Origin of the sequence: Staphylococcus sp. HMSC06C11 (genome assembly GCF_001808345.1) — a bacterium.
GTDB lineage: Bacteria > Bacillota > Bacilli > Staphylococcales > Staphylococcaceae > Staphylococcus > Staphylococcus capitis.
In genome coordinates this window covers 409,700-467,370 of record NZ_KV793038.1, presented here as the reverse complement: position 1 = coordinate 467,370, position 57,671 = coordinate 409,700, and the positions used below count along the sequence as shown (strand labels likewise).

The window sequence follows — 57,671 nt, the reverse complement described above, 5'->3', positions numbered from 1 at the left end:
GCAGCTGAATACATTGCTTCTCAAGGCAACAGAAATATTATTTTATGTGAACGAGGAATACGTACATATGAAAAGGCGACTCGTAATACACTTGATATTTCTGCAGTACCTATTTTAAAACAAGGTACACACTTACCAGTAATGGTTGATGTAACTCATAGTACAGGCAGAAAAGATATTATGCTACCAACTGCAAAAGCAGCATTAGCCGTTGGTGCTGATGGCGTAATGGCTGAAGTTCATCCTGATCCATCAGTTGCATTAAGTGATGCTGGACAACAAATGGATTTGAATGAGTTTAATGATTTTTACAATGAACTTAAGCCACTTGCAGATATGTATAATGCTAAAAAGTTAAAATAAACATTTTGCAATCATTTATACTAAATTGACTACTCAGTTATTCTTTTCTTGAATAGTGATGTAGTCTTTTTATTTTTTAATGAATTTAACTTAAATTAAATTTTCAATTTTAATTTATTTAAATTTTTTAAGCGAAAAGTATATAATATAAATGAATTGCACTTGCTTTTTCTGACAGAAATGTGACAAAAGAACAAAATCATTTCACAATAACCATAAATATGATAAACTTTGAAAATGATATGAAAACACGATATTATAAGCAATGAAACGCTTACAAGGAGGAAATTATGACTGTAACGATTTATGATGTAGCTAGAGAATCTCGTGTGTCGATGGCAACTGTATCACGTGTAGTTAACGGCAATCAAAACGTAAAACCTGAAACGAGAAACAAAGTCAATGAGGTCATCAAGAAGCTAAATTATAGACCTAACGCAGTTGCACGAGGACTTGCAAGTAAACGTACTACAACTGTAGGTGTGATAATTCCAGATATTTCAAATGTTTATTATTCACAACTCGCGCGAGGTCTTGAGGATATTGCAACAATGTATAAATATCACTCAATCATCTCCAATTCTGATAATGACCCTGAAAAAGAGAAAGAAATCTTTAATAATTTATTAAGTAAACAAGTTGATGGTATTATTTTCCTTGGTGGTACTATTTCAGAAGAAATTAAAGATTTAATTAATCAATCTTCAGTTCCAGTTGTGGTATCAGGAACAAATGGTAAAGATGATCATATTGCATCAGTTAATATTGATTTCAAACAAGCTGCTGAAGAAGCCACTAAACATATGATTGAAAAAGGTGCTAAGAAATTTGCACTTGTTGGTGGCGATTATTCTAAAAAAGCACAAGATGATGTATTACAAGGTTTAACAAAAGTTTTAAATCAACATCATTTAGAACTTGATGAGGCATTACATTTCTCTGGTAAAGAAAGCTATAAAGAGGGAATCAAAGCATTTGAAAAATTACAAAATAATATGCCTGATGCTATTCTTTCAATTAGTGACGAGCAGGCAATTGGTATTTTACACAGCGCATTAGATGCTGGGGTTAATGTACCTGAAGACTTACAAATTTTAAGCTTTAACAACACACGTTTAGTCGAAATGGTACGCCCACAACTATCTAGTGTTATACAACCACTATATGATATCGGTGCAGTAGGCATGAGATTATTGACAAAATATATGAATGAAGAAGACATTGAAGAACCAAATGTAATTCTTCCTCACAGAATAGAATATCGTGGAACGACTAATTAAAATTATAAATGATTGTTAAGTGAAGTGAAAACGTAATATAAATTTTAAAAGGGTACTTGATGTTTCATCATGATTCATTGAGCACCCTTTTTAATATATTATTAAATATCGCTATAACGTTCATACCAACTTGCAACCTGTTTAGCAATTCTAAGATTTTTATCAGATATTTCTTTAGTTCTTGGTATATAAGCATAATCATTTAAACGATCTTCCCAGCGTTTTGGTAGTTTGACAGTACTATATAACTTCCATTTATTAATCCAATTTAACGGTAGGTAACCTTGTTGAATAGGCTCCCCGATTAAACTTAAAAAGACGTGACTCCAAGCTCGAGGGACAACTCTCCAAATATTATAACCTCCGCCCCCGAACATTAATACTTTATGATTACAATAGCGTTTTGCTAAATCTTGGATTATATATGGAATAGAATATAGGCTATTTAATGTACAGTTCATGTGTGTAAGTGGATCTCTATAATGGATATCTACACCATGAACGCTTAAAATGATATCAGGCTTAAAAGCTGCAACTAATGGTTCTACAGTTTCTTTAAATACCTCTAGATAAGAGGCATCTTCAGTATAAGGTTCAAGAGGCACATTTACCGTATAACCATATCCTATATCTTCACCACGTTCAGTATAATGACCAGAGCCCGGGAATAAAAATTTTCCTGTCTCATGAATGGAATAAGTCATAATTCTATTGTCTGTATAAAAGCTCCATTGTGTACCATCTCCATGATGTGCATCTGTATCAATAACCATGACGCGTTGATGATATTTTTCAACTAAATACTTTGCAGTTATAGCAACATCATTATAAATGCAAAAGCCATTCGCTCGTCCGGGTAGTGCGTGATGTAAACCACCACCGAGATGGCATCCATTAATAAATGTTCCATCCATGATACAATCCGCTAAATTAAGCGCTCCTCCTACAATCCGAGCGCTATGACGATGCATATGTTTAAATTGAAGCGTATCATCACCATTGAGTCCATATTTCTTTGCCTCGTGTTCACTTAATATACCATGTGATGCGTGACGAATAGCTTGAATATAATCATATTGATGAATTAATGCGAGTTCTTCATCTGTAGCTATACGTGGTATTACGATATGCTCATCCTTTAAAAAGTTCGCGTCCTTTAACAACTCAGTCGTTAGTTTAAGCCTCATTTGATTGAAAGGGTGTTCGTTACTAAAGCGGTATTGTAAGAGATCTTCAGAATAAACATAACCAGTACTTAAATTTTTATTTGGCATGATGTTCCCCCCGTAACAACATTCTCACTATTTTGATTAACTTTATTTGAATGCGAGATATTTAACTATGATACTTTTGAAATTAGATACTTTTGTAGTATGTCAAAAGAAGAATTTATTTTTATATCTAAGATTGTCAAAAGCTTGTTGTTGTGACAAAGTGATACGTTTGCCAATACGTGCCATTAAACAATTAGCAGGGTGGCTAGTGATTTCAGGATCATCTGTAGCAAAAATTTCTAATCCACCTTTAGACATTAACTTTTGCATCAATTTCTTATACTCGAAAACATCTAGCTGTGCTTGATCCAAATCCCAATGCCAATAATATTCAGTAGTCAATACAATATAATCTTCAAATTCATCCGCAGATAAACTAGTCGCAATAAGCTCGCCACCTAAATGTAAGTGACGGTATGTAGGACTTATCTCTATGGCTCCTAGTTCAATTAAATAGGTCAAATGACCCTCGGACCATCTTTCGAATTCATCAGGATAATGATATGTCACATATCCCACGATATGCTTGTCTTGACGAATGATATAGACACGACCTTCAGGTAGTTCAGTAATCTCTAAAAGTGCTTCATACTGATCCTGAGGTAGGCGGAATGCATTAAGCTGGTTATCTAAAGTAAGCGTTTTCAAAAAATTGTACGAAATAGGTCCTTCAATGACAAAAGTAGTGTCACTTAGTTTAAGATTCTTAGTTACATAAGTTTTAACATGTCTCACGTTATCATCTCCTTATGCAGGTGACTTAACTTGTTATTAAACTTATTATATATAAAAAGGTTGTACATGAACAATTAAATAGTAATAGAATACAAAGATTTTTGAAAAATGTGAAAATTATATGTATAATTACTTTTAAAGAAAGCGATTTCATGAACAAGGGGGATTTAATTATGAAAGTTGAAGTGTATAAAAGAGAACCAGGGGATTACAATTTAGAGAATTATAATGAAGCTTATCAAAATTTCGATTGGAAAGAGATAGAAAAATCATTTTCTTGGTATGAAACAGGAAAAATGAATATGGCGTATGAATGTATCGATCGTCATGTTGATAACGGAAAAGGGGAAAAAATAGCCTTAAATTATAAAGATGAGAAACGTAAAGAATCATACACTTATAGTGATTTAAAAAAGTTATCAAATCAAGCAGCTAATGTTCTTAAAGATAAGGCGGATGTTAAAAAAGGAGATCGTGTTTTTATCTTTATGTCTCGTACACCTGAATTGTACTTTGCGTTCTTAGGTATTTTAAAAATTGGTGCGATTGTGGGTCCATTATTTGAAGCGTTCATGGAGAAGGCTGTAGCAGATCGTTTAGCTAATAGTGAAGCTAAAGTAGTCATTACGAATAAAGCATTACTTCCTAGAATTCCGAAAGATAAATTACCTCATTTAGAAACAATCATTGTTGTAGATGATGACGTTGATGGTGAATACATTGATTTTAATAAAGAAATGGGACAAGCTAGCGAGGAATTTAATATTGAGTGGCTAGCGCCAGATGATGGATTAATTCTTCACTATACATCAGGTTCTACAGGACAACCTAAGGGTGTATTGAACGTCCAACAAGCAATGCTATTACATTATATCTCAGGAAAATACGTATTAGATTTAAAAGAAGATGATGTTTATTGGTGCACTGCTGATCCAGGATGGGTAACTGGTACATCTTACGGAGTCTTTGCTCCTTGGTTAAATGGGGTTACGAATTGCATAGCCGGTGGGCGATTCTCACCTGAATCTTGGTATAGCATGTTAGAAGAATTTAAAGTTATGATATGGTATACCGCACCAACAGCACTTCGTATGTTAATGAGTGCTGGAGACGATATCGTTGAAAAATACGATTTATCATCTGTACGGTCAATTTTATCTGTAGGAGAACCACTAAATCCAGAAGTAATAAAATGGGCGAAAGATGTCTATGATAAACGTGTTTTAGATACATGGTGGATGACTGAAACAGGTGGACATATGATTGTAAATTACCCAACTATGGATATTAAACTAGGTTCTATGGGTAAACCACTACCTGGTATTGAGGCAGCAATCATAGATGATGAAGGTAATGAACTCCCACCTAATCGTATGGGTAATTTAGCAATTAAGAAGGGTTGGCCTTCTATGATGCATTCTATTTGGAAAAATCCTGAAAAGTTTAACTCATACTTTATCGGAGATTGGTATGTTTCTGGTGACTCTGCTTATAAAGATGAGGATGGATACTACTGGTTCCAAGGACGAGTTGATGACGTTATTATGACAGCCGGAGAACGTGTTGGACCATTTGAGGTTGAATCAAAATTAGTAGAACATGAAGCCGTAGCGGAAGCAGGTGTTATTGGTAAACCTGATCCAGTTCGTGGAGAAATTATTAAAGCCTTCGTTGCATTAAGACAAGGATATGAACCATCAGATGATTTAAAAGAAGATATCCGTAAATATGTTAAAAAAGGGTTATCAGCACATGCTGCGCCTAGAGAAATTGAATTTAAAGACAAGTTGCCAAAAACACGTTCAGGTAAAATTATGAGACGTGTGCTTAAAGCTTGGGAATTAGATTTAGATGCAGGTGATTTGAGTACAATGGAAGATTAAAATTAATAATTGAGAGCTAAAGTATCAGCTTTAGCTCTCATTTTCAAATAAGTTAAAGTCATTCTTAAGAACGAACATTGATTTGAATAATTCTTGAAATATTCGACAATTGAAATTAAGTCGGTTATCATAAACCATATAAGACGTATCAAAAATAATTTAATATTAATTAATACTACATAATGATCAAGGGGTTGAATCGTTTGGCACATTTATCAGATTTAGAGATTGCAAATCAATCACAATTAAAACCTATTGGAGAAATTGCTGATAAAGCAGGTATATCTGCAGATGCACTTGAACAATATGGACACTATAAAGCTAAAATAGATATTAATCAGATTAAACCTAGAGAGAAAAAAGGTAAAGTTGTATTAGTGACTGCTATGAGTCCTACGCCAGCTGGAGAAGGAAAATCCACAGTTACAGTAGGTTTAGCAGATGCATTTAATGAGTTAAAACAAAACGTGATGGTCGCATTACGTGAACCAGCGCTTGGACCAACTTTTGGTATTAAAGGTGGTGCCACAGGTGGTGGATATGCACAAGTATTACCAATGGAAGATATTAACCTACATTTCAATGGTGATTTTCATGCAATAACAACTGCAAATAATGCATTATCTGCATTTATTGATAACCATCTACATCAAGGTAATGAATTAGGCATTGATCTACGTCGTATCGAGTGGAAACGTGTATTAGATATGAATGATCGTGCACTTCGTTATGTAAATGTTGGATTGGGTGGGCCAACAAATGGTGTTCCAAGAGAAGATGGTTTTAATATTACAGTGGCATCAGAGATAATGGCGATTTTATGCTTAAGTCGTAGTATTAAGGATTTAAAAGAAAAAATTAGTCGTATTACTATCGGTTATACTAGAGATCGTAAACCCGTAACAGTTCAAGATTTAAAAGTAGAAGGGGCACTTGCGTTAATACTTAAAGATGCAATTAAACCCAATTTAGTTCAAACGATAGAAGGTACACCAGCACTTGTGCACGGTGGACCATTTGCTAATATCGCACATGGTTGTAACTCTATATTAGCTACTGAAACAGCTAGGAATTTAGCAGATATCGTTGTTACGGAAGCTGGCTTCGGTTCAGATTTAGGTGCTGAAAAGTTTATCAATATTAAATCACGCGAGGCAGGCTTTGAACCATCAGCGGTAGTGGTAGTTGCAACGATTCGAGCACTAAAAATGCATGGTGGTGTTGCTAAAGATCAACTTAAAGAGGAAAACCTAGAAGCGGTTAAAGCGGGTATTGTAAACCTTGAACGTCACGTTAACAATGTGAAGAAATATGGCCTTGAACCTGTTATCGCTTTAAATGCATTTATACATGATACGGAAGCAGAAACTGAGTTTGTTAAACAATGGGCTCAAGAACAAGGTGTACGCATTGCGATAACTGAAGTATGGGAAAAAGGCGGTAAAGGTGGAGTTGATTTAGCTCATCACGTACTTGAAGTCATTGATCAGCCTCAAACATTTAAACACTTATATGAATTAGAACAACCACTTGAAAGTAAAATTGAAACAATCGTTAAAGAAATTTATGGTGGTTCAAAAGTTACGTTCAGTAGTAAGGCTCAAAAGCAATTAAAGCAATTTAAAGAAAATGGATGGGACAATTATCCAGTGTGCATGGCTAAAACACAATATTCATTCAGTGATGATCAAACAGCATTAGGTGCTCCAACAGATTTTGAAATTACAATCAGAGAACTAGAAGCAAAAACAGGTGCAGGATTTATTGTAGCGTTAACTGGTGCAATTATGACAATGCCAGGTTTACCTAAGAAACCAGCTGCACTTAATATGGATGTTACTGATGATGGACAAGCGATTGGACTATTCTAATTTTTAAACAATACATTTCTAAAGATAATAAGCACTAGTGATTTTACAAGTCACTAGTGCTTTTTTACTTATTATGACTACGCACCTTGTTGAGGAGGGTGAGTGAGTAAGTGTGATTTAATACGATACTTTTTCGCTTTAATGTATTGTTTTTTTGAAATTTTGCCCTCCACAAGCATACGCTTTAAAACATAACGCTGACGGTGAATACTATAATGTAATATCCGATTACTTTTTAAATTACCTTGGTTATCATACGGAGTATAACCATAAGGACTTTGTAAGAGTCCTACTAAATAAGCGGACTGAGCAATGTTTAAATCTTTGGCAGCTACACCAAATAAGCTATATGAAGCTGATGCTATACCAGTAATATTGGCCCCATTATAATCATGACCAAACGGAACAATATTCAGATAAGTATATATGATTTCATTTTTAGATAGAAGTTTCTCAAGTCTCATAGCCAAAATAATTTCATTTGCTTTTCTACTATATGTCTTTTTATCTGTTAAAACTTGGTTTTTAATTAGTTGTTGTGTAATCGTACTACCACCTGATGTTTCATTTGCATCAATAATATCTTGAAACATTGCTCTCATTAATGCTTTAGGTAAGATACCATTATGTTTATAGAAGAGAGTATCTTCGGATGAGGTAAGTGCTTTTATCACATTCGGATTTACAGATTTAGGTCCCACAATCAGAGTATTAAGAGAATGATCATATTCTTCTAAAATATGTTTGTTACTATGATTTATTAGTTCATCGCCAGGAAGGTGTAACACTTTCTGCTTTAACTCATTATCACTAATAGAGGACGCTTCCTTAGTTAAATGATGGAAGTATATCACTAACGCTAAAATCAATGCGATTCCAATTATGGAAAATACAACAAAAATGCCTACACAAATATGTTTGATTTTCTTATAAATACGTTCGAATTGCACATATCTATCCGTTGATTGTGAAATATTCTTATTGTTGTGCATCGTATACCTCCTAAATTTAGGTATAGTATACCATATTCATGAAGTTGACTTTTAAAATAATGTTATCTATAATTAAATTCAATTCAATATGTTTTGGATACGAGGAGAAGTAGCATTTAAGGAAGATTACAGAGAGTTAGTGGTCGCTGCGAACTAGCATTTGCTTATATGTGAATACACCTCTATAAAGTTATTCAACGTTTCATTAATGAACGTCTCATTAATAAAGTTTTTCAAGAGTACATAAACTCTTGTTAAAGTATGGTGGTACCGTGCATAAGCGCCCTTACATGTTAAGATGTAAGGGCTTTTTATTTGATTTATATTAAAAATTTATTTTTGAAAAATAAATTAAATGCAATATCAAATACTTTTTATTAAATTACACACTCACGAGTAACCATTTTCAAAACAAAATAATAACTATAAAAATATTAAGGGAGGATGTTAGCAATGGCTAATGCATTAATTGAAGATTTAAAATGGAGAGGTTTAATATATCAACAAACTGACGAACAAGGTATTGAAGATTTATTAAATAAAGAACAAGTTACTTTATATTGTGGTGCTGATCCTACTGCAGATAGTTTACACATTGGACATTTACTACCATTCCTAACTTTAAGACGTTTCCAAGAACATGGTCATCGTCCAATCGTGCTTATCGGTGGCGGTACAGGTATGATTGGTGATCCATCTGGTAAATCAGAAGAACGTGTTTTACAAACTGAAGAACAAGTGGAAGCTAACGTACAAGGATTATCAAAGCAAATGCATCGCTTATTTGAATTTGGTACAGATAAAGGTGCGGTTTTAGTCAACAATAAAGATTGGCTTGGACAAATATCTTTAATTAGCTTTTTACGTGATTATGGTAAACATGTAGGCGTCAACTACATGTTAGGTAAAGATTCCATTCAAACACGTTTAGAACACGGTATTTCTTATACGGAATTTACTTATACTATTTTACAAGCTATCGATTTCGGTCATTTAAATCGTGAATTAAATTGTAAAATTCAAGTTGGTGGCTCAGATCAATGGGGTAACATTACAAGTGGTATCGAATTAATGCGCCGTATGTACGGTCAAACTGAAGCGTTTGGTCTTACAATCCCATTAGTAACTAAATCTGACGGTAAGAAATTTGGTAAATCAGAGTCAGGCGCGGTGTGGCTAGACCCTGAAAAGACAAGTCCTTATGAATTCTATCAATTCTGGATTAACCAATCTGATGAAGATGTGATTAAATTCTTAAAATACTTTACATTCTTAGATAAAGAAGAGATTGATCGTTTAGAACAATCTAAAGAAGAGGCGCCACATCTTCGTGAAGCTCAAAAAGCATTAGCAGAAAACGTAACTAAATTTATTCATGGTGAGGAGGCGCTAAATGATGCGATTAGAATTTCTAAGGCTTTATTTAGCGGTGACTTGAAATCATTAACTGGTAAAGAATTAAAAGAAGGTTTCAAAGATGTACCTCAAGTTTCATTATCTTCTGAAACAACGAATATTATTGAAGCGTTAATTGAAACAGGTATTGCTACTTCTAAACGACAAGCACGTGAAGATGTTAATAATGGTGCTATCTATATTAATGGCGAACGTCAACAGTCAGTTGATTATGAATTAAGCAATGACGATAAAATTGATAATGAGTTTACAATTATTCGTCGTGGTAAGAAAAAATATTTCATGGTTAATTATCAATAAGTGATGTGTTAAAAATGACCTCCTAATCATCTCATTGATTGGGAGGTTTATTTTCAATAATAGGAGGTGCGTAGTGTGAATAAAGAACAATTGATGATGAAAAATTTTCGGGATATCTTTAATAAAATTGCTTGGCTAAACAAAGGAAAAATGGAAGAAGCGCTTAAAGGAAATAAACCAAGTGAAGTTCATTGTATTGAAGCAATTGAAGAGCTTAACGAACCTAATGTAAGGCGATTAACAGAAGCATTATTTATGACACGAGGCGCGATAAGTAAACTTACGAAACGTCTTGAGCAAAGAGGCTTAATAGAGAGTTATAAAAATCCTAATAATAAAAAGGAAGTTTATTTTCGGTTGACCGAAGCGGGTCAGCAAATATACCAAACCCATGAAGAACTTCATAAAGAATTTCAACGTAGGGATCAAGAGGTGTTTGATAATATCACCGAAGACGAATTTAAATCAATGATGCGTTTTGCTGAAAAATATAATGCGCACCTTGATCATGAAATAAAAAAGCAAGGATTATTACATTGAATATGGGGATATTGTAATTTCTTAAATACAATGAAATTGCAGTATCCTAAATTTTTACCGAATTATTGTTGACAAAGAAACAAAACGAGTGTATATTTTGTTGACGAAGAAACAATTTGAACGAAGGAGAATACAAATGGTAACATCTCATTCTCAATCCAATGGTGTCACTAAAGAGGTAATGACTGCAGCTTGGGCAATTGCTTTAGGCGCCATCGCTCCAATGTTAGATTCAACAATGATAAATATAGCTATTAAACAACTTAATCATACATTTAATAGTTCTCTAGATATTGTTCAGTGGGGAATTACAGGTTACGTATTAGCGCTCGCCATTGCTGTACCATTGTCCGGTTGGTTTATGAATCAGTTTAATGGAAAGAAGGTTTTTATTTTAGCAATGGCCGCTTTTGGCTTAACTTCTATATTAGCTGGAGTGAGTTGGAATATTATCGTATTTAATATCTTTAGAATTTTACAAGGATTTAGTGCGGGAGTTATCACAACTTTAATGTTTACATTACTTGTGAAAACAGCAGGGCAAGACCATATTGGTAAGGTTATGGCAGTGGTTAGTACGCCCATGATCTTCGGTCCTATATTGGGCCCTGTTCTTGGAGGATTTATTATCCATTTTGCGAGCTGGCGTTGGATATTTTTTATTAATATCTTTATCGTTATCATTGCAATACCATTGATGAATAAATATGTACCTCAATTTGAACCATTTAATAAAGACAGTAAATTAGATGTAATTGGAATATTATTATTATCATTTATGAGTATCAGCATAATCTATGGTGTGACGAAAGCTTCTGATGATGGTACATTCTTTACTTTGAAACCAATGATATACATTATCATGGGAATACTTTTAACGATTACTTATTGTATTTATAATCGTCTAAGACATTATCATACAGTTCTACCAATCAATTTATTTACACAAAAGAAATATGCTGCGTCATCTATTGGATTGTTACTTGCCAATATAGGAATTATGGGACCAATGTTAATTATTCCATTATTCTTCCAGAACTTTAAACATTATACTGCTATTGAAGCTTCTTTAGCTTTAATACCTCAAGGTCTAGGTATGTTAATTACAAGACCTTATATTGGGAAAATGATTGACCAAATCGGTGCGAAATATGTTGTCATAGTGAGCATTATTATAGCCATGTTTGGTACAGTGCCATTGATGGTTGTTTCAAATCACACGCATATTGTATGGTTGTCTTTGATACTTTTTATAAGAGGATGTAGCGTAGGTGGGATAAATCTTGGTCTTACAAGCGATGCTTATCAAGGCATTGACGATAAACAAATTGCCGAAGCGGGTGTAGGGATTAATATGATTGAAAATATTGGTTCTAGTCTAGGTACAGCCATTATCGCAACTGTAGTAGCATCTATGTTAGCACTAAATCATCCATCAATTTTACAAAGTTTAAGAGCTTATCATGCAGGTTTCTTAGTCTCAACTGTAGCATTGTTACTTATCGTTTTACCTGCGTTATTTCTTACGCACAAATCCAAAAAAATCGAATCATAAATACAGAAAAGCCAAGAGACACTATTGTTAATGTCTCTTGGCTTATTTGATTATTAAGGTCAAACAATTATTGCGCAAATTGACTTTGAGATTGTGATGATGAAGTTCGTGTCTGTTCTTTCAATTTTACTTCAATATCTTTAGTCTTGCCATCTCTAATGACTGTTAAGGTAATCGTTTCACCAGGTTTTTTATGTTCGTAAAGATATGATCTTAAATCAGTATCCTCTTTGACTTTCTTACCATCTACTTGAGTAATAATGTCTCCTTTTTTAACATTATTACTATTATCGGCTTTAGCAACATAAACCCCAGAATCCTTAGTTGTATGCAACTCTTTACGATAAGATTCAGGTATTTCACTTAGGTTGATTAATCCTATTCCTATAGAAGGGCGTTCAATTTTACCATGTTTAACGAGTTGTTCAATCGTGACTTTAACCTCATTACTTGGTATAGCAAACCCTATACCTTCTACTTGCTCGGACGCAATTTTCATAGAATTAATACCCACTAAATTACCGTTGATATCAACTAACGCACCACCAGAGTTACCAGGGTTAATAGCCGCATCAGTTTGTAAAACATTAACTTTAGTATTACCTGCAGATGTATTGGCATCAATAGTTCGTTCACTCGCTGAAATAATTCCCGAAGTAACTGAATTGGCGAACTCTAAACCAAGTGGGTTACCCATTGCGAAGACGCTATCTCCAGTCTGTACTTTAGATGAGTTAGCGAATTTGATAGACTTAATACCTTTAGTGTCCTCAATCTTAAGAACTGCAATATCAGTAAGAGCGTCTTTACCAATTAACTTCGCTTTTACCTGCTTGGAATTATGTAACTGTACTTTAATTTCGGATGCACCATCGACGACATGATTATTCGTAACGATGTAAGCTGAACCATTGCTGATTTGATAGATAACACCAGAACCAATACCTGCTTCTTCAGGTTTTGATGATTTGCCTTTTAATAAATCATCTAAGCTTGAAGATTTTTGCATATTAATAACTCCAACTATGGCCGGTGACACATCCTTAATCATATCGTGAACCGACTTGTATTTATCACTTTTACCATCAAGTTGGTTACCGCCCTTACTATTTGATACCTCTTGAACAGATGCACCATCATGATTGAGAACAGTATGATTAAGAACCTTTCCTATACCTAATACAAGTAGTGCACCAATAATTCCCGCAATAAGCGCAACTATAATTGTCTTAAACCAAGGAAATTTGGGCTTTTTATTGTATGAAGGACGTTGGTAATTGTCGTGTGACTGATGTTGTTGTGTTTGATCTGACATATGTAACCTCCAAATAATATTCTCTTCTATCTAATTATGTAATTTTTTTAAGAATTTGGCTAGTAAACGACTATCAGACTTTAGACGTATTTTGAAAGGTAGTTCAATTTTAAAAATGATAACTTTAATCACGTAACAGGGACGTCTATTGTTCTCGATTAAGGGAAATGATAAAATTTATATGTTAAAAAACAAAATCAAGAAGCGGGTGACATAATGTACAGCATTATAAGTAAAATTTTAGACGTCATTTTAGTCAAAATGGCTAAATCATTATATGTAATTGGAAAAGAAAATATTCCTAAAGATAGTAAATATGTAGTGACTTGTACACATGAAAGCTATAATGAAGTGATTATGTTAGGTATGGCATTACTACCAAATCAAATTCATTATATGGCTAAAAAAGAATTATTTAGTAATAAATGGGGCGGTAAATTCTTAAGCTCTTTAAATGCCTTCCCTGTAGATAGAGAGAATCCAGGTCCAAGCACATTAAAAAGACCTATCAATCTACTTAAAGAACATAAAACAGTTGGTATCTTCCCAACAGGTCACCGTACATCTATGGAAGGTGCACCATTAAAACGTGGTGCTGCAACTATAGCAATGTTAGGTAAAGCACCAATTTTACCGGCTGCATATGTAGGTCCAAAAAAAATTCATGGCTTAATTACAGGACAAGCGATGATAAAAATTGGTGAACCAATTGATACAACAGATATTCCAAAAGATTTAAAACGAAATGAAAAAGTAGAATATCTTACTAAAGAAATAGAAAAACGCACAAATCAATTACAAAAAGAACTCAATGAGATTGCTAAACGTTTAGAGGACTAATTAAGTAAGTTATAAACGCTTTGTATATGAGAACGTCAATTAACCTAAATTTGAAAAATTGACGTTCTTAAATTTTTGATGATAAATAAAACGTTTACATGTAAAAGGCATAAACTCACGAAATAGTTATAATTAATTAAAAATAGTGCATCTCTAAAGTCTTATTTTATGGTAAATTAATTAAGTAAAATTAATTATTAATATATGAAAAGCATTTCAATGTTTAATGTAATTTGAAATTTTATTAGAGGGATGATGTTCATGTACAAATTTTTTCAAAACTTAGGTAGGTCGTTAATGCTACCTGTTGCAGTATTACCTGCTGCAGCAATTATTGTAGGGATAGGTCACGTGCTAGACGCACTATCAATTTTGCCACAAGTTGCAATGTTCTTTACAAGTGTAGGGGAAACGATACTCGAACAACTAGGAATATTATTTGCAATTGGTGTTGCGATAGGTATGGCTAAGAAAAATGATGGTGCAGTTGCATTAGCTGCGACTTTAGGATTTTTCATAGTCACAGTCGTGCTATCGCCTAAAAAACTAGCACCTCTATTACAAGTAAAAACGACAGATGTTAATAGTGCTTTTGAGCAAATGACAAATGGGAATGTCTTTGTAGGGATTTTAATTGGTTTAATTGCAGCATTTTGCTATAACAAATTTAGTGAAACTGAATTGCCTGTGGCACTGTCATTCTTTAGTGGTAAACGTTTAGTACCTATCATGACCGCTTTTTTCTGTACATTTTTAGCTATTGTTTTACTTTTTGTATGGCCACCAGTATTTAATGCAATTGTTACTTTTGGTAAATGGATAGTAGGTATGGGACCATTTGGTGCATTGTTATATGGTTTCTTTAACCGTTTGCTTATACCAACTGGATTACATCATGCATTAAATAATGTATTCTGGTTTGATACTGCCGGAATCAATGACATAGGTAAATTCCAAAGTGGTAAAGATGCAGTTAAAGGTATTACTGGTCGTTACCAAGCAGGGTTCTTTCCTGTAATGATGTTTGGTATACCAGCGGCGGCGCTTGCGATGTATCATACAGCGAAATCTAGTCAGAAAAAACAAGTCTACGCTTGGTTCTTAGCAAGTTCTATTTCTGCTTTCTTTGTTGGAGTAACTGAACCAATTGAATTTGCTTTCATGTTCGTTGCACCAGTTTTATTTGTCATTCATGCTGCGTTAACAGGTTTATCGCTATTTATAGCGGCTATCTTTCACTGGACAGCTGGTTTCTCATTTAGTGCTGGGTTGATTGACTTTGTCTTATCACTCGTTAACCCAGTGTCAAATAAGCCATGGATGTTACTAGTTCAAGGTATCATATTCTTTATTTTATATTACGCTATTTTTAGATTCGTCATCCAAGTGTTTAACTTGAATACAATTGGTCGAGGGGATAACGAACTTGCGGATCCAACGGCAAACGCTACGTCTGAAAATAATTCTGCTACATATTCAGAATCTAAAGGCAAATATTATCATACAGCCTCACAAATTTTAGATGGACTAGGCGGCAGTGATAATATTTCAAGTTTAAATAACTGTGCTACGCGTTTAAGAATGGAATTAAATGATAATTCTATTATAGATGAACAGAAAATTAAAAATGCAGGTGCAGTAGGGGTTACTAAAAGTGGTAAACACTCAACACAAGTGATTATTGGTACACATGTTCAACAAGTTGCAGATGAAATAGAGAAACAAATGTAATAGTTATCAAAATATCTTATGGAAGGGCAAATCTATTGAAGGTTTGCCCTTTTAACATTAAACATGTAATATAAGTTGTATCAGAATTTTCTGAAAGGCCAGGTGTAAGTAGTGAAGTCCATATTATTTGATGTTGATGGTGTATTTTTGAGTGAAGAACGCTGTTTTGATGTTTCAGCAATAACTGTAGAAGAACTTTTGACGAGTGAAGGTATTTTTTTAGGTTGTGGAACATACATAGATTTTGAAAATGATTTAAATGATAAAAAGATTCAGGAAATACGAGAACGTGTATTTCAACATGATAAAATATTGAATCAATTAAAATCATTAGGATTAAATTCTAATTGGGATATGCTTTTTATCGTATTTAGTATTCATTTAATTGATCTTGCTAAGCAACTTGATCAATCACATAGATGTGAGTTTTTAAATTCTAGTACTTTTAATGAAAAAACTTTATTCGAAATGAATAAACATTTATTACATAAAGAGATAGATTACGAGAAACCTTTAGAAGTTATTGATTCCTTCAGAAATGGGAAAGATGCTATATATGAAGATTTAGAATCATATGCTAAAGACCAATTAGAAATTGATGATACAAAATTATTTAAATTAAAAAGTAATTTATGGCAACTCGCTAAAGATACATATCAAGAATGGTATTTAGGTAAGGATTTATTCAATAAAGTAGAAGAGGGTACCGCATTATTAGATTTTAAAAAGGGATTCATTTATGAAGAAGTGATACTTAAACCTCAGGAAGAAATTCAATTATTATTACAACATTTAAAGGAAGCGGGTTATCATCTAGCGATTGCTACAGGTCGTCCTAGAACAGAAACAATCATTCCTTTCGAATCATTAGGACTTAAATCATATTTTGATGATGAACACATTGTTACTGCCAGTGAGGTGTTAGATGCTGAGAGTGATTACCCAGAGTATCAACCTTTAGGTAAACCTAACCCATTTAGTTATATAGCTACATTGAATGGTAATGACAGAAATAGATACAAGGAGTATGCTACTCATCAGGAAAATATAGTGAATAAAGACGAGGTTTATATAGTTGGTGATTCACTTGCTGACTTATTAAGTGCGAAAAAAATTGGCGCTACATTTATAGGGACGTTAACAGGTCTAAAAGGTGATAAAGCGCAGCCAGAACTCGAAGAATATGGTGCTGATTACATCGTTGAGGATGTTACTAAAATAAGGAATATTCTACTATAAAAATTGGCTACAGAACGAGATTAAAATGTTCTGTAGCCTTAAAAATTATATTGTAAGTTTTGTACTAATAATTCTATTAAAACCGCCAGTTTCACGTAAAATATTGATAACATCTAAAGAGGCTTGTTGATCAATTGATAGAATCATAAGTGCGTCGCCACCTTCATTATTTCTACCTAATGTCATAGAGGCGATATTAATACCATGACTACCTAAAAGGTTACCAGTTTGACCAACAATGCCAGGTTTATCTTTATGACAAGTTACTATTTGATACTCATTTGGCTTGAAATCAAGTGAGAAGTCATTAATTCGAACGATTCTTGGACCAAATCCTGCTAGAACTGTAGCTCCGATTTTAATTTGATCTTTATCATTAGTTAACTTAAGTTCTACATAACTACTAAAATCAGAATGTTTTTTCTGCTTTTCAATATTATATGTTACACCTTGTTGGTTCAATAAAGCTAAAGCATTAATAATATTAACTTCTTCACCTAAATCTTCTTTAAGTATATTCGTCACAATTGTCCTAGTTATTAAACTTGTATCATTCGTGGCTAAGTCTCCAGCAAAGGTAATTTTAATTTCACTTGGAGCTCCCTCTAATAATTGAATTGCAAATTCACCTATAGTTGTACCTAAATCAACGAATGATTTGACTGTTTCATCAACATTACTTAAATCCATTTTTGGAGCATTTACTGCATGTTCAACCGTTCCATTTGTTAATATATCTACAATTTCCTCTGAAACTGAAACAGCTACTTTTTCTTGGGCTTCAACTGTAGAAGCGCCTAAATGTGGAGTAACTATTATTTTATCATGAGAAATTAATAGAGAATCTGTAGGTGGCTCATGTTCAAAGACATCAATGGCAGCACGATCTATCAAATTATTGTCTAGAGCATGAATAAGTGCTTCTTCATCAATAATTCCACCTCTTGCAACATTAATAATTTGGAGATTTGGTTTAGCTTTGTTGAAAAATGACTCCCCAACAATGCCACGTGTTTTAGGTGTTAAAGGCGTATGAACTGTAACGAAGTCAGCTTGTTCAGCAATTTCATCAACAGTTGCATTTTGAATATCTAGAGATTTCGCTTTGTCTTCAGTTAAATAAGGATCGAATGCTAAAATTTTCATGCCAAAACTTTGAGCACGTTTTGCAACACCTAGACCAATACGTCCAGCTCCGATGACACCTAGTGTTTTACCATATAGTTCTACTCCGCGAAACGCTTTGCGATTCCATTCTTTATTACGTAATGATTGATGCGCTTGAGGGATATTGCGAGCCATTGCTAAAATCATTGCAATTGAATGTTCTGTTGCAGAAATTGTATTACCATCAGGGGCATTAATCACTAAGATACCCTTTAACGTTGCAGCTTCAATATCAATATTATCAACCCCAACACCCGCTCGAGCGATAACTTTAAGACGTGAAGCTGAGTTGATAATTTTATCAGTGACTTGAGTCTGACTACGTACAATTAATCCTTCATAATTGCCGATGATATTGATTAACTCTTCTTCCGATAAATCAGTTTGAATATCCACTTCAAATTCATTATTATCTAATAAACTTTTTAAACCTTCTTCAGAAATAGGATCTGATACTAAAATTTTATGACTCATGTTTGATAACCTCCATAAATTGAGCAATACCTTTGCCGATATAATTTTTATTTCTAGATTCAGTTAAAAGAATTTCTATTGCTGAAACAACAGAGAGGATATCAAATGGAGACACTTTCCCCATATGACCAATGCGTAATATATGACCTTTCAAATGTCCTTGACCACCAGCAATTGTAATATTGAAACGTGATTTAAGTTGATCTTTTAAATAAGTTAATTCTTCTTTGTCTTTAGGTACGAAAGACGTTACAGTAGGAGAGGCATATGAATCATCTTTAACTAATAACTCTAAATCAAGAGATTTTAAAGCAGTACGTAAAGCGTTACGTATGCTATAATGGCGCTTTATAACATGATTTAATCCCTCATGTTTAACCAATTCTACATATGCATTAACTCCTCTAAATAAAGCAACATTAGGAGTGAAAGGTGTAGAATTCTGTTCTTGAGAGCTAAGATATTTATTTAAATCTAAATAAAATCGAGGTGTAGTTACTTCAGCAAAACGATCTTTAGCTCTGTCACTATAAGCAACAAAAGCAACACCAGGAGGTAACATGATGGCTTTTTGGCTACCTGAAACAAGAACGTCAATTTTATCTTTAATTAAATCAACTTCAACTGCACCAATACAACTTACACCATCTACGACAAAGTACAGTGAATTGTCATAATTTTTAAGAGCATGACCTAATTCATGTACAGGATGTAATACGCCTGTAGAAGTTTCACAAAACTGAGAGAATACCGCTGTAACACGATGATTTAATTGTTTTAAAAATTTAATGAAATCATTAACGTCAACAGCTTCTCCCCATGTAACATCGTAAACGTGCACATTTTTATAGTATGTCTCAGCGATTTGTTTAAATCTATTTCCAAATGCACCTGAGACAATAATAACGATGTGATCATCTGGATTTACGATATTCAGCATACTTGCTTCAAGAACACTTGTACCACTAGAAGTTAATATGAGTACTTCATTCTTTGTACCGAAAATAGGTTTCAAACCTTTAAATGCTTCATCAGCTATGTCTTCAAAATCTTTTGATCTATGTCCGACCATAGGTAATTGAATCGCGCTCATAATTGAATTTGGAACTGGCGTTGGACCTGGAGTTAATAATAAAGGTTGGTAATACTGCATAAACATTCCTCCCACTGTAAGATTTTTCTATTTTAGCAAATATTCTGAATATTTAAAACCCTAAATATCGAGCTATCACACTTATAAAACGTTTACATGTTTCCAATTTGTGATAGCTTTTGCAATTTAAACTAAAGTTGGTTCAATACGCACTTCAACATTATTTTTTATAGCATTTGAAATCATACAATTATTATCCGCAATTTTTAAGAGTTTTAGTAGTCTCTTCTTTAGATTATCTTTATGATTGTTGTCGACATTAATTTTAGGATAGTGTGTAATACACTCCATTTTGAATTTTCCATTTTCAAAGGAGGCAGTGCCAACAGATTGTTGATTAATGCGTATATCTTTATATCCAGCTCTTTCTAAAGTTGCAGCGAGTGAAATAATATAGCATGAGGAAGCTGCTGATACTAACATTTCATCAGGATTTGTACCTATGCCTTGACCACCTAAAGAATAGGGGATTGAAATCTGTTCGTTAATCAAATCTCCTTGAACAGTGCCTATCTCATTCCGTCCACCTTTCCACTGAGTAACTACTTTGAAATCATGCTTTACCATTTAGATTGACCTCCTGTGTCATTGTGGTAATTTAAGTTTAGAGTAATTTAAAAAAGATTAAAAGAAAGGTGACTTTCATGAAAATTGCACGTCCAAATCAAACTTTTCAAATCGTAGCACATAGAGGTTTGCCTGAAGATTATCCTGAAAATACACTTATTGCATATAAACATGCACTTATGCTTCATATAGATATGTTAGAAATTGATGTACATTATACTAAGGATAAACAACTTGTTATTATTCATGATGATACTATTGATCGTACATCTAATGGGAAAGGTAAAGTCAAAGACTATACTTTAGAAGAGTTAAGAGAATTTGATTTTGGTGTAAAAAGAGGTGATGCGTTCAAAGGTGAACGTATACCTACATTTGATGAGGTGCTTGATTTAGTTAATAATTTTTCAAAAAAGCTACTTATAGAAATCAAGACACCATCTCAATATCCAGGTATTGAAGAGATGATTGTAGATAAGTTAAAAGAAAAAGATATGCCTTCTCACAAAGTGATATTGCAATCATTTGATTTTGATTGTGTTAAGAAGTTAGCAAATATGAATTTAGAATACGAATTAGGCGTATTATTGAGTAAAAAGAAATATTGGTATAAATTACCAGACTTTAAAGAAATTGCGGAGATTGCAGATTATGCGAATCCAAATTATAAGTTAGTTACTAAAAGATTTATGAAACATGCCCATGAAGAAATGTTAAAAGTATTACCTTACACAGTTAATAAACCTAAGGCGGCTAAGAAACTTTTACATTATGGAGTAGATGGAATTATTTCAGACATACCTGAAGAAATGTTTAAGTTGTAGGGCGAACAATGAACGCCTAAGCTAAAGCTTATGCATAAATGCCACTAACCTCAAAATTATAAAGGAATACATGAGCTAAAGCTCATGCACTAAGAACCAGTAATTTCATAACTGGTTAAAGAAAGGAACGCCTAAGCTAAAGCTTATGCATAAATGCCACTAACCGTCATTGATGAGGAAGTGGCATTAAAAAAACCCCAATTCCGGAAAGGAATTGGGGTAAAATTTGAAGAAATCGATTATCTTGAGTAGTACTCAACGATTAATTGTTCATTGATTTCAGCTGGTAACTCGCTACGTTCTGGGAAGCGAACGAAAGTACCTTTTAAGCTGTCAGCATCGAAGTCTAAATATTCTGGTACGAAGTTGTTGATTTCAACAGACTCTTTAATGATGTTTAAGTTTTGTGATTTCTCACGTACTGTAATCACTTGACCAGGTTTTAGTGAATAAGATGGGATGTCTACGCGTCCACCATCTACTTCAATGTGACCATGGTTAACTAATTGACGTGCTTGACGACGTGTACGAGCTAAACCTAATGAGTAAACTACTGCGTCTAAACGACTAGCAAGTAAAATCATGAAGTTTTCACCGTGTACACCATATTGCTTACCAGCAATTTCGAATGTGTTACGGAATTGTCTTTCAGTCATTCCATATAAGTAACGTAATTTTTGTTTTTCACGTAATTGTAAACCATATTCTGATAATTTTTTACGTTGGTTAGGACCATGTTGTCCTGGTGCGTAAGGGCGTTTTTCTAATTCTTTACCAGTACCGCTTAAAGAGATACCTAAACGACGAGATTTTTTCCAGTTTGAACCTCTGAATCGAGCCATGTGAGACTCCTCCTTTTTCTTTTTTGTTGTTATGAAAAAACAAAAAAGAGTGTTATATGCTTATCGAGATATATTGTTTTATGTGTCTTCACCTTATAGCGTCAGTTACGTGACACGTCCGCGTCGGGAACAACATAGAGCTTGATAATATACAACTGCTATTTTCGTTAATTCACACAAATTTCATTGTACCAGTTTATTGAGAACTGTCAACACTTATTTATGATTGATTTAATTGTTTTTCTAGAATTTGAACGACTTGCTCTAAGCCTTCTTGATCATCCCAAGTAAATCTATCTTTTATCGGTGCATCAATGTCTAGGACGCCAATAATTTTATCATTAACATGAATAGGTATTACTATTTCTGATTTACTATTCGCATCACATGCGATATGCCCAGGGAATTGGTGAACATCACTTACACGTTGTGTAGCATCTTCAGAAACAGCAGTACCACATACACCTTTACCTATTTCGATATGCACACAAGCCGGATGACCTTGAAATGGACCTAAGATAAGTTCATTATCTTCTATTAAATAGAATCCGACCCAATTAACTTGATCTAAATGATCATTGATTAGGGCAGAAGTGTTGCTTAAAATTGCAATTAAATGATGTTCATCCTCGATTAAACTCTTTAATTGCTTGGTAAGCATCAAATAATTTGTTTCTTTTACGTTAGTCATAACTGTACCCCTTCATACGAAAGTTTTTAATAAGTATAAAGTTTTGAAAATAATCTAGCAATTAATACATTTTCTATTTTAATGAAAAGAGAATTTACGTTATAATGAAAGATGATAAAATAGGAGGAGAAGTATATGGTGTTATTTATCATATTAGCAATACTCGTAATTATATTAATTGCGATAGGCGTAATGTTCTACATGCGCTCGAATAAGAGAAATTCAATTGAAAAAGCTGAAGAGCGTAAAAATGAAATTGAAAAACTACCTTTTGATGACAACTTGAAAAAATTACAAAATTTAAACTTAAAAGGTGAAACTAAGACTAAGTATGATGCAATGAAAAAAGACAACACAGAAAGTACAAATAAATACTTAGCTCCCGTTGAAGAAAAAATTCATAATGCTGAGGAATACCTTGATAAATTTAAGTTTTCTGCAGCGCAAACTGAAATTGATGATGCGCATGAACTTATGGATCAATATGAAAACAATTATAATCAACAAGTATCTCAAGTAGATGAAGTTTTAGCTTTACATAAAGACAACGAAGCATTATACGATAAATGTAAGGTCGATCATCGTGAAATGAAACGTGATGTATTGGCTAATCGTCATCAATTTGGAGAAGCTGCTCAGCCTTTAGAGAAAGAAATTGAGAAATTTGAACCGAAATTAAATGAGTATGAAACACTTAAATCAGAAGGGAATTATGTTCAAGCTCATAATCATATAGCTGCTCTACACGAAGAGATGAATAGTCTTAAAGCTTATATGGAAGAGATACCTGATTTAATTCGCGAAACTCAAAAAGAATTACCAGGTCAATTCCAAGATTTAAAATATGGTTGTAGAGACTTGAAAGTTGAAGGATACGATTTAGATCATGTTAAAGTTGATGGAAACTTACAAAGTTTAAAAACCGAATTAAGTTTTGTAGAACCTATGATAAGTCGGCTAGAATTAGATCAAGCTAATGATAAGCTTGAAAGTATTAATGATAAGTTAGATGAGATGTATGATCTAATAGAGCATGAAGTAAAAGCTAAAAATGAAGTCGAAGAAACGAAAGATGTCATTACAGACGATTTATTCAAAGCTAAAGACATGAACTATACACTTCAAACTGAAATCGAATATGTGCGTGAAAATTATTATATTAATGAATCTGATGCACAAAGTGTCCGTCAATTTGAAAATGAAATTCAAAATCTCATTGCGGTTTATGATGACATCTTAAAAGAAATGTCTAAGTCGGCAGTTAGATATAGTGAAGTTCAAGATAATTTACAATATCTTGAAGATCACGTTTCAGTTATCAATGAGAAACAAGATAAACTTCAAAATCATCTTATTAAATTGCGTGAAGATGAAGCAGAAGCAGAAGACAATTTATTAAGAGTTCAATCTAAGAAAGAAGAAGTATATAGACGTTTATTAGCTTCAAACTTAACAAGTGTTCCTGAACGTTTCATCATTATGAAAAATGAAATTGATAATGAAGTGCGTGAAGTTAATAATCAATTTAGTGAACGCCCAATACATGTTAAACAGCTAAAAGATAAAGTTGCTAAAATCGTTATTCAAATGAATACGTTTGAAGATGAAGCGAATGATGTATTAGTCAATGCAGTATACGCTGAAAAATTAATTCAATATGGTAATAGATATCGTAAAGATCATAATAGTGTTGATAAGAGTCTTAACGAAGCGGAGCGTTTATTCAAAAATAATCGCTACAAACGTTCTATCGAAATTTCAGAACAAGCACTTGAAAGTGTAGAACCTGGAATTACTAAACATATTGAAGAACAAGTTATTAAAGAATAGGTCATATTTTATAAGAGCAAGACAGAATTTTTATTCTTAGTGAATCATTTCTGTCTTGCTCTCTTTTAATTTTGCTAGAAAATAGTATAATGCTTGAGTATCCAAATTTATAAAATGATTAGCGTTCGGGGTAATCATTTTCCGATTAAAGAATTTATTAAAGTGAAAGAGAAGTGTTATCAGTGATTTATTTAGACAATGCAGCCACTACAAAAGCTGATCAAGATGTTATTGATTCCTTCGTTAAAGTGAATCAATCATTGTACTTCAATCCTAATAGCCCTCATCAAGCTGGCTTACAAGCTGAACAAGTACTGAAGCAAGCTAAAGAAGAAATAGACAGTGTTTTAAATTTAAATCACCTGTACCATATCGTATTTACAAGTGGTGCTACAGAATCTAACAATATGGCTCTTAAAGGAATCGCTTATAGAAAAAGGGAAACAGCTAATGAAATTATTACCTCTGTCTTAGAACATCCCTCTGTATTAGAAGTGATGAGATATTTAGAGGAGAAACAAGGTTTTAAACTTAAATATGTTGATGTTAAGAGTGATGGTAAAATTGATACTGAACATTTAAAATCTTTAATGTCAGATAAAGTTGGGTTGGTCACATGTATGTACGTGAATAATATTATGGGCCAAATTCAACCAATTCAAGATATTGTTAATATCTTAAAAGACTATCCACGAGCACACTTACATGTAGATGCTGTACAAGCACTTGGGAAAGTGTCTATGAATTTAAATGGTGTTGATAGCTTGAGTTTAAGCGGACATAAATTTAATGGTTTAAAAGGGCAAGGACTTTTAATTATTAAAAATATACAAACTATTGAGCCAGTTGTGCATGGTGGCGGTCAAGAGTATGGTTTGAGAAGTGGCACTGTTAATTTGCCAATGGCTGTTTCAATGGTGAAATCAATCAAACTTACCATGGGTCGTTTAGATGAAGCCAGTCGTAAATTAATTAAAATGAATCAGTCAGTTAGAACATTTTTAGAAGAATTTAGAGGCGTTTACATTAATTCCCCTAAGGATAGTGCACCCCAAATTATTAATGTTAGCTTTCCAGGTGTTAAAGGTGAAGTGCTTGTTAATGCTTTTTCAAAACATGGTGTAATGATATCAACAACAAGTGCTTGCTCATCTAAACGTGGGAAACTTAACGAAGTGCTATTAGCAATGGGAGTTCCTGATGCAAGAATAGAAGCTAGTATAAGAATATCTATGGGAGTTCATACAACTGAAGAGGATATTCAAAGATTTAAAGAAGTATTTGAACAAGTATATGAAGAAGTTAAGGAGTTGTTAAAATAATGCACTACGATCATTTGCTCGTAAGATATGGTGAATTGACGTTAAAAGGTACAAATCGTAAAATGTTCGTTAATCAATTAAAGGATAACGTAAAACGCGCGTTAATTCCCTTACAAGGGTACCATGTAAAAGGTAAACGAGATCGCATGTATGTCGATATGGATCAAGATGCGGATATGAATGAAATTATTCATCGTTTAACTAAAGTTTATGGAATTAAATCCATAAGTCCTGTGATTAAGACCGATAAAACAGAAGAAGCAATATATGAAGCAGCGATTCAGCTAGCTCGTGATTTTGATGAAGGCTCTACTTTTAAAATAGATGTAAAACGTGTAGATAAATCCTTTCATTTAGATACCTATGCTTTACAACGTGAAGTTGGTGGCGCGATACTCAAGAATGTTGAGGGTGTTTCGGTTAATGTTAAACAACCTGACCATGAAGTGAGAGTTGAAATACGTTTGGATGCGGTGTATATCTTCGAAAAAATTATTCAAGGTTCAGGAGGCTTACCTGTAGGAACTGGTGGCAAGACGTTACTAATGTTAAGTGGCGGTATCGATTCACCGGTGGCAGGTATGGAAGTAATGAAACGTGGGGTTACAATTGAGGCAATTCACTTTCATAGTCCACCATTTACAAGTGAGAAAGCTAAAGATAAAGTGATTGAACTCACACGTATTTTATCAGAGCGTGTAGGACCTATTAAATTACACATTGTTCCTTTTACTGAACTACAGAAACAAATTAATAAGGTTGTTCACCCTCGATATACAATGACTTCAACACGACGCATGATGATGCGTGTTTCCGATGCGTTAGTTCATAAAATTGGTGCAAATGCCATCGTTAATGGGGAAAATTTAGGTCAAGTTGCCAGTCAAACACTAAAAAGTATGTATGCCATTAATCATGTAACTTCCACACCAGTTTTAAGGCCATTATTAACACTCGATAAAGAAGACATTATTAAAAAGGCTCGAGATATTGGTACTTATGAAACATCTATCCAGCCATTTGAAGATTGCTGTACAATCTTTACACCTAAAAATCCTGTAACCGAACCTGACTTTGATAAAGTTGAGAAATATGAAGGGGTATTCAATTTTGATGATATGGTTCAAACAGCAGTGGATAATATTGAAACGATGACTATCGATCAAAATTATAAAAGTGAGAAAGAACAATCAACTGATGCTTTAATTGAAGATTTATTTTAAAAATTAAGTATTGGCGAGCGAACCATCTAATAATAAAGGGGAGAATGAAGTAAGTGGATTGGCATCTATCTGTAATCGTTACTATTATGTTTTTTGGGTTTATCGCCTCGTTTATTGATTCAGTAGTTGGTGGCGGTGGATTAATTTCTACTCCTGCACTTTTAGCAGTAGGGTTACCACCCTCAATTGCATTAGGAACTAATAAATTTGCAAGTTCATTTAGTACATTAACAAGTGCTTTTAAATTTATACGTTCTGGAAAAGTAGATTTAAAAGTAGTCGGGAAGCTTTTCCCATTTATATTTATTGCATCAGGAGCAGGAGCAATCTTAGCAACTTATTTACCCGCGAATATATTAAAGCCACTCATTATTGTCGTTTTAACGATAGTTATTGTATACACTATTGTAAAAAAAGATTGGGGTAGTGTCAGAAGCTTCACTTCATTTACATTTATTAAGGCATTCATTTTTTCAATCATGTTTATCATTTTAGGATTTTATGATGGCTTTTTAGGTGGAGGTACGGGCTCATTCATGTTATTTACTTTACTCATGTTTGGGTTTGACTTTTTAAGTGCAGCTGGTAATGCAAAAGTTCTGAACTTTGCATCAAATATTGGTGGGTTATTACTTTTTATCATGCTAGGTCAGGTCAATTTTACTTATGGATTCATTATGGCATTAAGTATGATTGTAGGTTCTTATTTTGGTGCTCATTTTGCTTTGAAAAAGGGCGTTGGATACGTTAAAAATTTATTTATTTTAGTAACTGCAGTCCTTATATTAAAAAATATATATGATTATGTAATGCAGTTGATGCACTAATCTTTAGTAACTGACGTTAAGATTATTCGTTTAATCTAGATGTCAGTTTTTTTGGATGTATATGTAATTAATGATACCTATAAGAGTTTAATGCTCATTTGAAAATTAAATTGTTTACATTAAAAAATTGAATTACTACTAAAATTTGTCGTATGATAATATTAAATACTTAAAATATAGGAGGTCATCATAATGACTGAAATTACTTTTAAAAATGATCCTATTACATTGTCAGGTCAACAGGTAAAAGAAGGTGACATTGCACCCGACTTTACTGTATTAGACAATAGTTTAAATCAAATAACATTAGAAGATTATAAAGGGAAAAAGAAATTAATTAGTGTAGTTCCTTCTATTGATACAGGAGTATGTGACCAACAAACACGTAAATTTAATGAAGAAGCATCTCAAGAAGATGGTGTAGTATTAACAATTTCTGTTGATTTACCATTCGCTCAGAAAAGATGGTGTGCGTCTAATGGTTTAGAAAATGTTGTTACATTAAGTGATCACAGAGACCTATCTTTCGGTGAAAACTTTGGGGTAGTTATGGAAGAATTAAGATTATTAGCACGCTCAGTTTTTGTATTAGATGAAAGTAACAAAATTGTTTATAAAGAAATTGTTAGTGAAGGTACTAACTTCCCAGATTTTGATGCTGCTTTAGAAGCGTATCGCAACATTTAAGTTGAATTCGTATCATTGACAGTGATTAACTAAGTGTCCATACTTGTTTAAGAAATTGAAAGTTAGATAAAGTGTTTAATTTCTATAAATTATGAATGGGCACTTTTGGTTAGAGAGGGTTTTTTATGACTGAAGAAAATACAATTATGGAACGCTTATTCCATGCATTAGATGAAAAAGCTAAATCCTTAAATGAAGAGAATGGACAAAGCTTCATTGAAAATTTAGGGTTAGCTATGGAGGAAATTTATACCAATAAAAGAGATTTACTCGAACAAGCTACACTTCAAGATAGAAGAAAAGCATTTCAATTTGCATATTTAAGTTTAATGCAAGAAGAGAATATTCAAGCAAACCACCAAATTACTCCTGATTCAATAGGTTTAATACTTGGTTTCTTAGTTGAACGATTCATGCAAGATAAAGAGGAGATGCATGTTGTTGATATCGCTAGTGGTGCTGGACACCTAAGTGCTTCTGTTAAGGAGGTACTTTCGGATAAAACAACGATGCATCATCTCATTGAAGTAGATCCAGTGTTATCTCGAGTAAGTGTACATTTAGCTAACTTCTTAGAAATTCCATTTGATGTATACCCTCAAGATGCTATTATGCCACTGCCTTTAGAAGAAGCAGATGTGGTAATTGGAGACTTCCCAATTGGCTATTATCCAGTAGATGAGCGTAGTAAAGAAATGAAACTTGGCTTTGATGAGGGGCACAGTTACTCTCATTATTTATTAATTGAACAAGCTATAAATGCATTAAAAGGGGCAGGTTATGCGTTTTTAGTCGTTCCAAGTAACATTTTTACTGGAGATAAAGTGAAACAGTTAGAAAAATTTATTGCTACAGATACTGAAATGCAAGCATTTTTAAATCTACCAACAACGTTATTTAAAAATGAAAAAGCACGAAAATCTATACTTATTTTACAGAAAAAACAACCTCAAGAGACTAAACCTGTTGAAGTCTTATTAGCTAATATTCCTGATTTTAAAAATCCACAGCAATTTCAAGGGTTTATTAGTGAATTAAATCAATGGATGGACACAAATCATACAAAAAAATAATCTGTAACAATATAGTATTCAAACTGTAATAATGATAAAATGAACTGTGTGAAAAATATAACTAAACAAATGATGGAGGACAATGACCTATGTCAAAATTAATTTTGGCGGTAAATGCTGGTAGTTCATCTTTGAAATTCCAGTTAATCAGAATGCCGGAAGAAAAGTTAGTAACCAAAGGCGTCATCGAGCGTATTGGTTTAAGCGATTCTATTTTCACGATTGTAGTTGAAGGGGAAAAGCTTACTGACGTTAGAGATATAAATGATCATGAAGAAGCAGTTAATATTATGTTAGAAAGCTTTAAAGAACATCACATGATTGAAGATATCAATGAAATTGAAGGAACAGGTCACCGTGTAGTGCATGGGGGAGAGAAATTTCCAAAATCAGTAGTTGTAACGGATGAGGTAGAGACTCAAATTGAGGAGTTAAGTGAGTTAGCTCCACTGCATAACCCAGCTAATCTAATGGGAATAAGAGCTTTTAAAAAGTTATTACCAAATATCCCTCATGTAGCTGTATTTGATACATCTTTCCACCAAACAATGCCTGAACAAGCTTATTTATACAGTTTACCTTATCATTATTATGAAGATTATGGCATTCGTAAATATGGCTTCCATGGTACAAGTCATAAGTATGTATCTAGAAGAGCGGCAGACATTTTAGGAAGACCGATCGAAGATTTAAGAATTATTTCTTGTCACATTGGTAATGGTGCGTCAATAGCTGCGATTGATGGCGGAGAATCAATTGATACATCTATGGGTTTCACGCCATTAGCAGGTGTAACAATGGGTACACGTTCAGGTAATCTAGACCCAGCGTTGATTCCGTTTATTATGGAAAAGACTGGTAAAAATGCAGACGAAGTATTAAATATTTTGAATAAAGAATCCGGTTTACTAGGTTTAACTGGTACGTCAAGTGATTTACGAGACTTAACTGAAGAAGCTAAACATGGACGTCATCGTGCACGTGTAGCACTTGATTTATTTGCATCGAAGATTCATAAATACATTGGCTCTTATGCGGCTAGAATGCATGGCGTTGATGTTATTGTATTCACAGCTGGTATAGGAGAAAATTCTCATATTATTCGAGGTAAAGTTCTAGAGGGACTTGAATTTATGGGTGTATATTGGGATCCGAAGAAAAATGAGAGTCTTCACGGAGATGAAGGGTATATTAACTATCCCCATTCCCCAGTAAAAGTATTAGTTGTACCAACTGACGAGGAAGTTATGATTTCTCGTGACGTTATCAAATATGGTGGGCTAAAAGAGGAATCATCTGAAGAACAAAGTGTTAACACTGAAACTAATAATTGATTAATAGGTAAAAGTATAACTTGTGATCGCATAACCATATGAATGGTTATGCGATTTTTAATTTTTAACTAGAGAGAGAAATAAAATTAAGAAAGCCTATCAACGACTTTTATAATGACGTTGATAGGCTATTAAATGAATATATTCTTACTTTTAAATATTAAATTTAATCTTGATATCTTTCACGTAATCTAGGCGTAGCTACTTGTGGTTGGAAATCTTCAGGAATTTCTTCTGTACGTACAACTAAAACATCACATGGCGCGTGGCGTACGATTGCTTCTGATACTGAACCTACAATAAAACGTTCTACAGCATTTAAACCTGAAGTACCACTCATGATTAAATCAGCACCTACTTCATGTGCTAATTTTTTAGGGATAATCGCTTTAGGTGAGCCAAATTCTAAACGTGTTTCTACATTTTTTACTCCTGCATTTGAAGCTACTTCTTTATAACCTTTAAGTAACTCCTCAGAAAAATGTTTAGATTTCTCAGTGAACTGAGCATCATAGACTTCATAAGAAGAGTATGTTCTTGAATCGATTACATTTACAATTGTTAATTTTGCATCGTTACGTTTAGCAACTCCTACAGCTTTATTAAAAGCCCATTCTGCTTCGTGTGAACCGTCGACTGCGATTAAAATATTTTTATACGTAATCATCGCTCGTGCCCCCTTCATGTTTCTTAACTCTATTTTAACATAATTGACAGAATATTTAATTATCAATAATTACAAATTTGTGTATTTTTTATGATTGCGCTTTCAATACTTTCGCGTTAGGATGTAAGAGGAGGTGGATGGAATGAAAATTGGTATTCCAAAGGAGATAAAAAATAACGAGAACAGAGTGAGTTTATCACCAAGTGGCGTACATGCACTTGTAGAGCAAGGACATACAGTCTTTGTTGAAACAAACGCAGGACTAGGTTCATATTTTGAAGACGTTGACTACAAAGAAGCTGGAGCAGAGATCGTATCTGAACAGGCGAAAATATGGGATGTAGATATGGTAGTCAAAGTTAAAGAACCATTAGAATCTGAATATCAATTCTTTAAAGAGGGGTTAATTCTCTTCACTTATTTACATTTAGCTAATGAAGAGAAATTAACTCAAGCTTTAGTAGATAATAAAGTTATTGGTATTGCATACGAAACAGTGCAATTACCTGATAAATCATTACCATTATTATCACCTATGAGCGAAGTTGCCGGAAGAATGTCAACTCAAATCGGAGCTGAGTTCTTACAAAAAGTTAACGGCGGCATGGGAATATTACTCGGTGGCGTACCAGGTGTACCTAAAGGGAAAGTAACAATTATAGGTGGAGGTCAAGCCGGTACTAACGCAGCTAAGATTGCTTTAGGCTTAGGCGCTGATGTCACTGTGCTTGATGTTAATCCAAAACGTTTACAAGAACTTGATGACTTATTTAATGGAAGAGTACATACAATTATGTCCAATCCACTAAATATTGAAATGTTCGTTAAAGATAGTGACTTAGTTATTGGTGCTGTACTTATTCCAGGTGCTAAAGCTCCCAACTTAGTCACTGAAGATATGATTAAGCAAATGAAAGCAGGATCAGTGATAGTAGATATCGCTATTGACCAAGGTGGTATTTTCGAGACAACTGATAAAATTACTACACATGACGATCCTACTTATACAAAACATGGTGTTGTTCACTATGCTGTGGCTAATATGCCTGGCGCTGTACCACGTACATCAACATTAGCTTTAAATAATGCTACATTACCTTTTGCGCAAACTTTAGCTAATAAAGGTTATCGTGAAGCGTTTAAATCAAATCATGCGTTATCCTTAGGATTAAATACTTACAAAGGTCATGTTACGAATAAGGGTGTAGCTGAAGCGTTTAACTTAGAATATACTTCTGTTGAAGATGCGCTTAATCAATAATTAAAAAGAAACTCGGCTAGGTACTAACTTAGCCGAGTTTTATAATGCTTAAATTATTATTTTTGATATTTTGTAAGGATTTCATATCCGTTTTCAGTCACTAGTATATCGTCTTCGATTCTAACACCTGCAACATCAGGGACGTAAATGCCTGGTTCTATAGTTATCACCATTCCCGCTTCTAAAGGGTTCTCATTGGCACTGGAAACGTCTTGATATTCGTGTTCTTCTAATCCTAAGCCGTGGCCCAATCGATGAGGGAAATAGTCGCCGTATCCCGCTTCGCTAATAATATCTCGAGCAATTTTATCAATGTTTTTAATCATTACTCCAGGTTTGATAGCCTCAATCGCAGATTGCTCAGCTTTCAATACGGTTTTATAAATATTTTGAGCATCTTCGCTAGGGTTACCAAATTTTACCGTTCTCGTCATATCACTACAATAATGCTCGTAAACAACACCTAAATCAAATAAAACATACTCATTTTGTTTTAACTTTCTATTACCAGGTGTTCCGTGAGGAGAAGCAGCATGATCCCCGAATAGTACCATAGTGTCAAAACTCATTTCGTTAACACCATATTTTTTTATTTCATTTTCAATATGATTCACGACATCTCGTTCTTCAACACCTTCTTTTAAATAAGCGACGCCGATTTCTATACACTTATCACCTAATTCAGCGGCTTTCTTAATTTTAGTTACTTCTTCATAGGATTTTATGTTTCTTAAATCTTTAATAGATTGATCTATATCACTATAAACTTGTACATTGAAAGCTTGAGATAATTCACGTTGACGTTTAACAGTCAAATGTTCACTTTCAATCAGTAATGTAGTAAACGTTTGAGGATATAAATCAAAGGGGTTTTGAGTATCTAGGTAACCAATAATTTTTCCCTCATATGGAGAAGCTTTTACTTCTTCTACTTCCATTTTTGGACAAAATAGTACTGGTTCCCCATCAGCTTGAATAAGTAGGGCAAATAAACGTTCATGAGGTTCACTACGGTATCCAGTGAAGTAGTAAATATTAAGTGGCGTCGTAATCCAGGCTGCATCTGCATTTTGTTGTTGTAAGACTTTAATGATTTCATCTATTTTAGTCATTTTAATTTGCCTCCATAGTATTAATGTAATTTAATTTTATTCTAAATAGTCTTAGTTTTCAAAAATCGAATCATGATAAACATGTTTGTAGTCATTTTGATATACAGTGTTATAAGAGGGAGTAGCTAGGGTATAATGATTACAGATAAAATTTGAGGAGGGCTATATAAATGAAACTTTCATTTCATGGTCAATCAACAATCTATTTTGAAGGAAATGGTAAAAAAGTAATTGTCGATCCTTTTATTTCTGGAAATGACAAATGCGATTTAGATGAACAAACTTTAGATGTAGACTACATTATTTTAACTCATGGACATGAAGATCATTTTGGTGATGTAGTTGAACTAGCGAACAGAAACCACGCTGTAGTTATTGGTTCTGCGGAATTACAAGGTTACTTATCAACTTATCACGGTGTTGAAAATGTACATGGTATGAATATCGGTGGTAAAGCTAAATTCGATTTTGGTACTGTAAAATTTGTTCAAGCTTTCCACAGCTCTAGTTTTACACATGAAGATGGTATTCCAGTATATTTAGGTATGCCTATGGGAGTTGTTATCGAAGCTGAAGGTAAAACGATTTATCACACAGGAGATACTGGCTTATTTAGTGATATGAAATTAATTGCAGATAGACATCCTGTTGATGTATGCTTCGTACCTATTGGAGATAATTTTACAATGGGCATTGATGACGCAAGTTATGCGATAAATGAATTAATTAAACCGCAAATCAGTGTACCAATTCACTACAATACTTTCCCATTAATCGAACAGGACCCAAATCAGTTTAAGGATGCTGTTAATGTAGGTGAAGTTCAAATTCTAGAGCCAGGTCAATCAGTTGAATTTTAATTTGATATTTTGAATAATTTAATGTTTATAAAAAATTCCCGATTCTTAAACTTTTTAAGAAGAATCGGGAATTTCTATTAATTATTTAACGATTAATACAGGGATTGTAGCTCGTTTAGCTACTTTATGACTTACGCTACCGAGTACAAATTTCTTTTTATCTTCAGCTTTACGGTTACTTAAAACAACAATTTCATATTTACCACTATTAGCATGTTTCAATAACTCTTCTTTAGGATTTCCTCTAACAATGATTTGATCATAATCAATACCGTAGTCCTCTAATGCTTTTCTTGTTTTCTCTAAACGTTCGCTTCTTTCTTCAGTTAGTTCATCCAAGTGAACTCCTGCTTTGATAGAAGCTTGAGCATCTTGTTCATTAATAGCATTTAGAATAGTTACAACTGTGTCTTTACCAGCTAAATGAGACACTTCTTTTAATGCTTTTTCATTTTTTAATTGAGTGTCTACACCAAGTAAAATATGTTTATACATAAGTACATCCCTCCTCAACTTTATTTTAATAGAGTTTTAATGGAATTTCCATTTAAATTCATTTTTCTATTCAAAATTAAATAAAAAAGTAATTATGTATATCGTTTTGAATTTCAATTTACTTTAAGTGAAGTTGTGCCATGATTTTTTTGAGGTTAAAAGTTATAATAATGCTATCACTGTTCAATAGAAATAAAGAGGTAACTTGATGACTAAACACGAGCAAATTTTAAATTACATTGAATCACTATCTGTAGGTTCTAAAATTTCTGTTAGAAAGATTGCAAAAGTTTTAGATGTTTCTGAAGGTACAGCATATAGAGCGATTAAAGATGCAGGTCAACTTGGCATTGTTGCTACAATTGATCGTGTAGGTACAGTAAGAATTGAGAAACGTAATAGGGATAATATAGACAATTTAACATTTAATGAAATTGCTAACATTGTTGAAGGTCAAATTTTAGGTGGTAAGAAGGGATTAGGGAAAACTGTATCCAAATTTGCGATAGGAGCAATGGAACTTCAAGATATTTTAAAATATATTGGAAGTCACACATTGCTTATAGTCGGAAACCGCGCAGATGTTCAAATGGAAGCCTTAAAACGAGACACTGCAATATTAATAACTGGTGGATTTCAGCCTTCTAAAGAAGTCGTTGAATATGCAAATGAGCACGAACTGCCCATTATTTCATCAAGTTATGATACATTTCTAGTCGCTAATATTATTAATAGAGCAATGTATAATCAAAAAATTCGTAAAGAAATTCTTGTCGTAGAGGATATTGTCAAACCTATTAATGAGTTATCAGTATTATTTGATTACATGAAAATTAATGACTATAAAAAGTTAGCAAATGATACAGGGCACACTAGATTTCCTATAGTGAATGAGGATTTTAAATTAGTAGGAATAGTTACAAGTAGAGAAATTATCAATATGAATGAAGAGGATGAGTTAGGGAAAATAATGACACGTAATCCTCTTAGTGTAAAGCTTACCAATACAGTGGCTAGTTGTGCGCATATGATGATATGGGAAGGCATTGAATTACTGCCTGTAACTAATAATAATAAAAAAGCTATTGGTGTAATTAATAGACAGGATGTATTGAAGTCAATGCAACTTTTAGGAAGACAGCCGCAAATTGGTGATACAATTAATGATCAAATTGCTAAGCATATTACGATTAATTCAAATGGAATTAATGTTGATGTTTCTCCTCTAGTAACAAATCATTATGGCACATTAAGTAAAGCAGTTTTTGTGGGCATTATCGAAGAAACGATTAGACATGAGATGAGAAAATACAAAAAAGGTAATGTAATGATTGAAAACTTAAATATAGTTTATATCAAAACTGTACCTATTGAATCATCCATCGATGTCCATTATGAAATGCTAGATGTTGGTAGAAATTTTGCTAAGTTAGAAGTAACAATGATTAATAATAACGAAAAGGTTGCAAACGCATTAGTAATTTGTCAAATGTTTGAAGGCTTTTGAGCAATAAATGAGTATTTTAAGGGAGTAATTTAAAATGAAGAATATTATGAATGATATGATGCAAGAAATTGAACAAAACGATACGATCATCATCCATCGTCATGTTAGACCAGACCCTGACGCTTATGGATCACAATTAGGACTTAAATATTATTTAGAGGCTAAATATCCAAATAAGCATATTTATGCAGTCGGAGAAAATGAACCATCTTTAGAATTTATAGGTACTTTTGATGAAATTTCAGATGAAGTTTATAAAGAAGCATTGGTGATCGTTTGTGACACTGCAAATTCTCCGCGTATTGACGACCAACGTTATCAGAATGGTTTAAAAGTATTGAAGATAGACCATCATCCAGCGATAGACCAATATGGCGACATTAATTATGTGAGTACAGAGGCGTCTTCGACAAGTGAAATTATCTATGATTTTATTACACATTTTAACGATGAGCGTATTATAGACGAAAAAACTGCACGTGTATTATATTTGGGCATTGTGGGAGATACAGGAAGATTCTTATTTAACAATACCACTCCGCACACAATGGAAGTGGCTAGTAAATTAATTGCCTTTCCTTTTGACCCTAATGCAGAACTAAATAAAATGTCAGAGAAAGATCCTAAACTTTTACCTTTCCAAGGTTACATTTTACAGAATTTCGAATTAGACAATGTGGGTTATTGTCAGGTTAAAATAACTCGCGATATTTTAGAGGAATATAATATTCAACCTAATGAAGCATCTCAATTTGTAAATACTATAGCTGATATTCAAGGTTTGAAAATTTGGATGTTTGGTGTAGATGAAGGAGACCAAATTAGATGTCGAATTCGTTCAAAGGGTAAAATCATTATTAATGATGTAGCAAATGATTTTGGTGGTGGTGGACATCCGAATGCGTCAGGTGTCTCTGTATATAGTTGGACTGAATTTGATAATCTAGCTAATGCATTAAAACAAAAGATTAAATAACTGGAAGGAGTATACAAACATGGTTGCGCATTTAAATATTCATACTGCATACGATTTATTGAACGCAAGTTTGAAAATTGAAGATGTGGTCAATAAAGCTAAAAATGAAGGTTATCGTGCGCTTGCTATTACAGATACCCATGTTTTATATGGCTTTCCTAAGTTTTATGATGCGTGTATAGCAAAAGATATTCATCCGATTTTTGGCATGACGATAAAATTAACTGATGGTTTATATACAGTTGAAACAGTCGTATTAGCTCAAAATAATGGAGGGTTAAAAGCGCTATATCAACTTTCTTCTGCAATTAAGATGAAAGAAAAAGAGGAAGTACCTTTAGAATGGCTAAAACGTTACGATAAAAATCTAATTATTATCTTCAAAGATATTGATAATACTCACAAACAAATTATTGAAGCATTTAATGATAAAATACATGTTTATATCAATCATACGAGTAATGATATTGTTAATAGAAAAAAAGTATGGCTTAAGTCAGCAAGATATTTGAATAGAGAAGACGCTGATACCATTTCTGCTTTACAAGCCATCAAAGATAATTCTAAATTAGATATTATTAACGATAGTAAAGATTTTGGTGAGCATTTTCCTGATCAGAAGGAATTTGAAGAGTTAGAAATCGATGAGAAAATAAAACAAAATACTGAAGACATCGTAGACTTATGTAAAGCTGAATTGGTATATCATCAATCGTTACTGCCTCAATATGTCACACCTGATGGAGAAGTTTCAAAAGATTATCTATGGTCAGTATTAATTCGTAAATTGAATGAATGGAATCTGAATAATGAACAATATTTAAATCGACTTAAGCATGAATATGAAATTATAACTAAAATGGGATTTGAAGATTATTTCCTTATAGTTAGTGACCTTATACATTACGCTAAAACACATGACGTAATGGTTGGACCTGGTCGTGGTTCTTCAGCTGGTTCATTAGTCAGTTATTTATTAGAAATAACAACTATCGATCCAATTAAATTTAACCTACTCTTTGAAAGATTTTTAAATCCAGAGAGGGTAACTATGCCTGATATAGATATTGACTTTGAAGATACAAGACGTGAAAAAGTGATTCAATATGTTCAAGAAAAATATGGTGAACTCCATGTTTCTGGTATTGTTACATTTGGTCATTTACTTGCTAGAGCAGTTGGGCGTGATGTCGGAAGAATTATGGGCTTTGATGAAACGACTTTAAATGAGATATCTAAATTAATTCCTCACAAGTTGGGGATTACTCTAGATAAAGCATATCAAGAAGAGGACTTTAAGTCTTTTGTTCACCGAAACCACCGAAATGAACTATGGTTTGAAATGAGTAAAAAATTAGAAGGCTTACCTAGACATACATCAACACATGCAGCAGGAATTATTATTAACGATCAACCTTTATATAAATACGCGCCACTTACATTGGGTGATACAGGTTTATTAACACAATGGACTATGACAGAAGCGGAACGTATTGGTTTATTAAAAATCGATTTTTTAGGTTTACGTAACTTATCTATTATTCATCAAATAGTTAATCAAGTTAAGAAAGATTTAGATGTTGATATAGATGTCGAAGCGATTCCGTTTGATGATAAAAATGTTTTTAAACTTTTATCTCAAGGTGATACTACAGGTATTTTCCAACTAGAATCAGAAGGCGTTAGAAGTGTGCTAAAAAGACTTCAACCAGAGCATTTTGAGGATATTGTTGCCGTAACATCTTTATATCGTCCAGGACCTATGGAAGAGATACCAACATATATTACTCGTAGACATGACCCTTCAAAAGTAGAATATTTGCATAATGACTTAGAATCCATTTTAAAAAGTACGTATGGTGTCATTATTTATCAAGAGCAAATAATGCAAATTGCAAGTAAATTCGCTAACTTTAGTTATGGTGAAGCGGATATCTTACGAAGAGCTATGAGTAAGAAGAACCGTGCAGTATTAGAAAATGAACGTCAACACTTTGTTAATGGCGCCAAACAAAATGGATACAATGAACAAATAAGTAAACAAATTTTTGACTTAATACTTAAATTTGCTGATTACGGTTTCCCTAGAGCGCACGCAGTGAGCTATTCTAAAATAGCCTACATTATGAGTTATTTAAAAGTGTATTATCCAAACTATTTCTATGCCAATATTCTAAGTAATGTTATAGGTAGTGAAAAGAAAACTTCTGCCATTATAGATGAAGCGAAGCATCAAAAAATAAATATTTTACCACCTAATATTAATGAAAGTCATTGGTATTATAAAGCAACTTCAAAAGGTATTTATTTATCTCTAGGAGCTATAAAAGGTGTAGGTTACCAGAGTGTAAAAACGATTGTTGATGAAAGATATAATAATGGCAAGTTTAAAGATTTTTTTGATTTTACACGAAGAATTCCTAAAAGGGTTAAAAGTAGAAAACTATTAGAAGCTTTAATTTTAGTTGGTGCGTTTGATCATTTTGGTAAAAATAGAGCTACTCTATTACAAACTATTGATCAAGTTTTAGATACAGCCTCCGATGTCGAGCAGGATGATATGCTTTTCGACATATTAACTCCGAAACAAGCTTATGAAGATAAAGAAGAGTTACCTGATAAAATGCTTAGTGATTATGAAAAAGAGTATTTAGGCTTCTACATATCTAAACATCCTGTTGAGAAAGAATTTGATAAAAAGCAATACTTAGGAATTTATAAATTAGGTAATGCTCAAAATCACCAACCTATATTAGTTCAATTTGATGCAATTAAACAAATAAGAACTAAGAATGGACAGAACATGGCCTTCGTAACCCTTAATGATGGAATGTTGTTAATGGACGGTGTGATATTTCCTGATAAATTCAAGAAATATGAAACTTCAATATCTAATGAAGAAATGTATATAGTCATCGGTAAATTTGAAAAAAGAAATCAACAATTACAACTTATTATAAATCAGATCATTGAAGTGAATGAATTTAAAAATCAAAAGATTAAAGCATCTAAAAAAGTGATTCTACGTGATACGCAATTGATTTCAGATAAGTTGCAAGAAATGATAGTAGACACACCAATTGAGAAAAATAACATTTTAGAGATTAGTTCGTTTAATGAACAAAATAATGATATAAAACACTTAGGATATATAAATAAAGATGATGAGACAATTTATCAACTTATCGAGTCTGTAAAACCTAGTGATATTAGGTTTATATAACTTTTATCAATTTTTAAACTATGGTATAGTTAACTGATGGTTAAGATAATAACCATCAGTTTTTCTTTGTAATTATTTTTTGTTTTGGTTATACACTGTTTAACTTATAATCGGAAGAAAAAATAATTTTAATAAATAAGAATAGTATCACGAAGAATTATTTAAATTAACGTATTCATTTACATATGAGATGCGTTTCTAACTATTCTTAAAATGAAGTATATTGGGTTTTTAAATATTAGAAATACTAGATTCAACATTCACGATTTTTATCTAATAAGTACAGTTATTTTTTAACTTTAAAATTATTTAAAATAGGGGTTGATTTCATGTCTTTAAGAGACGATGCATTAGAGATGCACAAAGAGAATCAAGGTAAATTAGAAATTACACCAAATATAAAAGTAACTAATAAAGAAGAGCTTAGTTTAGCTTATTCACCTGGTGTTGCTGAACCTTGTAAGGAAATTCATGAAGATTCAAGAAAAGTTTATGATTATACAATAAAGGCTAACACTGTAGCTGTGGTAACTGATGGGACTGCTGTTCTTGGTTTAGGTAATATTGGAGCAGAAGCTAGCATTCCTGTTATGGAAGGTAAAGCGGTATTGTTTAAAAGCTTTGCTGGTATCAACGGCGTACCTATTGCATTAGATACGACAGACACTGATGAAATTGTTAATACTGTGAAATTACTACAGCCTAATTATGGTGGTATTAATCTTGAAGATATTTCAGCACCGAGATGTTTTGAAATAGAGGAAACATTGAAAAAAGAAACTAATATCCCAGTATTCCATGACGATCAACATGGTACAGCAATTGTTACTATGGCTGGTTTAATCAATGCTTTAAGAATTGTTAATAAAGATTTATCAGATATTAAAGTTGTACTAAATGGAGCTGGAGCTGCTGGAATTGCTATTGTAAAACTTTTATATTCTTATGGTGTTAGAGACATGATTATGTGCGACTCTAAAGGAGCTATTTATGAAGGGCGACAACATGGTATGAATGATACTAAATCTTATGTTGCTAACTGGACAAATAAAGATAAAATCGATGGTTCTTTAGAAGAAGTTATTAAAGATGCGGATGTATTTATTGGTGTATCTGTAGCAGACTTATTAACTAAAGATATGGTTAAGAGCATGGCAGATGATCCAATTATCTTTGCTATGGCAAATCCTAACCCTGAAATCAAACCTGATAATGCTAAAGAAGCAGGTGCTAAAGTCATTGGTACAGGACGTTCAGATTTTCCTAACCAGATTAATAATGTCTTAGCTTTCCCTGGTATTTTTAGAGGTGCATTAGATGTTGAAGCAACTCACATCAATGAAGATATGAAAAAAGCGGCTGTAGAAGCAATCGCAGACTTAATTGAAGAGGATGAACTTAATCCTGATTATTGTATTCCTGGACCTTTTGATAAAAGAGTTGCGCCATCTGTTGCTAGAAGCGTAGCCAAAGCTGCTATGGAATCAGGGGTTGCAAGAATCGAAGTTAACCCTCAAGATATTTATGATAAAACAATGAAAGTGACAGATTTAAAATAATTTTGAAGTTGATTTCTATGCTGGTTAGAATATAGTTTATTCATGAGCATATTGAATCAGGAAATTTAAAAAATGGTAGTAACAGAGGTTATTTGGAGGTTTACCAATGTTTAAAGATTTTTTTAATCGAAGTAAGAAAAAGAAATATTTAACAGTTCAAGATTCTAAACAAAATGATGTGCCAGCTGGGATTATGACTAAATGCCCAAAGTGTAAAAAAATTATGTACACTAAAGAATTAGCTGAAAATCTAAATGTGTGCTTCAATTGTGATCACCACATCGCACTCACTGCACATAAGAGAATTGAAGCTATTTCAGATGAAGGGACATTTGTAGAATTCGACAAGGGCATGACCTCTGCGAATCCATTAGATTTCCCTGGCTACATTGAAAAGGTAGAGAAAGATCAACAAAAGACAGGATTAAATGAAGCTGTAGTTACTGGTACTTCTGAACTTGATGGTATTAAATATGGAGTGGCCGTAATGGATGCCCGTTTTAGAATGGGAAGCATGGGATCAGTAGTAGGTGAAAAAATCTGCAGAATTATAGATTACTGTACTGAACACCGTCTACCATTTATTCTCTTTTCAGCAAGTGGTGGTGCCAGAATGCAAGAAGGCATTATTTCACTTATGCAAATGGGAAAAACAAGTGTATCACTTAAACGTCATTCTGATGCAGGCTTATTATATATCTCATATATAACTAACCCGACAACTGGAGGGGTTTCTGCAAGTTTTGCTTCAGTAGGAGATATTAATTTAAGTGAACCTAAAGCGCTTATAGGTTTTGCTGGTAGACGTGTCATTGAACAAACTATTAATGAAAAGTTACCTGATGACTTCCAAACGGCTGAATTTTTATTAGAGCATGGTCAATTAGATAAAGTTATTCATCGTAAAGATATGAAAGAAACGCTTTCTAATATCTTAAATATCCATCAAGAGGTGAGTAAATAATGTTAGATTTTGAAAAGCCACTTTTTGAAATAAGAAATAAAATTGAATCGTTAAAAGAATCTCAAGAGAAAAATGAAGTTGATCTACAAGAAGAAATAGATATGCTTGAAGCGTCGCTTGAGAGAGAAACTAAAAAAGTTTATACCAATTTGAAGCCTTGGGATCGTGTACAGATTGCTCGCTTACAAGAACGTCCAACTACTTTGGATTATATACCTTATATTTTCGACTCATTTATTGAGCTTCATGGAGATAGAAATTATAGAGATGACCCTGCCATGATTGGTGGAATTGGTTATCTAAACGGACAAGCTGTCACTGTAGTCGGCCAGCAACGTGGTAAAGATACAAAAGATAACATTTATCGTAATTTTGGAATGGCTCATCCAGAGGGATATCGTAAAGCTCTTCGTTTAATGAAACAAGCTGAAAAGTTTAACCGTCCGATCTTTACTTTTATTGATACAAAAGGTGCTTATCCAGGTAAAGCAGCTGAAGAACGTGGTCAGAGTGAATCAATAGCTAAAAATCTAATTGAAATGGCATCACTGACAGTCCCTGTTATCGCAATCGTTATTGGTGAAGGCGGTAGTGGTGGTGCGCTTGGTATAGGTATATCTAATAAAGTACTTATGCTTGAGAATAGTACTTATTCAGTTATTTCACCTGAAGGCGCTGCTGCTTTACTTTGGAAAGATAGTAATTTAGCTAAAATTGCTGCTGAAACTATGAAAATTACAGCTAATGATCTTAAAGGTTTAAATATTGTTGATGAAGTGATTAATGAACCTTTAGGTGGTGCTCATAAAGATATAGAATCACAAGCTTCAACAATTAAAGAAGTTTTTGTGAAACATCTAAATGAATTGAACCAAAAATCTGGTAAAGATTTAGCTAATGATCGTTTCGAGAAATTTAGACACATAGGATCAGTTGTAGAATAAATTATTAAGAGTTAATTGTCTTGATTTAAAGGCTATTAGCTCTTTTTTATGATTTTAGAAAAAATTCATTATTTAAAACGTTTACATCCGTTGAAAGGCTTTCTTTTGATGGAACAGTAAAATAAATTGTGGTAATTTAGAGTTAAAGATAAATCTAGTTAAAGAAAGGTATGTCGTCATGAAAAAAATTGCAGTTTTAACTAGCGGTGGAGATTCACCAGGTATGAATGCTGCAGTTCGAGCAGTCGTTCGTACAGCAATTTACAATAATATTGAAGTTTATGGGATTTATCATGGTTACCAAGGTTTACTTGACGATGATATTCACAAGCTTGAATTAGGCTCTGTAGGGGATACAATTCAACGTGGAGGTACGTTCCTATTTTCAGCTAGGTGCCCTCAATTTAAAGAAGAAGATGTGCGTAAGAAAGGTATTGAAAACCTTCGTAAACGTGGTATTGAAGGCTTAGTTGTCATTGGGGGCGACGGTAGTTATCGCGGTGCTCAACGTATTAGTGAAGAATGTAAGGAAATTCAAACTATTGGAATACCTGGTACTATTGATAATGATATTAATGGTACAGATTTCACTATAGGTTTTGACACTGCTTTGAATACAATTATTGAATCGGTCGATAAAATTAGAGATACTGCATCAAGTCATGCTCGTACTTTTATAGTAGAAGTTATGGGTCGAGACTGTGGTGATTTAGCGTTATGGGCAGGATTGTCTGTTGGCGCAGAGACGATTGTAGTACCCGAAGTTCATACAGACATTAAAGATGTTGCAGAAAAGATTGAACAGGGTATAAAAAGAGGTAAGAAACATTCTATCGTTATGGTCGCTGAAGGATGTATGAGTGGCCAAGAATGTGCTGATGAATTAATGAAATACATCAATATTGATACTCGAGTATCAGTTTTAGGTCATATTCAGCGTGGAGGAAGCCCTTCTGGAGCTGACCGTGTGTTGGCTTCAAGGTTAGGTGGACACGCTGTAGAATTACTTAAACAAGGTGAAACTGCTAAAGGTGTGGGTATTAAAAATAATCAATTAACTGCTACACCATTTGATGATATCTTTGGAGAAAGTAATCATAAATTTGATAAAGATATGTATCAATTAGCTAAAGAATTATCAATATAAATTATGGGAGGATTATATAATGAGAAAGACTAAAATTGTATGTACTATAGGACCAGCTTCTGAATCGGAAGAAATGCTTGAAAAATTAATTAACGCGGGTATGAACGTTGCGCGTTTAAACTTCTCTCATGGTAGTCATGAAGAACATAAAGCAAGAATTGATACAATACGTAAAGTTGCTAAACGCTTAGATAAAACTGTTGCACTATTATTAGATACTAAAGGGCCAGAAATTCGTACGCATAATATGAAAGATGGCGTTATTGAATTAGAAAAAGGTAAAGAAGTTATTGTAAGTATGAATGAAGTTGAAGGTACTCCTGAGAAATTCTCAGTTACTTATGAAGACTTAATTAACGATGTAAATGAAGGTTCTTATATCTTATTAGATGACGGTTTAGTTGAACTACAAGTTAAAGAAATTAATAAAGATAAAGGCGAAGTTAAATGTGATATCTTAAATACAGGAGAATTAAAAAATAAAAAAGGTGTTAACTTACCAGGAGTAAAAGTTAATTTACCAGGTATCACTGATAAAGATGCTGATGATATCCGCTTTGGTATCAAAGAAAATGTTGATTTTATCGCAGCAAGTTTCGTAAGACGTCCTAGTGATGTTTTAGATATTCGCCAAATTCTTGAAGAAGAAAAAGCTCATATCACAATTTTCCCTAAAATTGAAAACCAAGAAGGTATCGATAATATTGACGAAATATTAGAAGTTTCTGATGGTTTAATGGTTGCTCGTGGTGACATGGGTGTTGAAATACCACCAGAAAAAGTACCTATGGTTCAAAAAGATTTAATTAGAAAATGTAATAAATTAGGTAAACCAGTTATTACTGCAACTCAAATGTTAGATTCAATGCAACGTAATCCTCGTGCAACTCGTGCGGAAGCAAGTGACGTTGCTAATGCCATTTATGATGGTACTGATGCAGTTATGTTATCAGGTGAAACTGCAGCGGGATTATACCCAGAAGAAGCAGTTAAAACGATGAGAAATATCGCAGTTTCAGCTGAAGCAGCGCAAGATTATAAAAAATTATTATCTGACCGTACTAAGTTAGTTGAAACATCTCTTGTTAATGCCATTGGTGTTTCTGTAGCACATACAGCGCTTAATTTAAATGTTAAAGCAATTGTTGCTGCAACAGAGAGTGGATCAACTGCACGTACGATTTCAAAATATCGTCCACACTCTGATATTATCGCTGTTACTCCTAGTGAAGAAACTGCACGTCAATGTGCGATTGTTTGGGGCGTTAATCCTGTAGTTAAAGAAGGACGTAAAAACACTGATGCATTACTTAATAACGCAGTAGCAACTGCAGTTGAGACTGGTAGAGTTTCTAATGGAGACTTAATCATTATTACTGCAGGTGTACCTACTGGTGAAAAAGGTACAACAAACATGATGAAAATTCACTTAGTAGGTGATGAAATTGCTCGTGGCCAAGGTGTAGGTCGTGGATCAGTAGTAGGCCATGCTATTGTTGCTGATAGTGCAAGTGACTTAGAAGGTAAAGATTTATCTGATAAAGTCATTGTTACTAACTCTGTTGATGAAACGTTAGTACCTTATGTCGAAAATGCTATTGGTTTAATTACTGAAGAGAACGGTATCACTTCACCAAGTGCAATCGTTGGTTTAGAAAAAGGTATTCCAACAGTAGTTGGTGTTGAAAAAGCTACTAAAGAAATTAAGAACGATATGTTAGTTACTGTTGATGCAGCTCAAGGAAAAATCTTTGAAGGCTACGCTAACGTACTATAATTTAATTTAAATATAATTTTACATGACTGAGGCATTATTTATAATGTCTCAGTTTTTGTGTTTTAAAACTTGAATGGTGATAAAAAAATACCAGCGTTAGACATTTCAATTCTAACGCTGGTATTAATTATTATTATTACGCGTGTTTGCTTACCTTTTTGTATCGTAAGTACATGAGACCTAAAATAATAAACCAAATAGGTGTTAAATAGATAGCTCTTCTAGTATCGACATTTACAAATAATAAGCCGAAGACAAAAATGAAGAATATTAATATTGCATATCCCATATATAGACCACCAGGTAATTTATAAGTTGCCTTTTTATGTAACTCTGGATTATTTCTACTGTAATTGATATAAGCAATAATAATCAATGCCCATACAACTAAAAATAGTACAGTTGAAATAGTTGTAACATAAGTAAATACCTTAGTAGCGTCAGGGAAAATATAATTTAACAACGCTGCAATTAGCAATAATGCTGACGAAGCTATAATAGCTGTGTGTGGTACACCGTTTTTGTTCGTTTTAGAGAAGGCTGGTGGAGCTTGTTCTTGATTAGATAGTCCGTACAGCATTCTACTATTTGAAAATATACCACTATTACATGATGATGCAGCAGCAGTTAAAACCACAAAGTTAATTATTCCAGCTGCAAATGGTACTCCAATTAAAGCGAATAATTTAACGAAAGGGCTGTTATCTGGATCAACTTTGTACCAAGGAATGATTGACATAATTACTGCTAATGCCCCAACATAGAAAATTAATATTCTAATAGGTACACTATTGATTGCCTTTGGTATAGTTTGTTCAGGATCTTTCGTCTCTCCAGCAGTAACACCAATCATTTCGATTCCTACGAATGAAAATAGTGCCATCTGGAATGACATGAAGAACCCTGAAGCCCCTTTAGGGAATATTCCATGGTTGTATAAATTAGTTAAACTTGTATGTCCGAATTGTGTTTTGAAAGCAAAAAGAATCATGACAATACCTACAACGATTAAAGCAATAATTGTGGCAATTTTAATGATTGCAAACCAAAATTCTAATTCACCAAATAATTTGGCGCTTAGTAGGTTAAATGACATTAAGATTAATACACAAAATAAAGCACTAATCCAATTAGGTATTTCAGGGAACCAAAAACTAACATATTTAGCTACCGCTGTAACTTCAGCCATACCAGTAATAATCCAACATAACCAATATGTCCACCCTGTAATAAATCCAGCAAATGGTCCTATGTATTTATTAGTAACATCCGCAAATGATTTAAAATTAGTGTTTTGAATTATAATTTCTCCCAATCCACGCATAAACATGAATAACATAAATCCTATAATGATATAGGTAAGCAATATTGAGGGACCCGTCATTGCAATTGTTTGACCGGCACCAAGGAATAACCCCGTTCCTATAGCGCCTCCAATGGCGATTAATTGAACATGACGATTGCTCAATTCTCTTTGTAAATTTTCAGCCATAAGACATCTCCCTTACTATAAGATATTTATATTATGCACTTATAAGGCTATTTATACAATTCTTTTCGCAAAAAAGTGTGAAAATTCACTAAAATGTATATTTATATTTTGTAATCATTCTTGATAACTAAACGAAAACATCACAATATTTTTGAAATTTGATGAGTTATATACTATGTAAAGTTTAATTTCACGCTCTTTTAAAGATGTTAACATACATTAAGGTCAAGCTAATATACCATTTTTACATGTTTAAAGTTATTTATAATGTTTCACAAATTGTTTGAATTTAGCTATAATACTAGGTGAAAGCCATTTCATAAAGAAATAGTAAAGGGGAAATTTATCATGGCAGAATTACAAAGAGGTTTAGAAGGGGTTATTGCAGCTGAAACTAAGATCAGCTCAATAATTGACAGTCAATTGACATATGCGGGCTATGATATTGATGATCTCGCAGAAAATGCCCAATTCGAAGAAATTATTTTCTTACTTTGGAATTATAGACTTCCAAATAAAGAAGAATTAAAAGAATTGAAAGAAAAATTATTTGAGTTTATGACTCTAAACGAAAGAGTTTATAAACACTTTGAAGAGTATGTAACTGATGATGTTCATCCTATGACAGCGTTACGTACATCTGTATCTTATATTGCTCATTTCGATCCAGATGCTGAAGATGAATCTGAAGATAAAAAGTATGAAAGAGCAATTCGTATTCAAGCAAAAATTGCTTCATTAGTTACGGCTTTCGCAAGAGTAAGAGAAGGGAAAGAACCTGTTAAACCTAATTCAGAATTAAGTTATGCAGCGAACTTCTTATACATGTTAAGAGGCGAACTTCCAACTGACATTGAGGTTGAAGCATTCAATAAAGCTTTAATTTTACATGCCGATCATGAATTAAACGCATCTGCATTCACTGCTCGTTGTGCTGTTTCATCACTCTCTGATATGTATTCAGGTATAGTTGCTGCTGTAGGTTCATTAAAAGGGCCTCTACACGGTGGTGCAAATGAACGTGTAATGGCAATGTTAAAAGAAGTAGGTAGTACTGATAATGTTGATAGTTACCTTGATGAGAGATTCGCTAATAAAGATAAAGTAATGGGCTTTGGTCACCGTGTATATAAAGATGGTGATCCACGTGCTAAATATTTACGTGAAATGAGCCGTAAAATTACTGAAGAAACTGGTCAAAGCGAATTATTTGATATTTCATTAGCTATTGAAAAGCGTATGAAAGATGAAAAAGGCTTAATTCCAAATGTTGATTTCTTCAGTGCAACTGTTTATCACAGTATGAACATTCCTCATGATTTATTTACACCAATCTTTGCAGTAAGTCGTACTTCTGGTTGGATTGCTCATATATTAGAACAATATCGAGACAACAGAATTATGAGACCAAGAGCTCAATATATTGGTGAGAAAGATAGTAAATATGTTCCTATTGAAGAAAGATAATAAAATAACATATAGTATTTAGTGAAAGTTTAAATATACTTGGAGGTTAGATTTATGTCAGCAGAAAAAATTACTCAAACTAATGAAGGTTTAAATGTACCAAACGAACCAATTATTCCATTTATTATTGGTGATGGAATTGGACCAGATATTTGGAAAGCTGCAAGTCGCGTTATTGATGCAGCAGTAGAAAAAGCTTACAACGGCGAAAAACGTATTGAATGGAAAGAAGTTTTAGCTGGACAAAAAGCTTATGATGAAACAGGAGAATGGTTACCTCAAGAAACTTTAGACACGATTAAAGAATATTTAATCGCTGTTAAAGGACCTTTAACTACGCCAATTGGTGGCGGGATCCGTTCACTAAATGTTGCTTTAAGACAAGAATTAGATTTATTTACTTGCTTACGTCCTGTTCGTTGGTTCCAAGGTGTACCATCTCCAGTTAAACGTCCTGAAGATGTAGATATGGTTATTTTCCGTGAAAACACTGAAGATATCTACGCAGGTATTGAATTTAAAGAAGGAACTTCAGAAGTTAAAAAAGTAATTGATTTCTTACAAAATGAGATGGGAGCTACTAACATCCGCTTCCCAGAAACTTCAGGTATTGGTATTAAACCTGTATCTAAAGAAGGTACAGAACGTCTTGTTAGAGCAGCTATTCAATATGCTTTAGATAACAATCGTAAATCTGTGACTTTAGTGCATAAAGGTAACATTATGAAATTCACTGAAGGTTCATTCAAACAATGGGGTTATGACTTAGCTCATAATGAATTTGGTGATAAAGTATTTACTTGGCAACAATATGATGAAATTGTTGAAAAAGAAGGTAAAGATGCAGCAAATGAAGCTCAAGATAAAGCTGAAAAAGAAGGCAAAATTATTATCAAAGATTCAATTGCTGATATCTTCTTACAACAAATCTTAACTCGTCCAGCTGAACATGATGTAGTAGCAACTATGAACTTAAATGGTGACTACATTTCAGATGCTTTAGCTGCACAAGTTGGCGGTATTGGTATCGCTCCAGGTGCTAATATTAACTACGAAACAGGCCACGCTATCTTTGAAGCAACTCATGGTACAGCTCCAAAATACGCTGGATTAAATAAAGTTAATCCATCATCAGAAATTTTAAGTTCAGTTCTAATGTTAGAACACTTAGGTTGGCAAGAAGCTGCTGATAAAATCACTGATTCAATTGAAGCAACTATCGCTTCTAAAATTGTAACTTACGATTTTGCTCGTTTAATGGATGGCGCTGAAGAAGTTTCAACTTCAGAGTTCGCTGACGAGTTAATTAAAAACTTAAAGTAAACTAAATTAGAGTTAAAAATAAATAAGATTCTAATCTTTGTTGGGTTGGCGAAAGCCAACCCTTTTTTTAAAGATTATGTAAAAATGTAAGTTATCATTATCTTTTTACTTCAAAAGATGATAGGTTAATTAATGTTAAGACAATATTAAACAAATATTTTCTTAATATATGTGCAAATATATTTGTTTTGTTAAGTTTATGTAAAATTGATGTGTAGCTATGTTATTTTTATTTGAACTTCAGTTATAATGAAATTGTAATAACAAAATAGGGAGGCACACCATGTCACAAAAAGTATTAGTGGTTGATGATGAACAATCAATCGTGACCTTACTAAAGTATAATTTAGAAACAGCAGGATACATAGTTGAAGTCGCGTATGACGGCGAGGAAGCATTAAAAAAGGTTGAAGAAGAGCAACCTGAACTTATTGTATTGGACGTCATGTTACCTAAGAAGGATGGTATTGAGGTGTGTAAATCAATTCGATCTGACAAAAATTTAGTACCTATTTTAATGTTAACCGCAAAAGATGATGAGTTCGATCGTGTTTTAGGACTTGAACTAGGTGCTGACGATTACATGACAAAGCCATTTTCACCTAGAGAAGTGGTTGCAAGAGTTAAGGCTATTTTAAGACGTTCTAAGTTTGTTAATGAAATTGAGAAAGAGGACACAGATGAGGAAGACATCATCATCGACTCAATTCGTATACGTCCTGAATTCTTTGAAGTATATAAAGATGAAGAATTATTAGAGTTAACTCCTAAAGAATTCGAATTATTATTATACTTAATTGAAAGACAAGGCCGTGTCATTACACGAGAGCATATGCTCAATTCAGTTTGGAATTATGAATTTGCTGGCGACTCTCGAATCGTCGATGTACATATTAGTCATTTAAGAGATAAATTGGAAGAGAATCCAAAACAACCTAAATTAATTAAAACAGTGCGAGGATTAGGTTATAAATTGGAGAGACCTAAAGCTTAATGCTAAAGTTTCATCATCGTCTATTATTATTAATTAGTACTATAACAATAATTAGTTTTATTGGTTTAGGTGCAATTATTCACAACACAATTTATCAAACTTTAACTAGCAATCAAATCAATGAATTAAGAAATGAAGCACATAATTACGTCAATTTACTAAATCATAAAAAAGGTGAAGAGATTGATAACCTTGCTGATAATCAACAAAATATCGTTGTTATAAAAAACGAAGCTGATGGACACATCATTTTTTCATCAGGTGATAGTAAAAAGATAGATAGTAGAATTGATAATGCAGCCAATCCTTCTAACTTAATTACTAAAAAAACTAATATCGGTACACGCTATACTTTTAAAGATAATATAGGTAACAAAACCGTATACATAAGTGGAATTAATGATGAAATCATAGATTTACAAAGAGAAATGTGGAAATACCTTTCTATAATAGGCGTCATAGTGTTATTCACAGTTTACTTAGCTAGTAGAAGTATCAATCGAACATATATAAGACCTATTAATGAAGTGACGTATGCAACATCATTATTGGCAGATGGTTATTATCATGTTCGTGTTCCTGAAAGTAATGTTAAGGAAACACGAGCACTTTTTGTAACAACGAATGAGCTAGCCAGAAGATTGCAGAAATTGAACAATAGTCAAAAAATACAATCAAATCGTTTGAAAACAACACTTGAGAATATTCCAAGTTCTGTTTTAATGATTGATAAACATGGCGAAATAGTTGTTGCGAACCATGCTTACTATGAAGTATTTAGTCCGGATCAACAGGTTGAAAATAAGAATTATATTGGTTTTATAGATGATAGTATTGAGAAGCTAATAATAGAAAGCTTTAGAACTGAGAAGGTAATCTATGATCAAATTGAAGTAGACATAAATAATGTACATACTAAATACTTTGATGTATCATGTGTCCCAATTTTGTCCAAATCTAAGAAGAAATTACAAGGTATGGTTGTCGTACTTCATGATATTACTAACCTTCAAAAATTAGAAAATCTTAGAAGAGAGTTTGTGGCTAATGTGTCACATGAATTGAAAACACCAATTACTTCTATTAAAGGTTTTGCGGAGACGCTTATAGAAGGTGCTAAAAATGATGAGCAATCTCTTGATATGTTCTTGAACATCATTTTGAAAGAATCTAATAGAATAGAATCGTTAGTTATGGATTTATTGGATTTATCGCATATCGAACAACAAACCGAGATTGAAACGAATTATATGAATTTATCTGAATTAGCTTATAATACGATTGATAACTTGCAGACTCAAGCTATAAATAAAAATATTGAAATTCAACCTGAAATTGAAAAAGATGTCATTATAGAAGCTCATGAAAATAAAATTGCTCAAGTTATTACTAACTTACTTTCAAATGCGATTAATTATTCTCTTGAGGACAATAAGGTAATTGTACGAGTATTTAGAGAGGGTAAAAAGGTTAATTTAGAAATTCAAGATTTCGGAATTGGTATTAGCGCCAAGGATCAAAAACATATCTTTGAACGTTTCTACAGAGTAGATAAAGCGAGAAGTAGAGATTCTGGCGGTACAGGTTTAGGTTTATCAATAACTAAACATATTGTCGAAGCCCATAACGGACGAATCAACATAAATAGTAGACTTGGAGAAGGTTCGACCTTCAAAGTTACTTTTATAGATGAATAATTTGAGAAACTGCGATGTCATTTTTGACATTGCAGTTTCTTCTTTTGAAAAGCTTTTTGTTGTATACATTTAACTTTATGTTAGAAGTCTTAAATTCGTTAAGCGTAAAAAAGAGGAACACATTAGCTAAAGACTAATGCGTAAGTGGTACTAAGTATTTCAATGTTCAATTGTGCTAGTAAAGGATTACATTTGCTGATGCAAATGCACTAAGGACCGCTAAACTCTATATTCGTTAAGCGTTCCTATGTATGCTAAAATGTATGTAAATCAGTTCTGGAGGTTACGTATTTTGGATAAATTAGTGTTAATAGATGGTAACAGTTTAAGCTTTAGAGCGTTTTATGCTTTACCATTACTTTCTAATAAAGCTGGTATTCATACAAATGCTATATATGGCTTTGCGATGTTGCTTGAGAAAATTATTAAAGAAGAACAACCCAATCACTTTTTAGTTGCATTTGATGCTGGTAAAACTACTTTCAGACATTCTAAGTACAGTGAATATAAAGGTGGACGTCAAAAAACACCACCAGAATTAAGTGAACAATTTCCTTATATTCGTCAATTATTAGATGCTTATCACATTAAACACTATGAATTAGAAAATTATGAAGCGGATGACATTATTGGCACGCTAAGTAGAGAGGCTGATAAGGCTGGTTTCGAAACGATTATTATTACAGGGGATCGAGATTTAACACAATTAGCTACTGATAATGTCACAATTTATTACACAAAAAAAGGTGTGACAGATGTAGATCACTACACGCCAAGTTTTATAGCTGAAAAATATGATGGGCTACAACCGAAACAAATCATTGATATGAAAGGTCTCATGGGAGATACTTCAGATAATATTCCAGGGGTTGCTGGCGTTGGTGAAAAGACTGCAATCAAACTTCTTAAACAATTTACTTCTGTAGAAGGTGTTTATGAACATATTGATGATGTCACAGCTAAAAAATTAAAAGAAAAACTCGTGAATAGTAAAGATGATGCCTTGATGAGTAAAGACTTAGCTACAATTAATGTTGAAAGTCCCATTGATGTTAATCTAAATGATACAAAATTAGAAAATCAAGATGATAATACTAACAAAATAGAATTGTTTAAAAAGCTTGAATTTAAACAATTATTGGCAGATATTGATGAAGAAGCTAATAACGATGTAGTTAACGAAAAGACCTTTGAAATTGAATCGGATTTTCAACATATCAACTTTGATAGTTTAGAGCATGCAATTATTCATTTTGAATTAGAGGGCACAAATTATCTTAAAGATAATATCCTAAAATTCGGTTTTTATGCTGATGATTCACATGTGGTCATTAATGCTGAAGATATTAAGCAATATCAAGATTTAGTCCAATGGTTAGAAGATAAAAATACGACTAAAACTGTATACGATGCCAAAAAAACTTATGTGGCTGCGCATCGTTTAAATATCGATATTCAAAATGTGCAGTTTGATGTAATGTTGTCTAGTTATATTATTGATCCTTCTCGTTCAATAGATGATGTAAAATCAGTAGTTTCACTTTATGGACAGAATTATGTTAAAGATAATGTGTCAGTTTACGGTAAGGGGAAAAAACATCAAGTTCCTGAAGAAGAAGTATTAAATAAACATGTAGCTTCAATCACAGAGGCAATTGCTAACTCTAAACCTGAAATGGAGGCTCAATTAGAAGAGTATAATCAAGTTGAGTTACTCAAAGATTTAGAATTACCACTTGCTAAAATTTTAAGTGAAATGGAAGAAATTGGTATTTATACTGATGTTGAAGACTTAAAACAAATGGAGAACGAAATCCAAGAAAAATTAGATGTTTTAATTAAAAACATTCATGAAGCTGCAGGAGAAGAATTTAATATTAATTCTCCTAAACAATTAGGAGTAGTTTTATTTGAAACGCTAAAACTACCTGTTATCAAGAAAACTAAGACAGGCTATTCAACAGCAGTAGACGTATTAGAACAATTGCAGGGAGAGCATCCAATTATTGAACATATATTGGAGTATAGACAATTGTCAAAATTACAATCAACTTATGTTGAAGGATTACAAAAAGTGATTAGTAAAGATCAGAGAATTCACACACGTTTTAATCAAACGTTAGCACAAACAGGTAGACTTTCAAGTGTAGATCCAAACTTACAGAATATACCTATTCGTTTAGAAGAAGGAAGAAAAATTAGAAAAGCCTTTAAACCTACAGATAAGGATAGCGTAATCTTATCGGCTGACTATTCACAAATAGAGTTACGTGTGCTTGCACATATTACTCAAGATGAAAGTTTGAAAGAGGCATTTATTAATGGTAACGATATTCATACTGCGACAGCTATGAAAGTATTTAACGTAGAAGCTAATGAAGTAGATAGTTTAATGCGTAGACAAGCCAAAGCAGTAAACTTTGGTATTGTGTATGGAATTAGTGATTATGGCTTAAGTCAAAGTTTAGGAATTACACGTAAAAAAGCGAAAGCTTTTATAGATGATTACTTAGCTAGTTTTCCTGGTGTAAAACAATACATGTCTGACATTGTTAAAGATGCAAAAGCAGATGGATATGTTGAAACACTTCTACATCGACGTCGTTATATTCCAGATATTACAAGTCGTAATTTCAACTTAAGAAGTTTTGCAGAAAGAACAGCAATGAATACCCCGATACAAGGTAGCGCAGCAGATATTATTAAATTAGCTATGGTTAAGTTTTATGAAAAAGTTAAAGATACTAATTATCACGCGACATTATTATTGCAAGTTCACGATGAATTGATTTTCGAGTTGCCTAAATCTGAAGTCGAAGATTTTAGTAAGTTTGTTGAAGAAATTATGGAACAAGCTT

The 57,671-nt window shown here is 33.0% G+C and carries 46 protein-coding genes (2 of these 46 running past the window's edge); 33 read left to right on the top strand and 13 right to left on the bottom strand.

Annotated features, from left to right (window positions below; genetic code table 11):
* Together HMPREF3154_RS05615 and ccpA are read left to right on the top strand one after the other, a co-directional pair.
* A protein-coding gene (locus tag HMPREF3154_RS05615; RefSeq protein ID WP_023350093.1) for a bifunctional 3-deoxy-7-phosphoheptulonate synthase/chorismate mutase crosses the window boundary here: on the top strand, positions 1-363 show its 3' end. It extends 729 nt beyond the left edge of the window; 363 of the gene's 1,092 nt are visible here — the last part of the coding sequence; the start codon falls outside the window, past its left edge; the stop codon is at positions 361-363.
* A 290-nt stretch (positions 364-653) separates the two neighbouring features.
* Entirely contained in the window at positions 654-1,643 is a 990-nt protein-coding gene (gene ccpA, locus HMPREF3154_RS05610) for a catabolite control protein A (protein WP_070474444.1), read from the top strand.
* Between the two features lie 101 nt (positions 1,644-1,744).
* Here ccpA and HMPREF3154_RS05605 read toward each other — a convergent pair whose 3' ends face one another.
* Both HMPREF3154_RS05605 and HMPREF3154_RS05600 read right to left on the bottom strand, forming a co-directional pair.
* Positions 1,745-2,917 (bottom strand): acetoin utilization protein AcuC, encoded by a 1,173-nt coding sequence (locus tag HMPREF3154_RS05605; RefSeq protein ID WP_023350095.1) that lies wholly within the window; start codon positions 2,915-2,917, stop codon positions 1,745-1,747.
* Between the two features lie 102 nt (positions 2,918-3,019).
* Positions 3,020-3,652: a GNAT family N-acetyltransferase gene (locus tag HMPREF3154_RS05600; RefSeq protein WP_023350096.1), complete on the bottom strand. Its 633-nt coding sequence runs from the start codon at positions 3,650-3,652 to the stop codon at positions 3,020-3,022.
* A 173-nt stretch (positions 3,653-3,825) separates the two neighbouring features.
* Here HMPREF3154_RS05600 and acsA point away from each other — a divergent pair, with 173 nt between their 5' ends.
* Both acsA and HMPREF3154_RS05590 read left to right on the top strand, forming a co-directional pair.
* Positions 3,826-5,535: an acetate--CoA ligase gene (gene acsA, locus HMPREF3154_RS05595; RefSeq protein ID WP_070474441.1), complete on the top strand. Its 1,710-nt coding sequence runs from the start codon at positions 3,826-3,828 to the stop codon at positions 5,533-5,535.
* Positions 5,536-5,738: 203 nt separating this feature from the next.
* Entirely contained in the window at positions 5,739-7,406 is a 1,668-nt protein-coding gene (locus HMPREF3154_RS05590; protein ID WP_023350098.1) for a formate--tetrahydrofolate ligase, read from the top strand.
* 77 nt (positions 7,407-7,483) lie between these two features.
* Here the strand turns inward: HMPREF3154_RS05590 and HMPREF3154_RS05585 are convergent, their stop codons facing one another.
* Complete coding sequence (locus tag HMPREF3154_RS05585) at positions 7,484-8,398, bottom strand: transglycosylase domain-containing protein (protein WP_023350099.1); 915 nt, start codon at positions 8,396-8,398, stop codon at positions 7,484-7,486.
* Between the two features lie 453 nt (positions 8,399-8,851).
* Between HMPREF3154_RS05585 and tyrS the strand changes: the two genes are divergently transcribed.
* The 3 genes from tyrS (at position 8,852) to HMPREF3154_RS05570 (ending at position 12,209) form a co-directional block, all read left to right on the top strand.
* Positions 8,852-10,114 (top strand): tyrosine--tRNA ligase, encoded by a 1,263-nt coding sequence (gene tyrS / locus HMPREF3154_RS05580; RefSeq protein ID WP_002434727.1) that lies wholly within the window; start codon positions 8,852-8,854, stop codon positions 10,112-10,114.
* Between the two features lie 75 nt (positions 10,115-10,189).
* Complete coding sequence (locus HMPREF3154_RS05575) at positions 10,190-10,654, top strand: MarR family transcriptional regulator (RefSeq protein ID WP_023350100.1); 465 nt, start codon at positions 10,190-10,192, stop codon at positions 10,652-10,654.
* A gap of 136 nt (positions 10,655-10,790) precedes the next feature.
* Positions 10,791-12,209: a DHA2 family efflux MFS transporter permease subunit gene (locus HMPREF3154_RS05570; protein WP_023350101.1), complete on the top strand. Its 1,419-nt coding sequence runs from the start codon at positions 10,791-10,793 to the stop codon at positions 12,207-12,209.
* Between the two features lie 67 nt (positions 12,210-12,276).
* Here the strand turns inward: HMPREF3154_RS05570 and HMPREF3154_RS05565 are convergent, their stop codons facing one another.
* On the bottom strand, positions 12,277-13,524 hold the full coding sequence (locus tag HMPREF3154_RS05565; protein ID WP_023350102.1) for a S1C family serine protease: 1,248 nt from the start codon (positions 13,522-13,524) through the stop codon (positions 12,277-12,279).
* 216 nt (positions 13,525-13,740) lie between these two features.
* Here HMPREF3154_RS05565 and HMPREF3154_RS05560 point away from each other — a divergent pair, with 216 nt between their 5' ends.
* The 3 genes from HMPREF3154_RS05560 (at position 13,741) to HMPREF3154_RS05550 (ending at position 17,334) form a co-directional block, all read left to right on the top strand.
* Positions 13,741-14,364 (top strand): lysophospholipid acyltransferase family protein, encoded by a 624-nt coding sequence (locus HMPREF3154_RS05560; RefSeq protein WP_023350103.1) that lies wholly within the window; start codon positions 13,741-13,743, stop codon positions 14,362-14,364.
* Positions 14,365-14,625: 261 nt separating this feature from the next.
* Positions 14,626-16,095 carry an N-acetylglucosamine-specific PTS transporter subunit IIBC gene (nagE, locus tag HMPREF3154_RS05555; RefSeq protein ID WP_023350104.1) on the top strand — a complete coding sequence of 490 codons (1,470 nt, stop codon included), beginning with the start codon at positions 14,626-14,628 and terminating at the stop codon, positions 16,093-16,095.
* Positions 16,096-16,206: 111 nt separating this feature from the next.
* Entirely contained in the window at positions 16,207-17,334 is a 1,128-nt protein-coding gene (locus tag HMPREF3154_RS05550) for an HAD family hydrolase (protein WP_023350106.1), read from the top strand.
* 45 nt (positions 17,335-17,379) lie between these two features.
* Here HMPREF3154_RS05550 and serA read toward each other — a convergent pair whose 3' ends face one another.
* The 3 genes from serA to HMPREF3154_RS05535 form a co-directional block, all read right to left on the bottom strand.
* Entirely contained in the window at positions 17,380-18,975 is a 1,596-nt protein-coding gene (gene serA, locus HMPREF3154_RS05545; protein WP_023350107.1) for a phosphoglycerate dehydrogenase, read from the bottom strand.
* The gene (locus tag HMPREF3154_RS05540) at positions 18,965-20,128 is read right to left on the bottom strand and encodes a pyridoxal-phosphate-dependent aminotransferase family protein (protein WP_023350108.1); all 1,164 of its coding nucleotides are present in this window, start codon (positions 20,126-20,128) and stop codon (positions 18,965-18,967) included. Before HMPREF3154_RS05540 ends, serA begins: the two co-directional genes overlap by 11 nt.
* A 126-nt stretch (positions 20,129-20,254) precedes the next feature.
* Entirely contained in the window at positions 20,255-20,695 is a 441-nt protein-coding gene (locus tag HMPREF3154_RS05535; RefSeq protein WP_023350109.1) for an SACOL1771 family peroxiredoxin, read from the bottom strand.
* Between the two features lie 77 nt (positions 20,696-20,772).
* Here HMPREF3154_RS05535 and HMPREF3154_RS05530 point away from each other — a divergent pair, with 77 nt between their 5' ends.
* Positions 20,773-21,519 (top strand): glycerophosphodiester phosphodiesterase, encoded by a 747-nt coding sequence (locus tag HMPREF3154_RS05530; RefSeq protein WP_023350110.1) that lies wholly within the window; start codon positions 20,773-20,775, stop codon positions 21,517-21,519.
* 239 nt (positions 21,520-21,758) lie between these two features.
* On the opposite strand, the gene rpsD is transcribed toward HMPREF3154_RS05530, so the two are convergent.
* Positions 21,759-22,361 carry a 30S ribosomal protein S4 gene (rpsD, locus tag HMPREF3154_RS05525; protein ID WP_002434877.1) on the bottom strand — a complete coding sequence of 201 codons (603 nt, stop codon included), beginning with the start codon at positions 22,359-22,361 and terminating at the stop codon, positions 21,759-21,761.
* Between the two features lie 220 nt (positions 22,362-22,581).
* Complete coding sequence (locus HMPREF3154_RS05520) at positions 22,582-23,052, bottom strand: GAF domain-containing protein (RefSeq protein WP_002434826.1); 471 nt, start codon at positions 23,050-23,052, stop codon at positions 22,582-22,584.
* Positions 23,053-23,187: 135 nt separating this feature from the next.
* Here HMPREF3154_RS05520 and ezrA point away from each other — a divergent pair, with 135 nt between their 5' ends.
* The 7 genes from ezrA (at position 23,188) to HMPREF3154_RS05485 (ending at position 31,348) form a co-directional block, all read left to right on the top strand.
* Complete coding sequence (ezrA, locus tag HMPREF3154_RS05515; protein WP_002434719.1) at positions 23,188-24,882, top strand: septation ring formation regulator EzrA; 1,695 nt, start codon at positions 23,188-23,190, stop codon at positions 24,880-24,882.
* A 182-nt stretch (positions 24,883-25,064) separates the two neighbouring features.
* Positions 25,065-26,204 carry a cysteine desulfurase family protein gene (locus HMPREF3154_RS05510; RefSeq protein WP_023350111.1) on the top strand — a complete coding sequence of 380 codons (1,140 nt, stop codon included), beginning with the start codon at positions 25,065-25,067 and terminating at the stop codon, positions 26,202-26,204.
* The gene (thiI, locus tag HMPREF3154_RS05505; RefSeq protein WP_002453446.1) at positions 26,204-27,427 is read left to right on the top strand and encodes a tRNA uracil 4-sulfurtransferase ThiI; all 1,224 of its coding nucleotides are present in this window, start codon (positions 26,204-26,206) and stop codon (positions 27,425-27,427) included. The genes HMPREF3154_RS05510 and thiI overlap by 1 nt, the downstream gene beginning before the upstream one ends.
* 53 nt (positions 27,428-27,480) lie before the next feature.
* A complete protein-coding gene (locus tag HMPREF3154_RS05500; RefSeq protein ID WP_023350112.1) occupies positions 27,481-28,254 on the top strand; it encodes a sulfite exporter TauE/SafE family protein in 774 nt (257 codons plus the stop codon).
* A gap of 192 nt (positions 28,255-28,446) precedes the next feature.
* Positions 28,447-28,941 (top strand): thiol peroxidase, encoded by a 495-nt coding sequence (gene tpx / locus HMPREF3154_RS05495; RefSeq protein WP_002434812.1) that lies wholly within the window; start codon positions 28,447-28,449, stop codon positions 28,939-28,941.
* Between the two features lie 125 nt (positions 28,942-29,066).
* A complete protein-coding gene (locus tag HMPREF3154_RS05490; RefSeq protein ID WP_002453444.1) occupies positions 29,067-30,014 on the top strand; it encodes a class I SAM-dependent methyltransferase in 948 nt (315 codons plus the stop codon).
* 89 nt (positions 30,015-30,103) lie between these two features.
* Positions 30,104-31,348, top strand: coding sequence for an acetate kinase (locus HMPREF3154_RS05485; RefSeq protein WP_002434682.1), 1,245 nt, complete (start codon positions 30,104-30,106; stop codon positions 31,346-31,348).
* A 166-nt stretch (positions 31,349-31,514) separates the two neighbouring features.
* Here HMPREF3154_RS05485 and HMPREF3154_RS05480 read toward each other — a convergent pair whose 3' ends face one another.
* A complete protein-coding gene (locus tag HMPREF3154_RS05480; RefSeq protein ID WP_002434800.1) occupies positions 31,515-32,015 on the bottom strand; it encodes a universal stress protein in 501 nt (166 codons plus the stop codon).
* A gap of 142 nt (positions 32,016-32,157) precedes the next feature.
* Between HMPREF3154_RS05480 and ald the strand changes: the two genes are divergently transcribed.
* Entirely contained in the window at positions 32,158-33,276 is a 1,119-nt protein-coding gene (gene ald, locus HMPREF3154_RS05475) for an alanine dehydrogenase (protein ID WP_002469674.1), read from the top strand.
* A 56-nt stretch (positions 33,277-33,332) separates the two neighbouring features.
* On the opposite strand, the gene HMPREF3154_RS05470 is transcribed toward ald, so the two are convergent.
* On the bottom strand, positions 33,333-34,388 hold the full coding sequence (locus tag HMPREF3154_RS05470; RefSeq protein WP_049326509.1) for a M24 family metallopeptidase: 1,056 nt from the start codon (positions 34,386-34,388) through the stop codon (positions 33,333-33,335).
* A gap of 170 nt (positions 34,389-34,558) precedes the next feature.
* On the opposite strand from HMPREF3154_RS05470, the gene HMPREF3154_RS05465 reads away from it, so the two are divergent.
* Positions 34,559-35,248, top strand: a complete 690-nt coding sequence (locus HMPREF3154_RS05465; protein ID WP_023350114.1) for a metal-dependent hydrolase — start codon at positions 34,559-34,561, stop codon at positions 35,246-35,248.
* An 81-nt stretch (positions 35,249-35,329) separates the two neighbouring features.
* Here HMPREF3154_RS05465 and HMPREF3154_RS05460 read toward each other — a convergent pair whose 3' ends face one another.
* On the bottom strand, positions 35,330-35,743 hold the full coding sequence (locus tag HMPREF3154_RS05460) for a universal stress protein (protein ID WP_002434753.1): 414 nt from the start codon (positions 35,741-35,743) through the stop codon (positions 35,330-35,332).
* Between the two features lie 208 nt (positions 35,744-35,951).
* Here HMPREF3154_RS05460 and HMPREF3154_RS05455 point away from each other — a divergent pair, with 208 nt between their 5' ends.
* The 8 genes from HMPREF3154_RS05455 (at position 35,952) to pyk (ending at position 47,840) form a co-directional block, all read left to right on the top strand.
* Positions 35,952-37,250: a DRTGG domain-containing protein gene (locus HMPREF3154_RS05455; RefSeq protein WP_002453438.1), complete on the top strand. Its 1,299-nt coding sequence runs from the start codon at positions 35,952-35,954 to the stop codon at positions 37,248-37,250.
* A 34-nt stretch (positions 37,251-37,284) separates the two neighbouring features.
* Positions 37,285-38,226 carry a DHH family phosphoesterase gene (locus tag HMPREF3154_RS05450; protein WP_023350115.1) on the top strand — a complete coding sequence of 314 codons (942 nt, stop codon included), beginning with the start codon at positions 37,285-37,287 and terminating at the stop codon, positions 38,224-38,226.
* 19 nt (positions 38,227-38,245) lie between these two features.
* Complete coding sequence (locus HMPREF3154_RS05445; protein ID WP_070474439.1) at positions 38,246-41,449, top strand: DNA polymerase III subunit alpha; 3,204 nt, start codon at positions 38,246-38,248, stop codon at positions 41,447-41,449.
* A 329-nt stretch (positions 41,450-41,778) separates the two neighbouring features.
* Positions 41,779-43,008: an NADP-dependent malic enzyme gene (locus HMPREF3154_RS05440; protein WP_023350117.1), complete on the top strand. Its 1,230-nt coding sequence runs from the start codon at positions 41,779-41,781 to the stop codon at positions 43,006-43,008.
* A 106-nt stretch (positions 43,009-43,114) separates the two neighbouring features.
* Positions 43,115-43,972, top strand: a complete 858-nt coding sequence (accD, locus tag HMPREF3154_RS05435; protein ID WP_002434776.1) for an acetyl-CoA carboxylase, carboxyltransferase subunit beta — start codon at positions 43,115-43,117, stop codon at positions 43,970-43,972.
* Positions 43,972-44,916, top strand: a complete 945-nt coding sequence (locus HMPREF3154_RS05430; protein WP_023350118.1) for an acetyl-CoA carboxylase carboxyltransferase subunit alpha — start codon at positions 43,972-43,974, stop codon at positions 44,914-44,916. The genes accD and HMPREF3154_RS05430 overlap by 1 nt, the downstream gene beginning before the upstream one ends.
* A 178-nt stretch (positions 44,917-45,094) precedes the next feature.
* Complete coding sequence (gene pfkA / locus HMPREF3154_RS05425) at positions 45,095-46,063, top strand: 6-phosphofructokinase (RefSeq protein WP_002434701.1); 969 nt, start codon at positions 45,095-45,097, stop codon at positions 46,061-46,063.
* Positions 46,064-46,082: 19 nt separating this feature from the next.
* Positions 46,083-47,840 carry a pyruvate kinase gene (pyk, locus tag HMPREF3154_RS05420; RefSeq protein ID WP_002434667.1) on the top strand — a complete coding sequence of 586 codons (1,758 nt, stop codon included), beginning with the start codon at positions 46,083-46,085 and terminating at the stop codon, positions 47,838-47,840.
* A gap of 136 nt (positions 47,841-47,976) precedes the next feature.
* Here pyk and HMPREF3154_RS05415 read toward each other — a convergent pair whose 3' ends face one another.
* Positions 47,977-49,332, bottom strand: a complete 1,356-nt coding sequence (locus HMPREF3154_RS05415; RefSeq protein WP_023350119.1) for an amino acid permease — start codon at positions 49,330-49,332, stop codon at positions 47,977-47,979.
* Between the two features lie 348 nt (positions 49,333-49,680).
* Between HMPREF3154_RS05415 and HMPREF3154_RS05410 the strand changes: the two genes are divergently transcribed.
* The 5 genes from HMPREF3154_RS05410 to polA form a co-directional block, all read left to right on the top strand.
* Entirely contained in the window at positions 49,681-50,799 is a 1,119-nt protein-coding gene (locus HMPREF3154_RS05410) for a citrate synthase (RefSeq protein ID WP_023350120.1), read from the top strand.
* A 54-nt stretch (positions 50,800-50,853) separates the two neighbouring features.
* Complete coding sequence (gene icd, locus HMPREF3154_RS05405) at positions 50,854-52,122, top strand: NADP-dependent isocitrate dehydrogenase (protein WP_023350121.1); 1,269 nt, start codon at positions 50,854-50,856, stop codon at positions 52,120-52,122.
* Positions 52,123-52,405: 283 nt separating this feature from the next.
* On the top strand, positions 52,406-53,116 hold the full coding sequence (locus tag HMPREF3154_RS05400) for a response regulator transcription factor (protein ID WP_002434702.1): 711 nt from the start codon (positions 52,406-52,408) through the stop codon (positions 53,114-53,116).
* Complete coding sequence (gene pnpS, locus HMPREF3154_RS05395; protein WP_023350122.1) at positions 53,116-54,813, top strand: two-component system histidine kinase PnpS; 1,698 nt, start codon at positions 53,116-53,118, stop codon at positions 54,811-54,813. Before HMPREF3154_RS05400 ends, pnpS begins: the two co-directional genes overlap by 1 nt.
* 292 nt (positions 54,814-55,105) lie before the next feature.
* Positions 55,106-57,671, top strand: partial view of a DNA polymerase I gene (gene polA / locus HMPREF3154_RS05390; protein ID WP_023350123.1) — the 5' portion only. Its footprint extends 65 nt past the window's final position; the window shows 2,566 of its 2,631 coding nt (coding positions 1-2,566); its start codon is at positions 55,106-55,108; the stop codon falls past the right edge of the window.

Coding starts and splice junctions, on each gene's coding strand:
- ccpA (WP_070474444.1), top strand. CDS start 654: ATGACTGTAACGATTTATGATGTAGCTAGAGAATCTCGTGTGTCGATG.
- HMPREF3154_RS05605 (WP_023350095.1), bottom strand. CDS start 2,917: ATGCCAAATAAAAATTTAAGTACTGGTTATGTTTATTCTGAAGATCTC.
- acsA (WP_070474441.1), top strand. CDS start 3,826: ATGAAAGTTGAAGTGTATAAAAGAGAACCAGGGGATTACAATTTAGAG.
- HMPREF3154_RS05585 (WP_023350099.1), bottom strand. CDS start 8,398: ATGCACAACAATAAGAATATTTCACAATCAACGGATAGATATGTGCAA.
- tyrS (WP_002434727.1), top strand. CDS start 8,852: ATGGCTAATGCATTAATTGAAGATTTAAAATGGAGAGGTTTAATATAT.
- HMPREF3154_RS05570 (WP_023350101.1), top strand. CDS start 10,791: ATGGTAACATCTCATTCTCAATCCAATGGTGTCACTAAAGAGGTAATG.
- HMPREF3154_RS05565 (WP_023350102.1), bottom strand. CDS start 13,524: ATGTCAGATCAAACACAACAACATCAGTCACACGACAATTACCAACGT.
- HMPREF3154_RS05560 (WP_023350103.1), top strand. CDS start 13,741: ATGTACAGCATTATAAGTAAAATTTTAGACGTCATTTTAGTCAAAATG.
- nagE (WP_023350104.1), top strand. CDS start 14,626: ATGTACAAATTTTTTCAAAACTTAGGTAGGTCGTTAATGCTACCTGTT.
- serA (WP_023350107.1), bottom strand. CDS start 18,975: ATGAGTCATAAAATTTTAGTATCAGATCCTATTTCTGAAGAAGGTTTA.
- HMPREF3154_RS05540 (WP_023350108.1), bottom strand. CDS start 20,128: ATGCAGTATTACCAACCTTTATTATTAACTCCAGGTCCAACGCCAGTT.
- HMPREF3154_RS05535 (WP_023350109.1), bottom strand. CDS start 20,695: ATGGTAAAGCATGATTTCAAAGTAGTTACTCAGTGGAAAGGTGGACGG.
- HMPREF3154_RS05530 (WP_023350110.1), top strand. CDS start 20,773: ATGAAAATTGCACGTCCAAATCAAACTTTTCAAATCGTAGCACATAGA.
- rpsD (WP_002434877.1), bottom strand. CDS start 22,361: ATGGCTCGATTCAGAGGTTCAAACTGGAAAAAATCTCGTCGTTTAGGT.
- HMPREF3154_RS05520 (WP_002434826.1), bottom strand. CDS start 23,052: ATGACTAACGTAAAAGAAACAAATTATTTGATGCTTACCAAGCAATTA.
- ezrA (WP_002434719.1), top strand. CDS start 23,188: ATGGTGTTATTTATCATATTAGCAATACTCGTAATTATATTAATTGCG.
- thiI (WP_002453446.1), top strand. CDS start 26,204: ATGCACTACGATCATTTGCTCGTAAGATATGGTGAATTGACGTTAAAA.
- tpx (WP_002434812.1), top strand. CDS start 28,447: ATGACTGAAATTACTTTTAAAAATGATCCTATTACATTGTCAGGTCAA.
- HMPREF3154_RS05490 (WP_002453444.1), top strand. CDS start 29,067: ATGACTGAAGAAAATACAATTATGGAACGCTTATTCCATGCATTAGAT.
- HMPREF3154_RS05485 (WP_002434682.1), top strand. CDS start 30,104: ATGTCAAAATTAATTTTGGCGGTAAATGCTGGTAGTTCATCTTTGAAA.
- HMPREF3154_RS05480 (WP_002434800.1), bottom strand. CDS start 32,015: ATGATTACGTATAAAAATATTTTAATCGCAGTCGACGGTTCACACGAA.
- ald (WP_002469674.1), top strand. CDS start 32,158: ATGAAAATTGGTATTCCAAAGGAGATAAAAAATAACGAGAACAGAGTG.
- HMPREF3154_RS05470 (WP_049326509.1), bottom strand. CDS start 34,388: ATGACTAAAATAGATGAAATCATTAAAGTCTTACAACAACAAAATGCA.
- HMPREF3154_RS05465 (WP_023350114.1), top strand. CDS start 34,559: ATGAAACTTTCATTTCATGGTCAATCAACAATCTATTTTGAAGGAAAT.
- HMPREF3154_RS05460 (WP_002434753.1), bottom strand. CDS start 35,743: ATGTATAAACATATTTTACTTGGTGTAGACACTCAATTAAAAAATGAA.
- HMPREF3154_RS05455 (WP_002453438.1), top strand. CDS start 35,952: ATGACTAAACACGAGCAAATTTTAAATTACATTGAATCACTATCTGTA.
- HMPREF3154_RS05450 (WP_023350115.1), top strand. CDS start 37,285: ATGAAGAATATTATGAATGATATGATGCAAGAAATTGAACAAAACGAT.
- HMPREF3154_RS05445 (WP_070474439.1), top strand. CDS start 38,246: ATGGTTGCGCATTTAAATATTCATACTGCATACGATTTATTGAACGCA.
- HMPREF3154_RS05440 (WP_023350117.1), top strand. CDS start 41,779: ATGTCTTTAAGAGACGATGCATTAGAGATGCACAAAGAGAATCAAGGT.
- accD (WP_002434776.1), top strand. CDS start 43,115: ATGTTTAAAGATTTTTTTAATCGAAGTAAGAAAAAGAAATATTTAACA.
- HMPREF3154_RS05430 (WP_023350118.1), top strand. CDS start 43,972: ATGTTAGATTTTGAAAAGCCACTTTTTGAAATAAGAAATAAAATTGAA.
- pfkA (WP_002434701.1), top strand. CDS start 45,095: ATGAAAAAAATTGCAGTTTTAACTAGCGGTGGAGATTCACCAGGTATG.
- pyk (WP_002434667.1), top strand. CDS start 46,083: ATGAGAAAGACTAAAATTGTATGTACTATAGGACCAGCTTCTGAATCG.
- HMPREF3154_RS05415 (WP_023350119.1), bottom strand. CDS start 49,332: ATGGCTGAAAATTTACAAAGAGAATTGAGCAATCGTCATGTTCAATTA.
- HMPREF3154_RS05410 (WP_023350120.1), top strand. CDS start 49,681: ATGGCAGAATTACAAAGAGGTTTAGAAGGGGTTATTGCAGCTGAAACT.
- icd (WP_023350121.1), top strand. CDS start 50,854: ATGTCAGCAGAAAAAATTACTCAAACTAATGAAGGTTTAAATGTACCA.
- HMPREF3154_RS05400 (WP_002434702.1), top strand. CDS start 52,406: ATGTCACAAAAAGTATTAGTGGTTGATGATGAACAATCAATCGTGACC.
- pnpS (WP_023350122.1), top strand. CDS start 53,116: ATGCTAAAGTTTCATCATCGTCTATTATTATTAATTAGTACTATAACA.